Below are 57,214 nucleotides of genomic sequence, written 5' to 3' on the forward strand. Positions count from 1 at the left end.
TGATGACGTCACCGACGTTATCGACGAAGTAGGTGTCGTTGCCGGCACCGCCGTCCATGGTGTCAGCACCTTCCTGACCGTTGAGGATGTTGTTGCCGCTGTTGCCGGTCAGCACGTTGTCCAGGCCATTACCGACCAGATACAGATCGCTGCTGCCCAGCAACTGGCCATCTTCGACGTTGGCAGTCAGGGTATAACCGATGTTGCTCAGTACGCGGTCGTGGCCTTCGCCGACGCCTTCGATGACGACGTCACCGGCGTTGTCGATCACGTAAGTGTCATCGCCGATGCCACCGGCCAGCGTGTCGGCACCGGCCGCGCCGTCGAGACGATCGTTGCCGGCCCCGCCCTGGAGGTTATCGTTGCCAGCGCCGCCGAGCAGATAGTTGTCCTGAGCGTTGCCTTGCACGGTGTAGTTGCCGGTGCCCATCAGCCAGACGTTTTCAACGTTGGTGAGGTTGCTCTGGTTGAGATTGACGGTGTTATTCGAAGCCGTGGCGTTGTAGTAGATGCGCAGGGTGTCATTACCCTCGCTGGTGTTTTCCTGGACCAGTCCCAGTTCAGCGGCCTGATCGAGGTAGTAGGTGTCATCACCACCACCGCCGATCATGGTGTCCACGCCTGCGCCGCCGTTGAGCACGTTGTTGCCGCTGTTGCCGGTCATCACGTTGTTCAGCGTGTTGCCATTGGCATTCAGGTTGGCCGTGCCGGTCAACTCGATGTTCTCGACGTTCGCACCCAGGCTGTAGTTGACGGACGATTTGACGGTGTCGATCCCGCCACCCACTTCGTTGTTTTCAACGACGACGTCGCCCGCATTGTCGACGATGTAAGTGTCGTTACCACCGCCACCGATCAAGGTGTCGGCGCCGGCGCCACCGTCCAGCGTATTCTGCCCCCAGTTACCGGTGATGACGTTGTTCAAGGCATTGCCGGTACCCACGAGATTACCGGTGCCCAACAGCGTGAGGTTTTCGACGTTCGCGGTCAGGGTGTAATCAATATAGCTGAGCACCGTGTCGATTTCGCTCGGCAGGGTGCTTGTCTCGATGACGGTGTCGCCGATGTTGTCGACGAAATAGGTGTCGTTACCGGTACCACCCATCATGGTGTCGGCGCCGCCCCGGCCGTTAAGGATGTTGTCCAGGGCGTTGCCGATCAGGCTGTCATCGTTGTCACTGCCGACGGCATTTTCAATCTTCGCGCCGTAGGCGATGGCCAGGCCTTCGTTGAAGGCGGTCATGGTCTTGATATCGAGGAAGGCCTTGCCGATCTGACTGAAGGCACCCTCGTTGAGGTTGATACGTACGGCGTTCAACTGGTTGGTGGCGTCGATGGTATCAACGCCGCCGGCGTCCCAAATGGTTTCAAAAACCGATTGATTGCTCGCCCACGAATACGTGGTATTACCGGCCTGCCATAAGGTGTTGGCGCCATACAGACTCTGGATGGCGAGGATATCCAGCAACATCGGGGTCGTTGGCTGATAGGAGTATGAGTCGTTGTAACTCATGACCGTGTAACGAACGTCGTCCAGCGTTGCGTCCAGCACGGTGCTATTGGTCGGGCTGGCGGCGAACGGATGCTTGAGGCCGATGGCATGACCGATTTCGTGAACGAAGGTCAGGTAATCGTAGGAGCCTTTAACCGGGTTGGCCTGGTTGGTCTCGGGGCCGATCCAGACGTCACCGGACTTGGGCGTGCTGCCGGGCAGATAGGCCCAGGCCACGGTCCCGCTCTCCATCAGAGAGTATCCGCCGAAGCGCAGGTCGCCGACATTGGTGATGGTGTCGGTGGTCTGGCTGAAGTTGATGTTCGCCACGGCGCTCCACGCAGCCAGGGCGCTGACAACGGCAACCTGCTGGTTGGCGGTCAGAGCGAAAACCGCGTTGTATTCGTTATCCGCGCTGTAATTGGTCGCGAAATACGAAGAAACCGGGTTGATGAAGCTGAAGGTCAATTCAGTGGGGGCACTCTTGTCATACCACTTGGTGCTTTCCCATTGAGTGCCGGAAATCAGACTGTTGACGAGTGTGTTGCCGGTCAACGATGAAGAAGTACTGTCTGTTGATTGAGTCGGGCGTGGCATGCGGATTTTCCTGGATGGGCTGCGGCCTATCCTGGATGTGGCCGCTACAGAGGGCGATTTTGCAACAAAAACGTTACACGTGACATCATATTGACACTATTTTTTTGACTGGCCGACGCGTGGCACCCAGCCATGATGTATCGGCTGGTGGCATGGAATCCTGAGGTCGGCAAACGTATCCTGCGATCAGTCCAATACCTTGCAGGAGTTCCCATGCACGCCGCCACGTCAGCGCTCATCCGCGAAACCTTCCCCGTCGGCCCGTTGCAGTGCAACTGCACCATCATCGGCGACCCGCTGACCAAAAAAGCCATCGTCGTCGACCCGGGCGGCAACCCTGACCTGATCATGGCGCGCCTCGATGCGCATGGCCTGAAAGTGGTCAGCATCATCCACACCCACGCGCATCTCGATCATTTCCTCGCTTCCGGGCAGATGAAGGAAAAAACCGGCGCGACCCTGCACTTGCACAAGGAGGATCAATTCCTCTGGGACAACCTCGAGATGCAGTGCCAAATGTTCGGCGTGCCGTACACGCCCGTGCCATCACCGGATCGCTGGTTGAGCGACGATGAAGAATTGGCTTGTGGCTGTGGTGTTGCGCTGCATACGCCGGGTCATACACCCGGCTCCATGAGCTTTTGGTTTTCCGAGGCTAAGCTGTTGATTGCCGGTGACACGCTGTTTCGTCGTGGCGTTGGGCGCACGGATTTGTGGGGCGGCGATCAGGCGACCATCGTGCGTTCGATCAAGCAGCGCCTGTACACCCTGGACGAAGACGCCACGGTGGTCACCGGGCATGGCCCGGATACACGGTTGGGCGATGAAATGCGTGAGAACCCGTTCGTCAGGGCCTAAATATTTTGTCACGAGTGCCCGGCGGAATTTTTGTGCATTGTCATGATCCAACGCCCGCACAGGTCCATTGCCAAAAAGGGCCGTCATAGAATGCAAAAAGTAGGAGCTCTCCATGTTCACCAAGCGTCGTTTGATCATTGTCGCTACTGCCGTAGCCTTGCTGTCCGGCTGCGCCTCGCCTAATCCGTATGACAATCAGGGCCAGGCTGACGGCGGCTCTCAAGGCATGAGCAAAACCGCCAAGTACGGAGGCCTCGGCGCGCTGGCCGGTGCGCTGGCCGGTGCAGCCATCGACCACAACAATCGCGGCAAAGGTGCCTTGATCGGCGCGGCGGTGGTGGGTGCTTCAGCCGCCGGTTACGGCTACTACGCGGACAAGCAGGAAGCCAAACTGCGTGCCAGCATGGCCAACACCGGAGTTGAAGTGCAGCGTCAGGGCGATCAGATCAAGTTGATCATGCCGGGCAATATCACCTTTGCGACCGACTCGGCGAACATCGCCTCCAGCTTCTACCAACCGCTGAACAATCTGGCCAGCTCGCTCAAAGAGTTCAACCAGAACCAGATCGAGATCGTCGGCTACACCGACAGCACTGGCAGCCGTCAGCACAACATGGACCTGTCCCAGCGTCGCGCGCAGAGCGTGGCCACTTACCTGACCTCGCAAGGTGTCAGCGGTGCCAACCTGACGGCCCGTGGCGCCGGTCCGGATAACCCGATTGCCAGCAATGGCGACGTCAATGGCCGGGCGCAGAACCGTCGGGTGGAAGTCAACCTGAAGGCGATTCCGGGCCAGGAGTATGGTGGTCAGCAGCAACAACCGGGCACGGTTCAGCAGTATCCGTAACTGACTGCCTGATTGAAGAAATGCCCGATCCTTTGATCGGGCATTTGTTTGTCTAGCCTGTTCCGGCCCCTTCGCGAGCAAGCTCGCTCCCACAGGTATTGATGGTGTACACAAAATTTGTGTTTCACACCTAACCCTGTGGGAGCGAGCTTGCTCGCGAAGGGGGCATAACAATCAGCCACAAATCATCGGATACAAAAAAGCCCCCGGACATTTCACTGTCCGGGGGCTTTTTGTTTGCAGCGCAGACTGATTACTTCTTCAAACCGTAGTGCTCATCGAGCATGCCCGGTGAGTTCGGCGTCTTCGGTGCGTAGTCGCGTGGCGGCTCCTGATCGCGCGGTGGCGTCAGGCGTTCGCGTGGCGTCACTGCCGCGTCGGCGTGCAGGGCAGCGATCAGGCGCTGGCGGGTCTGCTCGTCCAGGGCCAGACGATTGGCACCCTCGGCGAGATGATCCTGCACTTCCTGATAGCTCTGGGTCAGTTTCTTGACCAGCATCGCAGTGCTGTTGAAGTGGGTGACCACTTCGTTTTGATAACTGTCGAAACGCTCCTGGATATCATCCAGTTGACGCTGCGTACGGCTCGGCGCGGCGTTCGGCGCAACGCGCGCGATCAGGAATCCAATGGCGACACCCACAACCAGGGCAAGAGTCGGTAACAACCAAACTAAGAGCGAGTGTTCCACGAGTCCTTCCTCTATAAACGGCTTTGCTTTACGTTAACGGCTCGAACCTGCGCTGTATACCGCGATTCACTCGCAATAGATTGGCACAGACAATTTGCTAGACGAGTCGACCCGATTCGAGGTCACGGAGTTCCTTCCTTGCTGATGCGTGAAACCCCTGTAGTGATTGCCGGCCCAGTCGGCCAAATTGAAGCTTTGTACCTCGACGGCGAGCAGCCGCGCGGCATCGCGCTGATCTGTCATCCGAACCCGGTGCAGGGCGGCACCATGCTCAACAAGGTCGTCTCGACCCTGCAGCGCACCGCGCGCGACGCAGGCCTGATCACCTTGCGCTTCAACTATCGCGGCGTTGGTGCCAGCGAAGGTTCCCACGACATGGGCACCGGTGAAGTCGACGACGCTCAGGCAGCCGCCAAATGGCTGCGCGAAAAACACCCGGATCTGCCGCTGACCCTGTTTGGTTTCTCTTTCGGCGGATTTGTTGCAGCAAGTCTCGGCGGGCGTCTCGAAGCGCAAGGCGTGCAACTCAAGCACCTGTTCATGGTTGCGCCCGCGGTGATGCGTCTGGGCGAAGAGGATCAACTGCCACAACACGGCGAACTCACGGTGATCCAGCCGGAAACCGACGAAGTCATCGATCCGCAACTGGTTTACGACTGGTCGGAACAACTCCAGCGCCCCCATGAGCTGCTGAAAGTGGCAGAATGCGGACACTTTTTTCATGGCAAGCTGACCGATCTCAAGGATCTGATCCTGCCGCGTCTCTCGAATTGATTGCAGTCTGACAAGCGATTACCCATGACGAACCGTACCCGTATCCTCACCGGCATCACCACCACCGGCACGCCGCACCTGGGCAACTACGCCGGCGCCATCCGCCCGGCGATCCTCGCCAGCCGCGACAGCAATGCCGATTCGTTCTACTTCCTGGCCGACTACCACGCCCTGATCAAATGCGATGACCCGCTGCGCATCCAGCGTTCGCGTCTGGAAATCGCCGCGACCTGGCTGGCCGGTGGCCTCGATGTCGACCGCGTGACCTTCTACCGTCAGTCCGACATCCCGGAAATCCCCGAGCTGACCTGGCTGCTGACCTGCGTTGCGGCCAAAGGCCTGCTCAACCGTGCGCACGCCTACAAGGCCTCGGTGGACAAGAACGTTGAAACCGGTGAAGACCCGGACGCCGGCATCACCATGGGCCTCTACAGCTATCCAGTGCTGATGGCGGCGGACATTTTGATGTTCAACGCGCACAAGGTGCCGGTCGGTCGCGACCAGATCCAGCACGTGGAAATGGCCCGCGACATCGGCCAGCGTTTCAACCACTTGTTCGGTCAGGGCAAAGAATTCTTCACCATGCCCGAAGCGTTGATCGAAGAAAGCGTGGCGACGTTGCCAGGCCTCGACGGTCGCAAGATGTCGAAGAGCTACGACAACACCATCCCGCTGTTCTCCAGCGCCAAAGAGATGAAGGACGCGATCTCGCGGATCGTCACTGACTCCAAAGCGCCAGGCGAAGCGAAAGATCCGGACAACTCGCACCTGTTCACCCTGTTCCAGGCGTTCGCCACGCCGGCGCAGGCTGACGAATTCCGCAGCGAACTGCTCGGTGGTCTGGGTTGGGGCGAGGCGAAGAATCGTCTGTTCCAATTGCTCGACAACGATCTCGGCGAAGCGCGCGACAAGTATCACCAGTTGATCGAGCGCCCGGCGGATCTGGAAGACATTCTGCAGATCGGTGCCAAGAAGGCCCGCGCCGTGGCAACGCCGTTCCTCAACGAACTGCGCGAAGCCGTTGGCCTGCGTTCCTTCGTCAATCAGGTGCAAGTGGCCGCGACCACCAAGAAGAAAGCTGCAAAAGCCGCACGCTTCGTCAGCTTCCGTGAAGACGACGGCAGCTTCCGCTTCCGTCTGCTGGCGGCCGATGGCGAGCAATTGCTGCTGTCGCGCAACTTCGCCGACGGCAAAGCCGCAGGGCAAGTGACCAAGCAGCTGCAATCCGGTCAGGCGCTGGACGTACGCAACGAAGACCTGAACTTCAGCGTTTGGCTGGAAGGCGAGTGCGTTGGTGACAGCCCGGCGTTCGCCGATGCTGCGGCGCGGGACGCGGCCATCGAGGCTCTGCGCGTCGCGTTGACCCCGGTTCAGGACTAATCGGCGGCACGACCCGACCAAGGGCCGATTGCCATTCCTACGGGCCGTCGCTACAGTGACGGCCCGTTTTTGTTGCCTTGCTAACGAATTATGACGCCCCTAGAACGATACCAAGCTGATCTGAAACGCCCGGACTTCTTCCATGACGCCGCGCAGGAAACTGCTGTGCGTCATTTGCAGCGTTTGTACGAGGATCTGATCGCCGCCGATCAGAACAAGCCGGGTCTGCTGAGCAAGCTGTTCGGCAAAAAGGATCAGACGCCGGTCAAAGGCCTGTATTTCTGGGGCGGCGTAGGTCGCGGCAAGACTTACCTGGTCGACACCTTCTTCGAAGCGCTGCCGTTCAAGGAAAAGACCCGTACCCACTTCCACCGCTTCATGAAGCGTGTGCACGAAGAAATGAAAACCCTCGGTGGCGAGAAAAACCCGCTGACCATCATCGCCAAGCGCTTCGCGACCGAGTCGCGGGTGATCTGCTTCGATGAGTTCTTCGTCTCCGACATCACCGACGCGATGATCCTCGGCACGTTGATGGAAGAGCTGTTCAAGAACGGCGTGACCCTGGTCGCGACCTCGAACATCGTCCCGGACGGTCTGTATAAGGATGGTCTGCAACGCGCGCGTTTCCTGCCGGCGATTGCGCTGATCAAGCAGAACACCGAGATCGTCAACGTCGACAGCGGCGTCGACTACCGACTGCGTCACCTCGAACAAGCTGAGCTGTTCCACTATCCGCTCGACGAAGCCGCTCACGAAAGCCTTCGCAAGAGTTTCAAGGCACTGACGCCGGAATGCACTGCCGCGGTCGAGAACGACGTGCTGATGATCGAAAACCGCGAGATTCGTGCCCTGCGCACCTGCGACGACGTGGCCTGGTTCGACTTCCGCGAACTGTGCGACGGCCCGCGTAGTCAGAACGATTACATCGAACTGGGCAAGATCTTCCACGCCGTGTTGCTCAGCGGTGTCGAGCAGATGAGCGTCACCACCGACGACATCGCTCGCCGCTTCATCAACATGGTCGACGAGTTCTACGACCGTAACGTCAAGCTGATCATTTCTGCTGAAGTCGAGCTGAAGGATCTGTATACCGGCGGTCGTTTGAACTTCGAGTTCCAGCGTACGCTGAGCCGACTGCTGGAGATGCAATCCCACGAATTCCTGTCGCGGGCGCACAAGCCTTAAACGGCATCGTGAAACATAAAAAAGGGCCTGCAATTGCAGGCCCTTTTTTTATCTCGAATTCACCGGCCCGCGCACACTGATGGTTCCCACGCTCCGCGTGGGAATGCATACCGTGACGCTCTGCGTCACATTCCGGGGCGGACGCGGAGCGTCCATTGGCAGCATTCCCACGCAGAGCGTGGGAACGATCATCGGGGGTGGGGAGGGTTACGCAGCTTGCTGAAACTGCTGCCGATACTGATTCGGCGACAGCTCAGTGTGCTGGCGGAACAACCGCGCAAAGAAGCTCGCATCGTCGTACCCAACCTCATAACTGATGGTCTTGATGCTCTTGCGGCTGCCCGACAGCAAGCCTTTCGCGGTCTCGATGCGCAGGCGTTGCAGGTAATGCAGCGGCTTGTCGCCGGTGGCGGTCTGGAAGCGCCGCATGAAATTGCGGATGCTCATGCCATGCTCGCGGGCGACGTCTTCGAAGCGGAACTTGTCGGCGAAATGCTCTTCGAGCCAGTGCTGAATCTGCAGGATGATCACGTCCTGGTGCAACTTCTGTCCGCCGAAACCGATACGCCCCGGCGCATAGCTGCGCTGCACTTCATAGAGAATGTCGCGGGCCACGGCTTGCGCCACATTCGCACCGCAGAAACGCTCGATCAGGTAGATATAAAGATCGCAGGCAGACGTGGTACCGCCGGCGCAGTAGAGGTTGTCCGCGTCGGTCAGGTGCTTGTCCTGATTGAGATAGACCTTCGGAAAACGCTCGGCGAAGGCGTTGAAGAAACGCCAGTAAGTCGTCGCTTCCTTGCCATCGAGCAGACCGGCTTCGGCCAGCCAGAACACACCGGTGGCTTCGGCGCACAGGACTGCGCCACGGGCATGCTGTTCGCGCAGCCAGGGCAGGATCTGTGGATAGCGGCTGCACAAGGCCTCGAAATCATCCCAGAACGCCGGGAGGATGATGATATCGGTGTTTTCCAGACCGCCATCCACCGGCATCATGACATCGCTGAAGCTCTTCACCGGTTTGCCATCGGGACTGACGATTCGTGTTTCAAACGCCGGCGTCAGGCCGTGGCCCAGTTGTTTGCCGTAACGGAGGCTGGCCACGTGGAAAAAATCCTTGGCCTGCATGAGGGTGTAAGCGAAAACCCGGTCGATCGCCAGGATGCTGACGCGCCGCAGGGGCGTGGAGACTTGCTTAGACATAATTCAACTTTTGTTTTGTTTTTATAAGGGAAAGTGGTCACCAGACGGCTGGATCGTCTTATTTTTTGTCGGATGTGTCCAGTGTCCTGTGTCAGAGGGGAGGCTTAGTCTCTGAAGGTCATCTCCCTCCAACAAGAAAGAAAGGTGCCGCATGATCCCCAGAACCTTGTTCAGCTCCGAGCACGAATTGTTCCGCGACAGCGTGCGAACTTTCCTTGAAAAAGAGGCCGTGCCGTATCACGCGCAATGGGAGAAACAAGGCCATATCGACCGCAAACTCTGGAACAAGGCAGGGGAGGCGGGGATGCTTTGCTCGCACCTGCCGGAAGAGTACGGCGGGCTGGGGGCGGACTTTCTCTACAGCGCCGTGGTGATTGAGGAGGTCGGTCGGCTGGGTTTGACCGGTATCGGCTTCTCGCTGCATTCGGACATCGTCGCGCCGTACATCCTGCATTACGGCAGTGAAGCGCTGAAGCACAAATACCTGCCGAAACTGGTCTCGGGCGAGATGGTCACGGCCATTGCCATGACCGAGCCGGGCGCGGGTTCCGATCTGCAAGGCGTGAAAACCACCGCCGTGCTGGACGGTGACGAGTATGTGATCAACGGCTCGAAAACCTTCATCACCAACGGTTTTCTCGCGGACCTGGTGATCGTGGTCGCCAAGACTGATCCCAAGGCCGGAGCCAAGGGCACCAGCCTGTTCCTGGTGGAAGCGAGTACGCCCGGCTTCGAGAAAGGCAAACGCTTGGAGAAGGTCGGAATGAAGGCGCAGGACACGTCGGAATTGTTCTTCCAGGACGTGCGTGTGCCGAAGGAAAACCTCTTGGGTCAGGCCGGTGCCGGGTTCGCTTATCTGATGCAGGAATTGCCGCAGGAGCGTCTGACCGTGGCGATCGGTGGCTTGGCTTCAGCCGAAGCGGCGTTGCAGTGGACGCTGGATTACACCCGTGATCGCAAAGCGTTCGGCAAGGCGATTGCCGACTTTCAGAACACCCGATTCAAATTGGCGGAGATGGCCACGGAGATTCAGATCGGTCGAGTCTTCGTCGACAAATGTCTGGAGCTGCACCTGAAAGGCAAGCTCGACGTGCCGACGGCGGCGATGGCGAAATACTGGGGCACCGACCTGCAATGCAAAGTGCTCGACGAATGCGTGCAATTGCATGGTGGCTACGGCTTCATGTGGGAATACCCGGTGGCCCGGGCGTGGGCGGATGCGCGGGTGCAGCGGATCTATGCCGGTACAAATGAAATCATGAAGGAGATCATTGCGCGGTCGCTTTGAGCTTTTGATGATCGTTCCCACGCTCTGCGTGGGAATGCCGCCGGGGACGCTCTGCGTTCCGCTGTGGTGGTGATCTGATCGTCCTTTTCGCGAGCAAGCTCGCTCCCACAGTTACGGTGATCCTTTGTGGGAGCGAGCTTGCTCGCGAAGGTGGCTTATCTATCAATCACGGCGCAGGGTTCGGATGATCCTTGTGAATCGCCTCAATCCCTGCCAGCACTTCATCGGAAAGCGTCAGATCAAAACTGGCAATGTTGCTGTCCAGTTGCTCAAGCGTCGTCGCGCCAATGATGTTGCTGGTGACGAACGGTTGCTGAGTGACGAACGCCAAGGCCATCTGCGCCGGATCCAGACCGTGTTCGCGGGCCAGCGCGACATAACGGCTGCACGCTGCTTCCGATTGCGCATTGAAATAGCGACTGAAGCGGCTGTAGAGGCTCAGGCGGCCCTTCGGCGGACGAGCGCCACCTTCATACTTGCCTGACAGGAAACCGAACGCCAGCGGCGAATAGGCGAGGAGGCCGCACTGTTCGCGGATGGCGATTTCCGCCAGACCCACTTCGAAACTGCGGTTGAGCAGGTTGTACGGGTTCTGGATCGAGACCGCGCGCGGCCAGCCACGGGCCTCGGCCAGCGCCAGAAAACGCATGGTGCCCCACGGCGTTTCGTTGGACAGGCCGATGTGGCGAATCTTGCCGGCCTTCACCTGCTCGTCGAGTGCTTCAAGGGTGTCTTCGAGCGGGGTCAGGTTGGCTTCGATCTTGTGTTTGTAGCCCAGCTGTCCGAAAAAGTTGGTGCTGCGCTCCGGCCAGTGCAATTGGTACAGATCGATGTAATCGGTCTGCAGGCGCTTGAGGCTGGCATCGACGGCTGCAGTGATGTGCTGGCGGTTGTGACGCAGGTTTTTGTCGCGGATATAGTCGATGGTGTTGCCCGGGCCGGCGATTTTGCTGGCGAGGATCCAGTCGGCACGATCGCCGCGACTCTTGAAGTAATTGCCGATGTAGCGCTCGGTGGTGGCGTAGGTTTCGGCTTTCGGCGGCACCGGGTACATCTCGGCGGTGTCGATGAAATTGATCCCGGCCTCTTTGGCCCGTTCGATCTGGGCGAAGGCTTCAGCTTCAGTGTTTTGCTCGCCCCAGGTCATGGTGCCGAGGCAGATTGCACTCACGTTCAGGTCGGTACGGCCTAGCTGGCGATAGTCCATCGGGTGCTCCTTGGGCAAAACAATCATAAAAGCAGGTTGAAATATTTTTCGCAATCTGCATAATTGCCGACCTCTTTCTGCAGTGGAAGTGATGCGCCGCCGCCGAAGAATCTTGCCGTTGAACGGACGCGCCGACCCGAGCCCCCGAAAGCGTCTGTATCCGGCTGCCTTTGACTTGTCAAAGTACGCACTATTCAGTAAGATCCGCCGTCTAATTTACAGGGCGGCCCCTGAGGCTATAAAGAATGAAAACTTTTACTGCTAAACCGGAAACAGTAAAGCGCGACTGGTTTGTCGTCGACGCTGCTGGTCAGACCCTGGGTCGTCTGGCCACCGAAATCGCGAGCCGTCTGCGTGGCAAGCACAAGCCTGAGTACACTCCTCACGTTGACACCGGCGACTACATCGTCGTAATCAACGCTGAGCAGATTCGTGTTACCGGTGCTAAAACCACTGACAAAATGTACTACTCCCACTCCGGTTTCCCGGGCGGCATCAAGTCGATCAACTTTGAAAAGCTGATCGCTAAAGCCCCTGAGCGCGTGATCGAGACCGCGGTTAAAGGCATGCTGCCTAAAAACCCACTGGGTCGCGACATGTACCGTAAGCTGAAAGTCTATGCGGGCGCTGCACACCCACATACTGCTCAGCAGCCCCAAGAACTGAAGTTTTAACGGAATAGTACATTATGTCGGCGACTCAAAATTACGGCACTGGCCGTCGCAAGACCGCAACCGCACGCGTTTTCCTGCGTCCGGGTACTGGTAACATTTCCATCAACAACCGTTCGCTGGAAAACTTCTTCGGCCGCGAAACTGCCCGCATGGTAGTTCGTCAGCCGCTGGAGCTGACTGAGACTGTCGAGAAGTTCGACATCTACGTCACCGTGATCGGCGGTGGTGTAAGTGGTCAAGCTGGCGCAATCCGCCACGGTATCACTCGCGCTCTGATGGACTACGACGAAACCCTGCGTGGCGCTCTGCGCAAAGCTGGCTTCGTTACTCGCGACGCCCGTGAAGTTGAACGTAAGAAAGTTGGTCTGCGTAAAGCGCGTAAGCGTCCGCAGTACTCGAAGCGTTAATTTCGCTTTCGCGTTCAAAAAGAACGCCCGCCTCCTCACGGAAGCGGGCGTTTTTTTATGTCTGTGATTTATCAAAGAATTGCGCTGCGACAACTTGCCACTTCTGTAGACCCCCTATACTGCAAGGCTTGAGGGTAGGAGCTCCGGGTAATTCCCTTGTCAGAATTGGGGCTTTTCATTACCATCTCGGCAAAATTTTTATAAGTAACATTGATTTATTTAGTAGATGCCTGATTTAACAGGCCACAAAAGCTGATGGGAGAGGACTGAATGAGCAATGACGGCGTGAATGCAGGCCGGCGTCGCTTCTTGGTAGCAGCCACATCCGTGGTGGGTGCTGCAGGAGCGGTGGGGGCTGCGGTCCCGTTCGTGGGGTCATGGTTTCCCAGTGCCAAGGCGAAAGCCGCTGGTGCACCGGTGAAAGTGAATGTCAGCAAAATCGAGCCAGGACAGCAGATGATTGCTGAGTGGCGCGGCCAGCCGGTGTTCATTGTCCGCCGTACCGAGGAAATCCTGGGGAATCTCAAGAAGATCGAGGGCCAACTCTCCGATCCAACCTCCAAAAACTCCACGCAACCCACCTATGTCGACCCTGAAGTGCGCTCGATCAAGCCGGAAATTCTGCTGCTGATCGGGATCTGCACACACCTGGGTTGCTCACCAACCTTCCGTCCCGAAGTGGCACCTGCGGATCTGGGCAAAGACTGGGTCGGTGGCTATTTCTGCCCTTGCCACGGTTCCCACTACGATCTGGCTGGCCGCGTCTACAAGTCGCAACCTGCGCCTTTGAACCTGCCAGTTCCCCCGCATTCCTATGAGACCGATGACCTGATTGTCATTGGCGTCGATACGGAGAAAGCGTGATGAGCAAGTTCATGGATTGGGTTGATGCGCGCTTTCCTGCGACCAAGATGTGGGAAGACCATCTCAGCAAGTATTACGCTCCAAAAAACTTCAACTTCTTCTACTTCTTCGGCTCGCTGGCGCTGCTGGTGCTGGTCAACCAGATCGTCACCGGTGTCTGGCTGACGATGAGCTACACGCCGTCGGCAGAAGAAGCATTCGCTTCCGTCGAATACATCATGCGCGACGTCGAGTACGGCTCGATCCTGCGTTTGCTCCACTCGACCGGCGCCTCGGCGTTCTTCATCGTGGTTTATCTGCACATGTTCCGGGGGCTGCTCTACGGTTCGTACCAGAAGCCGCGTGAATTGGTCTGGGTCTTCGGCATGCTGATTTACCTGGCGCTGATGGCCGAAGCCTTCATGGGTTACCTGCTGCCGTGGGGCCAGATGTCCTACTGGGGTGCCCAGGTGATCATCTCGCTGTTCGGTGCGATACCGGTCATCGGTAACGACCTGACCCAGTGGATTCGTGGTGACTACCTGATCTCCGGAATCACCCTGAACCGCTTCTTTGCCTTGCACGTGGTTGCGCTGCCGATCGTGATCCTCGGCCTGGTAGTTCTGCACATTCTGGCATTGCACGAAGTGGGTTCGAACAACCCTGACGGCGTTGATATCAAGAAACACAAAGATGAAAACGGTATCCCGCTGGACGGCATTGCCTTCCACCCGTACTACACCGTGAAGGACATTGTCGGTGTCGTGGTGTTCCTGTTTATCTTCTGCTTCATTGTGTTCTTCTTCCCGGAAATGGGCGGCTACTTCCTCGAAAAACCAAACTTTGAGCAAGCCAACCCGTTCAAGACACCAGAGCATATTGCCCCGGTTTGGTACTTCACACCGTTCTACGCCATCCTGCGTGCGATCCCTGACAAACTCATGGGCGTTATCGCCATGGGCGCCTCGATTGCCTTGCTCTTCGTCTTGCCGTGGCTCGACCGCAGTCCGGTCAAATCGATGCGCTACAAAGGCTGGATGAGCAAAATCTGGCTGGTGGTGTTCTGCATTTCGTTCGTGATTCTCGGCATTCTTGGCGTTCTGGCGCCGACGCCGGAGCGAACCTTGCTGTCGCAGGTCTGCACCTTCCTGTACTTCGCTTACTTCATTCTGATGCCGTTCTACACCAGGCTCGAGAAGACCAAACCGGTTCCGGAAAGGGTGACTGGCTGATGAAAAAGTTATTTTTTGCTCTGATTTTTGCTGCGTTGCCTGTGCTGTCTTTCGCCGCTGAACACGGTGGTCCGGAGCTGGAAAAAGTCGACATCGACCTCGCCGACAAAGCTGCTCTGCAGGATGGTGCGCGTACTTTTGCCAACTATTGCATGGGTTGCCACAGTGCCAAGTTCCAGCGTTATGAGCGGGTTGCCGATGACTTGGGCATTCCTCACGAAATGATGCTGGAGAAACTGGTGTTCACCGGTGCCAAGATCGGCGACCACATGAACATCGGCATGCAACCGGCCGACGCCAAGACCTGGTTTGGCGCTGCGCCGCCGGACCTGACCCTGGTGGCGCGAGTGCGTGGCACCGACTGGCTCTACGGTTACCTGCATTCGTTCTATGAAGATCCGGCACGTCCTTGGGGTGTGAACAACAAGGTCTTCCCGAACGTCGGCATGCCGAACGTACTGGTCGGCCTCCAAGGTCGTCAGGTTGTCGGCTGCAAGCAAGTGCAGATCGTCGAGGACGGCAAGAAGCAATATGATCCGCTGACCGGTACGCCTTTGACCCATGAGGCGTGCGATCAACTGACCATCGTGCCGAAGACCGGGACTCTGAATGCAGAGCAGTTCGATGAGAAGGTCAAGAATCTGGTAACCTTCCTGGCTTACTCGGCTAACCCGGTTAAGCTGCAACATCAGCGCATCGGTACTTATGTCTTGCTGTACCTGGCGTTCTTCTTTGTGTTCGCCTACCTGCTCAAGCGTGAATACTGGAAAGACGTGCACTGATACGCTTCAAGCATTGCTGTTAATCGCGCGCGCCCAAGGGCGCCTCCGATAGCGCAACATCTGGTCAGCCAGAAGTTGCGGGAGGCGCCCTCTGGGCGCGCGCGTTTTTCCGGTTCCGACAATTTCAACAAGCGAGGAGGATCGCCATGGGCGTGACCAATCGGTTGGCCTGTTACTCCGACCCCGCCGACCACTATTCCCACCGAGTGCGCATCGTGCTTGCAGAGAAGGGTGTCAGCGCCGAGATCATTTATGTGGAAGCTGGTCGTCAGCCGCCTAAACTGATTGAGGTGAACCCTTACGGCAGTCTCCCAACCCTCGTCGATCGTGACCTGGCGTTGTGGGAGTCGACCGTGGTGATGGAATATCTGGATGAGCGTTACCCGCATCCGCCACTGATGCCGGTTTACCCGGTGGCGCGTGCCAACAGTCGTCTGCTGATTCATCGTATTCAGCGCGACTGGTGTGGGCTGGTGGATCTGATTCTGGATCCGAAGAGCAAAGAGGCCGCGCGAGTCGTGGCGCGCAAGGAATTGCGTGAAAGCCTGACGGGCGTGTCGCCGCTGTTTGCCGACAAGCCGTTTTTCCTCAGTGAGGAACAAAGTCTGGTGGATTGCTGCCTATTACCAATACTCTGGCGTCTGCCGATTCTGGGTATTGAACTGCCGCGGCCAGCCAAGCCGCTGCTTGATTACATGGAGCGCCAGTTTGCGCGTGAGGCTTTCCAGGCGAGTCTGTCTGGTGTCGAACGCGATATGCGCTAAGGCTTAAGGAGCCGCTATGAACTCCAGTCGACCTTACTTGGTCCGCGCGCTCTACGAGTGGATTGTCGATAACGATTGCACCCCGCACATGCTGGTCAATTCCGAATACCCGGCGGTGCAAGTGCCGCAGGGTTTCGCCAGTGACGGGCAGATTGTCCTGAACATTTCGCCGAGTGCCGTGCGTCATTTGCACATGGATAACGACGTGGTGACCTTTGAAGGTCGCTTCGGCGGTGTCCCGCACAGCCTGTACGTGCCGATCAGTGCAATTCTGGGTATCTACGCCCGGGAGAACGGTCAGGGCATGGTGTTCGATCTAGAGTCACCAATGGATGACGAAGACGACATCGAGCAGGATGACGATCAGCCGCCACCGGACAGCGAGCCGCCGCGCCCAACAGGCCGGCCAAGTTTGAAAGTGGTGAAATAAAAAAAGGCGATCCGAATGGATCGCCTTTTTTGTGCGTGCTGTTCAGCTATCAGTCGATGTATTCGAAGAGTTTGACGATCTTCTGCACACCGGAAACGCCCTGAACCAGGTTGGTCGCCTGAGTGGCTTCCTGTTTGGTCAGCAGGCCCAGCAGGTAGACGATGCCGTTCTCGGTCACGACCTTGATGCGCGAGCCGGGAATGCTGGCGTCAGTGAGCATCTGCGTCTTGATCTTGGAGGTCAGCCAGGTGTCGTTCTGGCGCGCCAGGAAGCCGGACGGCGGTATGACTTGCAGTTCGTTATGAACGGTTTTCACCCGTTGGACGGCAGCTGCGGCTTGCTCGGCCTTGGCTTTCAGGTCTGCGCGAGGCGTCTGACCAGCCAGCAGCACGACACCGTTGAAGCTGGTGACGACGATGTGCGAATCGTTGTCCAGGGCCGGGTCGGCCTTGGCCACGTTCACGCCGACTTTGGTTTCGATCAACGAGTCGTCGATCTTGCTGCCGAAAGTGCGGGTGCCACGGTCGTCGTCGATCGGCGCTTCACGGCTGGCGTTCACCACCGAGGTGCAGCCGCTGATGCCGAGGCACAGGGTCAAGGCCAGTAGGCCAAGGCGATTAGGGGTCATTCTTCACTCCCGAACAGTTGGCTGTCGATCAGATCGCAGAGGCAATGGATCGCCAGCAAGTGGACTTCTTGAATACGTGCGGTGACGTTGGCCGGTACGCGAATCTCGACGTCCTCGGGCAGCAGCAGCGACGCCATGCCGCCGCCATCGCGTCCGGTCAAAGCTACGACAATCATTTCGCGATCATGTGCGGCCTGGATCGCTTGAATAATGTTCGCCGAGTTACCGCTGGTCGAAATCGCCAGCAGCACATCGCCGGGTTGGCCGAGTGCGCGGATTTGCTTGGAGAAGATTTCGTTGTAGCTGTAGTCGTTGGCGATCGAGGTAATCGTCGACGAGTCGGTGGTCAGGGCGAGAGCCGGCAAGCTCGGGCGCTCGCGCTCGAAGCGGTTGAGCAGCTCCGAAGAGAAGTGCTGGGCGTCGCCGGCCGAACCACCATTGCCGCACGAAAGCATTTTGCCCTCGTTGAGCAGGGCGTTGACCATGATCTGGCTGGCTTGCTCGATGTGCGGTGCAAGTACGTCCATCGCCTGTTGCTTGGTGTCGATACTGGCCTGGAAAAGCTGGCGAATTCGGGATTGCATGTCCATCTGTGTGACCTTAAGTAGCGCGGCTATTCGGCACATGAATGTGCAGCCCGCAAAGCAAAGAGCAAAAGTTGTCGGAAGTTTCCGGTTCCGGATGCAGGCACTCAACTGTCGAAAGCATTCTGCAACCAGTTCAGCTGATCCGGGTGGCTGTCGATCGCCACCACGTCGAAGCGGCAGGGGGAATTGGCCCAACGCGATTCGCGCTGAAGAAAATACTGCGCAGCGAAAATCAGTTTCTGCTGCTTGCGCCCATCGATGCTAGCGAGCGCGCCACCCCATTGAGTGTTTTTTCTGTAACGAACTTCAACGAATACTACTGTATCGCCATCAAGCATGACCAGATCAAGCTCGCCGCGTTTGCATAACCAGTTCTGCGCCAGCAGGCGCAAGCCCTGATTCTGCAGATGCTCGAGCGCTTGGCGCTCGGCATCCTTGCCGCTTTGCGAGCGTGACCTGTCAGGCATTAGCGCGGGGTGTCCGGCAGACGCTGAACCTGACCGCTGACGAATTGTGCCCAAGGCAACTGACGCACAACGCGTTGAGTCTGAGTCATGCCAAGGCTGCCCGATTCGCCGTCGATGCGGCTGTCCGGCAGTGCCTTGAGTTGACCCAGGCGCGGCGCCAGGCGGTAGGCGTCAACGCCCATCGCATACAGACGGCCGAGGCTGCCGGCAGCTTGCGGCCATTGTGCAACCACTTGCTGACGCAGCGGATCGCTGGTTTCCAGCAACCATGGGGTTTCGCAGAAGCGAACGCCGTTCATGTCGTTGTACTGGTTCACGTCGCCGCTGGCGCTGTAAACGTGCGAGGTCGCATAAACAGGCACGTCACCGGCGTACTGGAAGTTCAGCGTCGGTTTGATCTGCTGAGCCTGTTGCGGCGTTGCCGCGAGGAAGATGAACTCGATGTCCTGACGGCGCGAAGGCTGAGCGGCCACGTTGGTGCCGGCGGCGTTCTGCAGGCTCTTGGCGCGGGCTTCGCTCTGACGCAGCTGGAACATGTCGGCGATTTGCTGGGCCAGCTGCACTGGCTGATCAACACGTTCGGTGGCAACGATGCTGCCGCCATTGGCTTGCCAGTCCTGGCTGAACGCACGCAGGACGCGGTCGCCCCATTCGCCTTTCGGCACCATGATCGCGGCGCGGTGCAGGCCGTCAGCGCGGGCGCGGCGCGAGACTTCGCGGGCCTCGTCTTCAGCGGCCAGACCAAACTGGAACAGTTGCGCCGGGCCTTGATCGCCTTCGCTGTAGTTCAACGCGAGGGTGGTGATCGGCAATTGCGGGCGAGTGCTCAGCTGTTTGACCAGTGGTTTTTCCAGTGGGCCGACGACCAGTTGCACGCCATCAGCCTGGGCCTTGCGGTAGAACTCGTCCATCGAGGTCAGCTTCGAGCTGTCGTAGAACTCGATGGCAGGCGGTTTCTGTCCGGCTTGTTGCGCCTGATAGTGCGCCGCCATGAAGCCTTCACGCAGGGCCTTGCCGACCGAAGCCAATGGGCCGTCTTGTGGCAGCAGCAGGGCGATTTTGCTCAGTGGCTGGCTGGCCAGCTCTTTGAGCTTGGTCAGCGGCAGTGGCAGGTTGATCGCAGCCGGGTGCTTTGGATTCTGCGCACGCCAGGTGTCGATTGCCGCCTGCTGCTGTTCCAGGGTGCCGGCAGATTTTACGGCCAGTGCCAGACCCATCCAGCCGCCGAGATCGTCGGTGGTGTTGGGTTGCAGTTGGTCGGTCGGCAGCGAGCCAATCAGGGTCCAGATCGCTTCGTGGTTCTTGCTCGCGGCTTCGCCTTGCAACATGGGTGCGATGAACACGCGCTCGCGGGCGGCGGCAAGCGTCTGGCCATCGGCCTCAAGGGCGCGGGCGTGAACGGTGCCGGTGCGCACTTGCTGCTCTTCAGGCATTTCGCCCAGATGTTGCAGGCTCGGATGGCTCAGGGCGGTCAGCGCAGCTTTCGGCTGGTTGCGGGTCATGGCCAGCTCGGCATTCAAAGTGCTGGCGAAAATCTGCTGGCCTGGCTTGAGTTGCTCCATCGGCACTTGTTGCAGGATCTGCGCAGACTGTCCGGCATTGCCCTGACGATAAGCCAGATCCGCCGCGCTCAGGCGCAGCAGGGCAGCTTTTTCCGGGGTTTTCGCCTGGGTAGCCTGTTCGAGCAGTTGCTCGATGCTGGCATCCGGAGTCCGTGGAAGTTCGCCAAGGCTGGAGGAAGGGGAGCTGGCGCAAGCCGCCAACAGGGCAGCGAGGCAGAGGGCAGTGAACAGCCGCAGGCAAGCGATCATGTAAGTGTTCCTGATACTCGATCAAATTAGCGTCGAATTGTACCCAAGCACTGGCCGGGGCGCGATGTTAGTGGCGTGAAACGGACGATTTAGCTGTAGTAAATGTTGCGGTGGTGCCAAACCACGTGCAAAACCGTGGTCGCTCGAAGCGCGTCGCAAGCCTCGTGTCGCGTTACAATGGCCGCTTTTACCGATCACGAGGTGTGCGCTTTGACTGCTCCAGGTTCCCTGAATTCCGCTGCTGGCTCGCTTTATGTGGTGGCGACGCCCATCGGCAACCTGGACGACATCAGCGCCCGGGCACTGAAGATTCTCCGTGAAGTAGCGTTGATTGCCGCCGAAGACACCCGTCACTCGGCGCGACTGATGCAGCACTTTGGTATCGGCACGCCGTTGGCAGCCTGTCACGAACACAACGAACGAGACGAAGGTAGCCGCTTTATTACCCGTCTGCTGGCGGGCGACAACGTTGCGCTGATCTCCGATGCCGGCACGCCGCTGATTTCCGATCCGGGCTATCACCTGGTGCGTCAGGCGCGCGCCGCCGGGATCAATGTGGTGCCGGTGCCGGGTGCCTGTGCCTTGATCGCAGCACTGTCGGCGGCGGGGCTGCCATCCGATCGTTTTATCTTCGAAGGTTTTCTGCCGGCCAAGTCGGTCGGACGCAAGTCGCGCCTTGAAGCCGTTAAGGAAGAGCCGCGCACGTTGATCTTCTATGAAGCCCCGCACCGCATCCTCGAATGCCTGCAGGATATGGAAGCTGTGTTCGGTGGTGAGCGTCAGGCGTTGCTGGCCCGTGAAATCACTAAGACCTTCGAAACACTCAAGGGCTTGCCGCTGGCCGAGCTGCGCGCATTCGTCGAATCGGACAGCAATCAGCAGCGCGGCGAATGCGTCGTGCTGGTGGCGGGCTGGACGGCGCCGGAATCCGAAGACGCCGTCAGCAGCGAAGCGATGCGCGTCCTTAATCTGCTGCTCGAAGAAATGCCGCTCAAGCGCGCCGCCGCTCTGGCAGCGCAGATCACCGGCGAGCGTAAAAACGTGCTGTATCAGGTCGCGCTGGATCAGCAGAAGGGTGAGTAAGCCGTCGCGCAGACCGGTTTGACGGCTATTAGCGCTTGTTCTTCGGCCGCTCTGCCGTTAACCTTCGCGGCGGAGAGTCGATCGGACAGTCGCTGCCCTCTATGAAAATTAGGGGGGGGAGGAAAGTCCGGGCTCCATAGGGCGAAGTGCCAGGTAATGCCTGGGAGGCGTGAGCCTACGGAAAGTGCCACAGAAAATAACCGCCTAAGCGCTTCGGCGCCGGTAAGGGTGAAAAGGTGCGGTAAGAGCGCACCGCACGTCTGGCAACAGTTCGTGGCTAGGTAAACCCCACTTGGAGCAAGACCAAATAGGGTCCCAAGGCGTGGCCCGCGCTGGGACCGGGTAGGTTGCTAAAGATGTCCAGTGATGGCCATCGTAGACGAATGACTGTTCAAGACAGAACCCGGCTTACAGATCGACTCTCCACCTTTTTCTTTCCCTGCTTGAATCAAAGGCAACAGGGCTGTGTAATATCAGCAGGCCTGGTCTGAAAGTTCGGCAGCGGCAAACGCAGTAATAGCCATTTCCCACCTCGCTTCAATCAACAGCAGAAGCGCTTTTGTAATACCGAAAAAATCTTACTCTTAACAAATTACTTTAACTTTCGAGCGCAGCTTTCAGTGCTGCATCAAGTTATAGGTCAAAAGTCTGCGCCAGATTGTCGTTACGCCTCCTTTTAAGCTCCTAAATCTCCGTTCTGTAAGGGTTTTCCTTTAATCCGCGCCTTGACGGTGTGGTGGGCGCATTCCTATAGTGTGCGCAAGTGGCGGAAAGTGGCATGAAGTGGGTTTTTTGAGCTCAAAACGATAAAAATTGGAGAAACGCAGACGTGTTTCGCGGAGCTAACGCTATCAGTCTCGACGCAAAGGGCCGTCTCGCTATGCCGAGCCGGTACCGTGACGAGCTCGATTCGCGCAGTTCTGGCCAATTAATCGTCACCATTGATGCCGTTGATCCGTGTCTGTGTGTCTATCCGCTCGACGAGTGGGAAATTATTGAAACCAAGTTGCGCGCACTCCCTTCGCTTCGCGAAGAGAACCGTCGCCTGCAGCGTTTATTGATCGGCAACGCCGTCGACCTCGAGCTCGATGGCAGTGGCCGTTTTCTGGTTCCACCGCGTCTGCGCGAGTACGCCAAGCTGGATAAGCGCGCAATGCTGGTAGGCCAACTGAACAAGTTCCAATTGTGGGACGAGGATGCATGGAACGCGGTGTCTGCCGCTGACCTTGCTGCCATTCAACAACCGGGCGCGATGCCTGATGAACTGCGTGATTTGATCCTGTGACTATTGATAGCGGCTTTAACCACATCACCGTACTGCTTGACGAAGCCGTCGAGGCTCTCGCCGTACGTCCTGATGGCTGCTATCTGGACGGTACGTTCGGGCGCGGCGGACACAGCCGGTTGATCCTCAGCCAGCTCGGCACCGACGGTCGGCTCATCGGATTCGACAAAGATCCTCAAGCGATTGCCACCGGGCAAACGCTAGCGGCCGAAGACGGCCGCTTTGTCGTTGTGCAGCGCAGCTTTGCCGAGCTGGGTTCGGTGGTTGCCGAGCAAGGTCTGAGCGGCAAGGTCAGCGGCATTCTGCTTGATCTCGGCGTGTCGTCGCCGCAGCTCGACGACGCTGAGCGCGGTTTCAGTTTTCTCAACGACGGCCCGCTGGACATGCGCATGGACCCGTCCCGCGGCATCAGCGCTGCCGAGTTCGTCAACACCGCGCCGGCTGAGGAAATCGCCCGGGTGTTCAAGGAATACGGCGAAGAACGTTTCTCCGGTCGCATGGCTCGCGCCGTCGCCGAGCGTCGCGACATCAAGCCGTTCGAGCGCACCGCCGATCTGGCTGAAGTATTGAAAGTCGCCAACCCGGCGTGGGAAAAGGGCAAAAACCCAGCCACCCGTGCGTTCCAGGGTTTGCGCATTCACGTCAACAACGAACTGGGTGATCTGGAAGCCGGCCTCGAGGCGGCGCTGGATGCTCTGGAAGTGGGCGGTCGCCTGGTGGTGATCAGCTTCCACTCCCTGGAAGACCGCATCGTCAAACTGTTCATGCGCAAGCTGGTGAAAGGCGAAGCCGACAACCTGCCGCGCAACCTGCCGGTTCGCCACGTCGCGTTCGAACCGAAAATCAAAGTCCATGGCAAAGCGCAGACGGCCTCCGACGCCGAACTCAAAGCCAACCCACGTTCCCGTAGCGCCGTCATGCGCGTCGCGGAGAAGTTGCGGTGAGCAAGCTTTTCGCCAAACCACTGCCCGGCGGCAGCTTTCTGATGCTGCTGCTGTTCATCGGCGTGCTCGTGTCGGCCATTGCCGTGTCGTACAGCGCGCACTGGAACCGGCAGTTGCTCAACACCCTTTATAACGAACTCAGCGTGCGCGACAAGGCGCAGGCCGAGTGGGGCCGTTTGATTCTTGAACAGAGCACCTGGACTGCGCACAGCCGCATCGAAGTGCTGGCCACCGAACAACTGAAAATGCACATCCCGGGCGCGGCTGACGTGAAGATGGTGGCGCCATGATGAAACTCGAAGGCGCACTGTTCCCATGGCGCTTCCGCCTGATGGTGGCGCTGCTCGGTATCATGGTCGCGGCGATCTGCTGGCGCATCATCGACCTGCAAGTGGTTGACCGTGACTTCCTCAAGGGTCAGGGCGATGCGCGCAGTCTGCGTCACATTCCGATTCCGGCTCACCGTGGTCTGATCACTGACCGAAACGGCGAGCCTTTGGCCGTGAGTACCCCGGTGACCACGCTGTGGGCCAACGCCAAGGAAATGCAATCAGCCAAAGAAAAATGGCCAGCACTCGCCGCCGCGCTGGGACAGGATCCGAAAGCCCTGACCGAACGCCTCGAAGCGCAAGCCAACAAAGAATTCATTTATCTGGTGCGCGGGTTGACCCCCGAGCAGGGCCAGGCCGTGCTCGACCTTAAAGTACCGGGCGTTTACGGCATCGAAGAATTCCGCCGCTTCTATCCGGCCGGCGAAGTCACCGCGCACATGGTCGGGTTTACCGACATCGACGACCATGGTCGCGAAGGTGTCGAGCTGGCCTATGACGAATGGCTCGCCGGTGTGCCGGGCAAACGGCAGGTCATCAAGGATCGGCGCGGTCGGCTCATCAAGGATGTCCAGGTCACCAAAAACGCCAAGGCCGGCAAGCCCTTGGCGTTGTCCATTGACCTGCGTCTGCAATATCTGGCCAACCGCGAGCTGCGTAACGCGATCATCGAGAACGGCGCCAAGGCCGGCAGTCTGGTGATCATGGACGTCAAGACCGGTGAGATTCTCGCCATGGTCAACCAGCCGACCTACAACCCGAACAACCGTCGCAACCTGCAACCGGCGATGATGCGTAACCGCGCGATGATCGACGTGTTCGAGCCAGGTTCGACCATGAAAGCCATTTCGATGAGTGCCGCGATCGAAACCGGCCGCTGGAAACCGAGCGACACCGTCGAGGTATATCCGGGCTCCCTGCAGATCGGCAAGTACACGATCAAGGACGTTTCCAGGACTGAAGGCCCGGTGCTCGACCTGACCGGCATCCTGATCAATTCCAGTAACGTCGGCATGAGTAAGGTTGCCTTCGATATCGGCGGCGAAACGATTTTCCGCCTCGCGCAGAAAGTCGGTCTCGGCCAGGACACCGGCCTCGGCTTCCCAGGCGAACGTGTCGGCAACCTGCCGAACTATCGCGAGTGGCGCAAGGCTGAAACCGCGACGCTGTCGTACGGCTACGGTATCTCCGTGACCGCGATCCAGCTCGTTCACGCGTTCTCGGCCCTGGCCAACAACGGTCGTCTTGCGCCGCTGACCCTGATCAAAACCGACAAGATGCCGCAGACCACCCAAGTGCTGCCCGAAGCCGTGGCGAAAACCATGCAAGGCATGCTGACTCAAGTGATCGAAGCACCGCGCGGCGTGTTCCGTGCCCAGGTGCCGGCGTATCACGTGGCCGGCAAGTCGGGTACTGCACGTAAAACGTCGGTCGGCACCAAGGGCTACGCGGAAAACTCGTACCGCTCGCTGTTCGCCGGTTTCGGCCCGATGAGCGATCCGCGTTACGCAATCGTTGTGGTGATCGATGAACCGTCCAAGGCCGGTTACTTCGGTGGTCTGGTATCGGCGCCGGTGTTCAGCCGCGTGATGTCCGGCACCCTGCGCCTGATGAACGTGACCCCGGACAACCTGCCGACGACGCAACAAGCCAACGCCACCCCGGTCATTCCGCTGAAAGCCAATGGAGGGCGCGGCTGATGTCATTAAGTCTGAACAAGATATTCCCCCACGCCGGCCACGATCTGTTGATCCGTGAATTGGCGCTGGACAGCCGCAACGTGCGCGCAGGCGATCTGTTCCTCGCCGTGCCTGGCGGCAAATTCGATGGCCGTGCGCACATCGCCGATGCCCTGCAACGTGGCGCGGCTGCGGTTGCTTATGAAGTCGAAGGCGCCACCGTGCTGCCGATCACCGACGTGCCGCTGATTCCGGTCAAAGGCCTGGCGGCGCAGCTGTCGGACATCGCCGGACGTTTTTACGGTGAGCCAAGCCATCACTTGAACCTGATCGGCGTGACTGGCACCAACGGCAAGACCAGCGTGACCCAATTGGTCGCGCAGGCACTGGATCTGCTCGGCCAGCATTGCGGCATCGTCGGCACCCTCGGCTCCGGCTTCCATGGCGCACTGGAAAGCGGCCTGCACACCACGCCGAATCCGATCGCCGTGCAAGCGACCCTGGGCGACCTGAAAAAGGCCGGCGCCAAAGCCGTGGCCATGGAAGTGTCGTCTCACGGTCTGGATCAGGGCCGCGTTACTGCCTTGGCGTTCGACGTCGCAGTGATGACCAACCTGTCCCGCGATCATCTGGATTATCACGGCACCATGCAGGCGTACGCCGAGGCCAAGGCCAAGCTGTTCGCCTGGAATGACCTGAAGTGCCGCGTGGTCAACCTCGACGACGATTTCGGCCGGCAACTGGCCGCTGAAAAACGTGAGTCGCGCTTGATCACTTATAGCCTGCTCGACAGCAGCGCCTATCTGTATTGCCGCGAAGCGCAGTTCGACGACCACGGCGTGCGCGCCACGCTGGTCACGCCGCAGGGCGAGCATCATCTGCGCAGCACGCTGCTCGGCCGTTTCAACCTGAGCAACGTCCTGGCGGCGGTCGGTGCCTTGCTCGGTCTGGATTACGCGCTCGACGAAATTCTCAAAGTGCTGCCGAAACTCGAAGGCCCGGCCGGACGTATGCAACGTCTGGGTGGCGGCACGCAGCCGTTGGTGGTGGTCGATTACGCTCACACCCCGGATGCATTGGAAAAAGTCCTGACCGCGTTGCGCCCGCACGTCAAAGGTCAACTGCTGTGCCTGTTCGGCTGTGGCGGTGACCGTGATCGCGGCAAGCGTCCGTTGATGGCTGAAGTGGTCGAGCGTCTGGCCGATCAGGTGCTGGTCACCGACGACAACCCGCGCACCGAAGACCCAGCAGTGATTTTCGACGACATCCGCGCCGGTTTCACCGCTGTGGATAAAGTCACTTTCGTCGCTGGCCGTGGCCAGGCGATTGCGCAACTGGTCGCCGGCGCGTCCGCCGAAGACGTGATTGTCCTGGCCGGTAAAGGTCACGAGGACTATCAGGAAATCAATGGCGTGCGTCATGCCTTCTCTGATCTGGTCGAGGCTGATCACGCCCTGACCGCTTGGGAGGTGGCCCATGCTTAAGGCCTTGAAACTCAGCGAGCTGACCAACGCCCTGAATGCACGCCTGATTGCTGCCGATGCCAGTTTCGACGGCGTCAGCATCGACAGCCGTGCGATCCAGCCTGGGCAACTGTTTATTGCGTTGACCGGTCCGCGTTTCGACGGTCATGACTATTTGAATGACGTTGCCGCCAAAGGCGCCGTCGCTGCACTGGTCGAACGTGAAGTGGCCGACAGCACCTTGCCGCAACTGCTGGTCAAGGACACCCGTCAGGCCCTCGGCCAGTTGGGCGCGCTGAACCGTGCTGCATTCACTCAGCCTGTCGCAGCGATCACCGGTTCCAGCGGCAAGACCACCGTCAAGGAAATGCTCGCGAGCATCCTGCGCACGCGCGGTCCGGTGTTGGCGACCCGTGGCAATCTGAATAACGACCTCGGCGCACCGCTGACTCTGCTCGAACTGGCCCCGGAACACACTTCGGCGGTGATCGAACTGGGTGCCTCGCGTCTGGGTGAAATCGCTTACACCGTCGGGCTGACCAAGCCGCACGTCGCGATCCTGAACAATGCCGGCACTGCGCACGTCGGTGAGTTTGGCGGGCCGGAAAAAATCGTCGAAGCCAAAGGCGAAATCATCGACGGACTGGCGGCTGATGGTGTTGCCGTGCTCAACCTCGATGACAAGGCTTTCGGTATCTGGAAGACCCGTGCCGGCGCGCGCAAGGTGCTGACTTTTGCCCTGAGCAACACGCACGCGGACTTCTACGCCAGCGATCTGAGCACCGATGCCCGTGGTTGCCCGGCCTTCAATCTGCACACACCTGAAGGTGTCGAGCGCGTTCAACTGAACCTGCTCGGCACCCACAACGTCGCCAATTCCATGGCCGCCGCGGCTGCCGCTCACGCCTTGGGCGTGTCGCTGTTCAGCATCGCCACCGGGCTTGGCGCCGTGCAACCGGTCAAGGGTCGCACCGTCGCGCAACTGGCGAAGAACGGCATGCGCGTGATCGATGACACTTACAACGCAAACCCCACCTCGATGTGCGCCGCCGTTGATATACTCGCCGGCTTTTCCGGCCGCACCGTCCTGGTGCTCGGAGATATCGGCGAGTTGGGCGATTGGGCGGAGCAGGGGCACCGCGACGTGGGCGAGTACGCCCGGGGCAAGGTTTCCGCGCTTTATGCCGTTGGGCCAAACATGGTTCACGCCGTGAACGCATTCGGTGAACAGGCGCATCACTTCGGAACGCAAGCCGAACTGATCCAGGCCCTCGACGCCGAGCAGGACACAAACACCACAATTTTGATCAAGGGTTCGCGCAGTGCAGCGATGGAAAACATCGTTGCGGCTCTGTGCGGGTCCAGTCTGGAGAAACATTAATGCTGCTGCTGCTAGCGGAGTATCTGCAACAGTTCTACAAAGGCTTCGCGGTCTTTCAGTACCTGACCCTGCGCGGGATCCTCGGTGTGCTGACCGCGCTGGTTTTGTCGCTGTGCTATGGCCCGTGGATGATCCGCACCCTGCAGAACCGTCAGATCGGGCAATCCGTGCGTAACGACGGCCCGCAATCGCACCTGTCCAAGTCGGGTACACCGACCATGGGCGGCGCGCTGATTCTGTCTTCGATCGGCGTCAGCACGTTGCTCTGGGCTGACCTGAGCAACCGCTACGTCTGGACTGTTCTGCTGGTGACCCTGCTGTTCGGCGCCATCGGCTGGGTCGACGATTACCGCAAAGTCATCGAGAAGAACTCGCGTGGTTTGCCGAGCCGCTGGAAGTATTTCTGGCAGTCGGTGTTCGGCCTCGGTGCAGCGATCTTCCTTTATATGACCGCGTCCACTCCGGTGGAAACCACGCTGATCCTGCCGATGCTCAAGGACTACAGCATTCCGCTGGGCCTGGGCTTCATCGTGCTGACTTACTTCGTGATCGTCGGTTCGAGCAACGCGGTCAACCTGACTGACGGCCTCGACGGTCTGGCGATCATGCCCACCGTGATGGTCGGCGGTGGCCTCGGCATCTTCTGCTACCTGTCGGGTAACGTGAAATTCGCTGAATACCTGCTGATCCCTTATGTGCCGGGCGCGGGTGAACTGATTGTGTTCTGCGGTGCGCTGATCGGTGCCGGCCTCGGCTTCCTCTGGTTCAACACCTATCCGGCGCAAGTGTTCATGGGCGACGTCGGTGCACTGGCACTTGGCGCGGCACTGGGCACCATCGCCGTGATCGTCCGTCAGGAAATCGTCCTGTTCATCATGGGCGGCGTGTTTGTGATGGAAACCCTGTCAGTCGTCATTCAGGTTGCGTCCTTTAAGCTGACCGGTCGCCGTGTGTTCCGCATGGCGCCGATCCACCACCACTTTGAACTCAAGGGCTGGCCCGAGCCGCGCGTGATCGTCCGTTTCTGGATCATCACCGTGATTCTCGTGTTGGTTGGCCTTGCCACCCTGAAGCTGAGGTAGAACGAGTGTCTCTGATCGCTTCTGACCACTTCCGCATCGTTGTCGGCCTCGGCAAGAGCGGCATGTCCCTGGTTCGCTTCCTGGCGAACCGGGGCACGTCGTTTGCCGTGGCGGACACGCGGGAAAATCCACCGGAACTGGCCACGCTCAAGCGTGACTATCCGCACGTGGAAGTGCGTTGTGGCGAGCTGGACGTCGAATTCCTCTGCCGTGCCGACGAGCTCTACGTGAGCCCCGGCCTGGCGCTGGCGACCCCGGCCCTGCAAGCCGCTGCGGCCCGTGGCGTGAAACTGTCCGGTGACATTGAGCTGTTCGCGCGTAACGCGCAGGCGCCGATCGTGGCCATCAGTGGTTCCAACGCGAAAAGCACCGTCACCACCCTGGTCGGCGAGATGGCGGCTGCGGCCGGCAAACGCGTCGCCGTCGGCGGCAACCTTGGCACTCCGGCGCTGGATCTGCTCCGCGACGACGTCGAGCTGTACGTGATGGAGTTGTCGAGCTTCCAGCTGGAAACCACCGACCAGCTCAACGCCGAAGTGGCTACCGTACTGAACATCAGCGAAGACCACATGGATCGCTACAGCGGTCTGCCGGCCTACCACTTGGCCAAGCACCGGATCTTCCGTGGCGCCAAGCAGTTCGTGGTCAACCGTCAGGATGCGCTGAGCCGTCCGCTGATGGGCGAGGGCCAGCCATGCTGGACCTTCGGCCTGACCAAACCGGATTTCAAGGCGTTCGGTATCCGTGAAGAAGACGGCGAGAAATATCTGGCCTTCGAATTCGAGAACCTGATGCCGGTGCGAGAACTGAAGATTCGCGGCGCCCACAATCAATCCAATGCCCTCGCGGCATTGGCGCTGGGTCATGCTGTCGGTCTGCCGTTCGATGCGATGCTCGCGGCGTTGCGCACTTTCGCCGGTCTCGAACATCGCTGCCAGTGGGTGCGCGATCTCGACGGCGTGGCGTACTACAACGATTCCAAAGCCACTAACGTTGGCGCCGCTCTTGCCGCCATCGAAGGCTTGGGTGCGGACATCAACGGTAAGGTCATTCTGATCGCTGGTGGCGATGGCAAGGGTGTCGAGTTCAACGATTTGCGTGATCCGGTGGCGGCCAACTGCCGCGCCGTGATCCTGATGGGCCGTGACTCCGACAAGATCGGCGAGGCCATCGGCGATGCCGTGCCTTTGATTCGCGCGACCTCGCTGGTCGACGCCGTCGCACAATGCCGCGCCGCCGCCCAGCCGGGTGACGTGGTGCTGTTGTCGCCGGCCTGTGCCAGTTTCGACATGTTCAAAAATTACGAAGACCGTGGTCACCAGTTCGTCCGCGCTGTGGAGGAACTGGCATGAGCCTGCGCAATATCATCAAACCGTATCCGTCGCCGATCATCACCGGGCGCGGCATCGACCTCGATTTCCCGATGCTCGCCGGTTGCCTGGCGCTGCTCGGTCTCGGTTTGATCATGATCGCCTCGGCGTCCACTGAAGTGGCGGCGGCGCAGTCGGGCAGTCCGCTGTATTACATGATTCGCCACCTTATTTACGTGGTGCTGGGCCTGGGCGCGTGCATCGTCACCATGATGATTCCGATTGCCACCTGGCAACGCCTTGGCTGGCTGATGCTGATCGGTGCGTTCGGTTTGCTGGTGATGGTGATCATCCCCGGCATCGGGCGCGAAGTGAACGGTTCGATGCGCTGGATCGGTTTCAGCTTCTTCAACGTGCAGCCTTCGGAAATCGCCAAGGTGTTCGTGGTGATCTACCTCGCCGGTTATCTGGTGCGTCGCCAGAAAGAAGTGCGCGAGAGCTGGATGGGTTTCTTCAAGCCGTTCATCGTGCTGCTGCCGATGGCCGGTCTGTTGCTGATGGAGCCGGACTTCGGTGCCACCGTGGTGATGATGGGCGCTGCGGCGGCCATGCTATTCCTCGGCGGAGTCGGGTTGTTCCGCTTCTCGCTGATGGTGGTGTTGGCGGTCGGGGCCGTGGTGCTGTTGATTCAGATGCAGCCGTATCGAATGGCGCGTCTGACCAACTTCGCCGACCCGTGGGCTGACCAGTTCGGCGCCGGTTATCAACTGTCGCAAGCGTTGATCGCGTTCGGTCGCGGTGAATGGCTCGGCGTGGGTCTGGGCAACAGCGTGCAGAAGCAGTTCTACCTGCCGGAAGCGCACACCGACTTCGTGTTCTCGGTATTGGCTGAAGAACTGGGCGCGGTCGGTTCGCTGTGCACCGTCGCGCTGTTCGTGTTCGTGTGTATTCGCGGCATGTACATCGGCTTGTGGGCGGAAAAAGCCAAACAGTTCTTCGCTGCTTATGTGGCTTACGGTCTGTCGTTCCTGTGGATTGGTCAGTTCCTGATCAACATCGGGGTGAACGTCGGCCTGCTGCCAACCAAGGGTCTGACCTTGCCGTTCCTCAGTTACGGCGGCAGTTCGCTGGTGATCTGCTGTGCCTGCCTTGGCTTGTTGCTGAGGATCGAGTGGGAGAGTCGAACCCACCTCGGCAGCGAAGAGATGGAATTCCATGAGAGCGACTTCGCTGAGGAGCCGAATCATGGGCGCTAACGTATTGATCATGGCCGGCGGCACCGGCGGTCACGTGTTCCCGGCGCTGGCCTGTGCCCGCGAGTTTCAGGCGCGCGGCTACACCGTGCACTGGCTCGGCACGCCACGCGGAATCGAAAACGAACTGGTCCCGGCCGCAGGTCTTGAACTGCACCGGATCAACGCCACTGGCCTGCGCGGCAAGGGCAAGCTGTCGCTGCTCAAGGCGCCGTTCATGCTGTTGAAATCGGTGTGGCAGGCGCGGGCGATCATTCGTCGCTTGAAGCCGGTTTGCGTGGTCGGCTTCGGTGGTTATGTGACTGGCCCTGGGGGGCTTGCCGCGAAACTGGCCGGCGTGCCGGTGATCGTTCACGAGCAGAACGCCGTGGCCGGCACCGCCAATCGGTTGCTGGTGCCGTTCGCCGCCCGGGTGTGTGAAGCCTTCCCCGACACCTTTACTCTGTCGGACACCCGCCGTACCACCGGAAACCCGGTGCGCAGCGAGCTGTTCCTCGACACATCGCGACCTGCTCTGGCCGGTCGAAAAGCGCGTTTGCTGATCCTTGGCGGAAGCCTCGGCGCTGAACCGTTGAACAAATTGCTGCCTGAAGCCCTGGCCCAAGTCGCTGCCGATTTGCGCCCGGAAGTGTTTCATCAGGCCGGCAAAAACCACGATGAAGTGACTGCAGAGCGCTACCGCGCCGCCGGCGTCGATGCGCAGGTGCAGCCGTTCATCAAAGACATGGCCCAAGCCTATGGCTGGGCTGACCTGGTGGTGTGCCGCGCAGGCGCGTTGACCATCAGTGAGCTGGCTGCCGCCGGTCTGCCCTCGATGCTGGTGCCTTTGCCCCACGCGATTGACGATCACCAGACCCGCAACGCCGATTATTTGGCCCGTGAAGGCGCTGCCTTCCTGATGCCGCAAAGAACGACTGGTGCCGCGGACCTTGCCGCGCGCCTGACAGAGGTCTTGATGCAACCGCAACGACTCGAAGATATGGCCCAAGCGGCCCGCCGTCTGGCGAAACCCGATGCCACCCGTAGCGTGGTCGATACCTGTCTGGAGGTGGCTCATGGTTGAGAATCAGAAAGCCATGCCGCAACCGGAAATGCGCCGTATCCGTCGCATCCACTTCGTCGGCATCGGCGGCGTGGGCATGTGCGGGATTGCCGAAGTGTTGTTGAACCTGGGCTATGAAGTGTCCGGTTCCGACCTGAAAGCTTCGCCGGTCACCGAGCGCCTGGAATCGTTTGGCGCGCACATTTTCATCGGCCACCGTGCCGAGAACGCCGCGACCGCCGATGTACTGGTAGTGTCGAGCGCGGTGAACACCTCCAACCCGGAAGTCGCGACCGCGCTTGAGCGTCGCATTCCAGTGGTGCCGCGTGCCGAAATGCTCGCCGAACTGATGCGCTATCGCCACGGCATCGCCGTCGCCGGTACGCACGGCAAAACCACCACCACCAGCCTGATCGCTTCGGTGTTCGCCGCCGGTGGTCTGGATCCGACGTTCGTCATCGGTGGCCGTCTGAATGCAGCAGGCACCAATGCCCAGCTTGGCACCAGCCGTTACCTGATCGCCGAAGCCGATGAAAGCGATGCGAGCTTCCTGCACCTGCAACCGCTGGTGGCCGTGGTCACCAACATCGACGCCGACCACATGGCGACCTACGACGGCGACTTCAACAAACTGAAGAAAACCTTCGTCGAGTTCCTGCACAACCTGCCGTTCTACGGTTTGGCCGTGATGTGCCTGGACGATCCGGTGGTGCGCGAAATCCTCCCGCTGGTGAAACGTCCGACCGTGACCTACGGCTTCAGCGAAGACGCTGACGTGCGCGCGATCAATGTGCGCCAGCAAGGCATGCAGACCTTCTTCACCGTGCTGCGACCTGACCGCGAGCCTTTGGATGTGTCCGTGAACATGCCGGGCAACCACAACGTGCTCAACTCGCTGGCGACCATTTGCATCGCCACCGACGAGGGCGTCAGCGATGAAGCCATCGTTCAGGGCCTGTCGGGCTTCCAGGGTGTCGGCCGACGCTTCCAGGTCTACGGCGAACTGCCGGTGGACGGCGGCAACGTAATGCTGGTCGATGACTACGGTCATCACCCGACGGAAGTTGCGGCAGTGATCAAAGCCGTACGCGGGGGCTGGCCGGAGCGCCGTCTGGTGATGGTGTATCAACCGCACCGTTACAGCCGCACCCGCGACCTCTACGACGACTTCGTCAATGTATTGGCCGATGCCAACGTGCTGCTGCTGATGGAAGTCTATCCGGCCGGCGAAGAGCCGATCCCGGGCGCCGACAGCCGCAAGCTGTGTAACAGCATCCGCCAGCGCGGTGCGCTGGACCCGATCTACATCGAGCGTGGCGTCGATCTGGCACCGCTGGTCAAGCCGCTGCTGCGTGCCGGCGACATCCTGCTGTGCCAGGGCGCCGGTGATATCGGCGGGCTGGCGCCGAAGCTGTTGAAAAGTGAATTGTTCGCTGGCGCCGTGGCGGCGTCGGTCGAGGGGAAGTTGAAATGACTGCTGCCTACGCCAACCTGTTCTCCACGATCGCGCCGAAAGATTTCGGCCGCGTCGCCGTGCTCTTCGGCGGCTTGAGTGCCGAGCGTGAGGTTTCGCTGAAATCCGGTAACGCCGTGCTCGACGCGCTGCAAAGCGCCGGCGTGGACGCGTTCGGCATCGACGTTGGCGAGGATTTCCTGCAGCGTCTGCTCAGCGAAAAAATCGACCGTGCGTTCATCATTCTCCACGGCCGTGGCGGTGAAGACGGCAGCATGCAGGGCCTGCTCGAGTGCGCCGGCATTCCCTACACCGGCAGCGGCATTCTGGCTTCGGCACTGGCGATGGACAAGCTGCGCACCAAGCAGGTCTGGCACAGCCTCGGGATTCCGACGCCGCGTCACGCCGTGCTGTGCAGCGAAGCCGATTGTATTTCGGCGGCGACGGAACTGGGCTTCCCTTTGATCGTCAAACCGGCGCATGAAGGTTCAAGTATCGGGATGGCCAAAGTGAGTTCTGCGTCCGAGTTGATCGACGCATGGAAAGCGGCCAGTACCTACGATTCGCAAGTCTTGGTTGAGCAATGGATCCACGGTCCGGAGTTCACCATCGCCACCCTGCGTGACCAGGTGTTGCCTCCAATCGCCCTGGGTACACCGCACACGTTCTACGACTACGACGCCAAGTACATCGCCAACGATACCCAGTACCGCATTCCGTGTGGGCTGGATGCCGCCAAGGAACAGGAACTCATGGATCTCACGGCCAAGGCCTGTGAGGCGCTGGGGATTGCCGGTTGGGGCAGGGCGGACGTGATGCAGGACGCCGACGGGCAGTTCTGGTTCCTCGAAGTCAACACCGCACCGGGCATGACCGATCACAGTCTGGTGCCGATGGCGGCCCGTGCTGCCGGTCTGGATTTCCAGCAACTGGTTCTGGCCATTCTGGCCGCCAGTGTTGAAGACGCTAGAGGTTAAGACGATGCAAGGCGCTCAGCTCCGACATCAGCCTCCCGCACCCGGCCGCAAGCCGGTGCCGCGGGGTGCCAGCCGCATGGTGGCGAAAGAGCCGATGTCCGCGCGCCTGCCGAAAGCCAATTTCGGCTTCGTGAAAAGTCTGTTCTGGCCAGTGCTGTTGGTCGTGCTGGGTTTTGGTACCTACGAAGGGGCAACGCGTTTGCTGCCGTACGCCGACCGGCCGATCAGCAAGATCGCCGTTCAGGGCGACCTGAGTTACATCAGTCAGCAAGCGGTGCAGCAGCGAATCGCCCCGTATGTGGCGTCGAGTTTCTTCACCATCGACCTCGCCGGGATGCGTACCGAGCTTGAGCAGATGCCCTGGATCGCCCACGCCGAAGTACGTCGGGTGTGGCCGGACCAGGTAGTGATCCGCCTCGAAGAGCAACTGCCTGTGGCGCGTTGGGGCGACGAGTCGTTGCTGAACAACCAGGGCCAGGCGTTCACGCCAAAGGAGCTGGCGAACTACGAACACCTGCCGCAGCTGTTTGGCCCACAACGGGCCCAGCAGCAAGTGATGCAGCAGTATCAGGTGCTGAGCCAGATGCTGCGGCCGTTGGGCTTCTCGATTGCACGCCTGGAACTGCGTGAACGCGGGAGCTGGTTCCTGACCACCGGTGCCGGCAGTTCCGGCCCCGGCATCGAGTTGCTGCTGGGACGCGGCAACCTGGTGGAAAAGATGCGCCGCTTTATCGCCATCTATGACAAGACGCTTAAAGACCAGATTACGAACATTGCGCGCATCGATCTGCGCTACGCCAACGGCCTCGCTGTTGGCTGGCGGGAACCTGTAGCGCCGACGACAGCCCAACCCGCTGTCGCAAAGAATTAAGAAGAGGCAGGACCCATGGCAAACGTGCAAAGCGGCAAAATGATCGTCGGTCTCGATATCGGCACCTCCAAGGTGGTGGCGCTGGTCGGCGAGGTCTCCGACGACGGCTCGCTGGAAATCGTCGGGATCGGTACCCACCCGTCCCGTGGCCTGAAGAAGGGCGTGGTGGTCAACATCGAATCCACCGTGCAATCGATCCAGCGCGCGATCGAAGAAGCCCAACTGATGGCGGGCTGCCGCATTCACTCGGCGTTCGTCGGTGTGGCGGGCAATCACATCCGCAGCCTGAACTCCCACGGCATCGTCGCGATCCGTGATCGCGAAGTCAGCTCGGCCGACCTTGAGCGCGTCCTCGACGCCGCTCAGGCTGTGGCGATCCCGGCTGACCAGCGCGTGCTGCACACCCTGCCGCAGGATTACGTGATCGATAACCAGGAAGGCGTGCGGGAGCCACTGGGCATGTCCGGCGTACGTCTGGAAGCCAAGGTTCACGTGGTCACCTGCGCCGTCAACGCCGCACAGAACATTGAAAAATGCGTGCGCCGCTGCGGTCTGGAAATCGACGACATCATCCTCGAGCAACTGGCCTCGGCCTACTCGGTACTGACCGACGACGAGAAAGAACTGGGCGTGTGCCTGGTCGACATCGGCGGCGGCACCACCGACATCGCGATCTTCACCGAAGGCGCGATCCGTCACACCGCGGTGATCCCGATTGCCGGTGATCAGGTGACCAACGACATCGCCATGGCGTTGCGCACCCCGACCCAGTACGCCGAAGAGATCAAGATTCGCTACGCCTGCGCCCTGGCCAAACTGGCCGGCGCCGGTGAAACCATCAAGGTGCCGAGCGTTGGCGACCGTCCACCGCGCGAACTGTCGCGTCAGGCCCTGGCCGAAGTGGTCGAACCGCGTTACGACGAACTGTTCACGCTGATTCAGGCCGAGCTGCGTCGCAGCGGCTACGAAGACCTGATCCCGGCCGGCATCGTCCTCACTGGCGGTACATCGAAGATGGAAGGCGCCACTGAACTGGCCGAAGAAATCTTCCACATGCCGGTTCGTCTGGGCGTGCCGCACGGCGTCAAAGGTCTGGATGACGTGGTACGCAACCCGATTTATTCCACTGGCGTTGGCTTGTTGATGTACGGCCTGCAAAAGCAGTCCGACGGGATCTCGTTCTCGGGCATCGGCAGCCGCGACAGCTACAGCAACGAAGAGCCGCAGGCGCCGTTGCTGGACCGATTGAAGAAGTGGGTTCAAGGCAACTTTTAAAAGCAGTTCGAAGCGTCAAGCTTCGAGCGGCAAGCAGTAGCAGTAGATGCACCGCAACAAACATGCAGTAGGCGAAAAAACTAGAGAATGTAAGGAGAGGGAAAATGTTCGAACTCGTAGACAACATCCCCGCAAGCCCGGTAATCAAAGTTATCGGTGTCGGCGGTGGCGGCGGCAACGCTGTCAACCACATGGTCAAGAGCAACATCGAAGGCGTTGAATTCATCTGCGCCAACACTGATGCTCAAGCGCTGAAAAACATCGGCGCGCGCACCATTCTGCAACTGGGTACCGGTGTGACCAAAGGTCTGGGCGCCGGCGCCAACCCTGAAGTAGGTCGTCAGGCCGCTCTCGAAGACCGTGAGCGCATTGCCGAAGTCCTGCAGGGCACCAACATGGTGTTCATCACCACTGGCATGGGCGGCGGTACCGGTACCGGTGCTGCGCCGATCATCGCCGAAGTGGCCAAGGAAATGGGCATTCTGACCGTTGCAGTCGTGACGCGTCCGTTCCCGTTCGAAGGCCGCAAGCGTATGCAGATCGCCGACGAAGGCATCCGCATGCTTTCCGAAAGCGTCGACTCGTTGATCACCATTCCCAACGAGAAGCTGCTGACCATCCTCGGTAAAGACGCAAGCCTCTTGTCGGCTTTCGCCAAGGCTGACGATGTACTGGCTGGTGCCGTTCGCGGTATCTCCGACATCATCAAGCGTCCGGGCATGATCAACGTCGACTTCGCCGACGTGCGTACCGTGATGAGCGAAATGGGCATGGCGATGATGGGCACTGGCTGCGCCAGCGGTCCGAACCGTGCACGTGAAGCGACCGAAGCGGCAATCCGCAACCCGTTGCTGGAAGACGTGAACCTGCAAGGTGCACGCGGCATCCTGGTGAACATCACCGCCGGTCCTGACCTGTCCCTGGGTGAGTACTCCGACGTGGGTTCGATCATCGAAGCCTTCGCTTCCGAGCACGCGATGGTCAAGGTCGGTACCGTTATCGATCCGGACATGCGCGACGAACTGCACGTTACCGTGGTTGCCACGGGTCTGGGCGCGAAAATCGAGAAGCCTGTGAAGGTCATCGACAACACCGTTCACACTTCCATGGCTGCCTCCCAGGTACAACAACCGGCTCCGGCCCGTCAGGAAGCGCCAGCGGTGAACTACCGTGATCTGGACCGTCCGACCGTCATGCGCAACCAGGCTCAGGCCGGTGCTGCGGCTGCCGCGAAGATGAATCCGCAAGATGATCTGGATTACCTGGACATCCCGGCATTCCTGCGTCGTCAGGCCGATTGATGGAATGTATCAGGGCTATGAAGGTGATTGGTGTTCAGCAAAGGCATGGTCTGCTATCATCGCCAGCCTTTGTTGATACCAGTTCGCAATTTGCGCTGAAGCGGCCCAAGCCATGATTAAACAACGCACACTGAAAAATATTATCCGTGCCACAGGTGTAGGCCTGCACTCCGGTGAGAAGGTCTATCTGACCCTCAAGCCTGCGCCTGTCGACACTGGCATTGTGTTTTGTCGCGCTGACCTCGACCCTGTGGTGCAGATTCCTGCCCGCGCGGAAAACGTCGGTGAAACCACTATGTCGACGACGCTGATCAATGGCGACGTGAAAGTGGACACGGTAGAGCACTTGCTCTCGGCCATGGCTGGCCTGGGCATCGATAACGCCTACGTCGAGCTCTCCGCGTCCGAAGTCCCGATCATGGATGGCAGCGCTGGACCCTTCGTATTCCTGATTCAATCGGCAGGCCTGGAAGAACAGGACGCCGCCAAGAAATTCATCCGCATCCTGCGTGAAGTGACAGTGGAAGACGGCGACAAGCGCGCCACTTTCGTCCCTTTCGAAGGGTTCAAGGTGAGCTTCGAGATCGATTTCGATCACCCGGTATTCCGGGACCGCACCCAAAGTGCAAGCGTGGATTTTTCCAGCACTTCGTTCGTAAAAGAAGTCAGCCGCGCCCGTACCTTTGGTTTCATGAGTGACATCGAGTACCTGCGCAAGCACAACCTCGCACTCGGCGGCAGCGTTGAAAACGCAATCGTGGTCGATGCCGATGGCGTGTTGAACGAAGACGGTCTTCGCTATGAAGACGAATTCGTGAAGCACAAGATCCTCGATGCTATTGGCGACCTGTATCTGCTGGGTAACAGCCTGATTGGTGAGTTCAAAGGCTTCAAGTCCGGTCATGCACTGAACAACCAGCTGTTGCGCAAGTTGATTGAGCAAACAGATGCTTGGGAAGTGGTGACGTTCGAAGACGCCAGCACCGCACCAATCTCTTACATGCGCCCGGTTGCGGCGGTGTAAGTAAAAAACCTCTCTAGTTTTTTGAAGGCCATCCTCGGATGGCCTTTTTTTATGCCTGTGGTTTTTGTGTTGCCTGAGCTGGCCCTATCGCTGGCAAGCCAGCTCCCACAGTTTCCAAGGTGAAACACAAATTTCGAATACGCCAAAAATCCCTGTGGGAGCTGGCTTGCCAGCGATGGGGCCGGTGAGGCCAACACATCTGTCAGGTTGCGACTACCACCCGATTCCGCCCACCTTCCTTGGCCTGATACAACGCCTTATCCGCCGCAAACAACAGCTGCTCCAGCGTCATCTCACTCGCCGCCGTCCATGTGGCGATGCCAATGCTCACCGTCATCGGCCGCTCAGCCCCTTCAACCAGCGGCAATTGCTCCACTGCCTGGCGAATATGCTCGGCAATCATCTGCGCGCCATGACCATCAGTCTCGGCCAGAATCACCGAAAACTCCTCGCCGCCATAACGCGCGACCAAATCCGCCGGTCGTCGCACATTGTCAGTGATGACCTTGGCCAGTGCCTTCAACGCTTGATCACCAGCCTGATGCCCATGCCGGTCGTTGAACGCCTTGAAATGGTCGGCATCGATCATCATTACCGACATCGGTCTGCCCGAACGCTGGGCGCGAAACCACTCGTGACGCAGCGATTGATCAAGCATCCGACGATTGGCTACACCGGTCAGCGCATCAGTCGCGGCCAATTGCGCCAGTCCGCGCTCGGCACGCTGGCGTCGGCGCAGTTCACGGGCCAGCAGCCAGGTCAGCCAAAGCAAGCCCACGCAGAGTACGCCGGTGGCACCGCTGATCAGCATCGCAGTTCGGCGCCAAGTCGCGAACACCTCGTCGCTGGACAGCGCGACCATCACCGTCAGCGGCAAGTTGCCGACCCGCGAATAGGTATAGAGGCGCTGTTGATGGTCCATGCTCGACGTACTGGTGAAACTGCCATTGCCATCGGGGTCGCGCAGGATTCGTATCACGTTGGGTCGATTGCCGAAGTTCTTGCCGATCGAATCACTCTGCAGATAAGGCTTCTGCGCCAGCAGCACGCCGTCGTGGTCAATGATGTTCAGCGTGCTGCCCCTGCCGATGTCGAGGCTGTTGAACAACTGATCGAAGTAGTCGAGCTTCATCGAGGCTACAGCCACCCCGGCGAACTCTCCGGTCTCCGTCGAAATCCTGCGGCTGAAACTGATTCGCCACTGATTGGCCTCGTCGCAGTCGCAACGGGTCTTGAACGGACGGCTGATAAACATACCGACATCGCGGTTAAACGCGTGGGCGAGGAAGTAGTCGCGGTCGGCGAAATTGCCCGGTTTCGGCTCGACCCGCGATGAGTCGGCGACCACGTCGCCATGCTTGTCGAGCAGCAGAATATCGCCCTTGAAGCGCGCGGTGGTTGAGCGGTCGAACAGCGCTAGATGGCGTATTTGCGGCGAGACGTCTTGCAGGTCATCGCGCTGGGCGGCGGCGATCAGGCCTTGCAGGGTCAGGTCATACAGCTCGACAGTGCGCAGCACATCGGCGTCGATCAGTTGAGCGATGGTGGTGGCACTGCGGGTTGCCGATTCGCGGGCATTGGCGTGCTCGCGGATCAGCAGGAAGGTAACGATGCACACAATCGCGATCACGGTCAGCAAACTGCCGCAGATCAGCAGCAGCTCGGGGCGTCCGGTCTTGCCCGAAACGGGCGGGGTGCGGCTCGCGATCATGATGGGATGTCGGTTGGGGGGAGGTCTTGTAAGCGTAGTTGCACTCCCGTAGGAGCTGCCGAAGGCTGCGATCTTTTGATCTTGCTTCTAAAAATCAAAAGATCGCAGCCTGCGGCAGCTCCTACAGTTTCAGCGCCGATCTTAGAAGACGTTGATCGGGTAGTCGATGATCACCCGGTATTCATCGGTGTCGGTGTCAATCGCGCCGTAACCATTGCCACCCCGATTGGTTGCCCATTGCAGCCGTACCGCCAGATCTTTGGCCTGGCCACTCTGCACGACGTACTTCAAATCGATATCGCGTTCCCAGTGCTTGGCGTTGCGACCTTCAGCGCTGTACCAGTTGGCGTAACCCTGGCTGTCGGGGTCAGCCTTGGTCAAATCCACCGTGCCGCGCGAGTAGGACAGCGCCGAGGTCAGGCCCGGCACGCCGACACCGGCAAAGTCATAGGCGTATTTGAGCTTCCACGAACGCTCGTTGGGGCCGTTGAAGTCCGAGTACTGCTGCGAGTTGTCCAGATAAACGCTGTCGCCCTGGCTGATGTAGTCGAACGGCGTATTACCGTTAACCCTCTGATAGGCGGCGGTAACGCTGTGATGACCGACGCCAACGGTGAAATGCAGGCTGTAGGTGTTGTTGTCGATGTTGCCGAGCAGCGCATCACCAGTGTCTTGCGTGTGATAGAAGTGCAGGCCCGGATTCAGGCTGACCAGATCGTTCCACTGCCAAGTGTAATCCAGGTCGTAGTAGTACTGGTTCCAGATGTCCTTCAGCTCGGAGGCATACAGACTGCTGGTCAGGCCTTCGACACCGCTCCAGGCCACGCCAGCCCAGTTCAGGTGCTGGCTCTCATCGCCATCGGCCAAGGTGCCGTAGGAAGTGCCGATGCGGGTATGACCGCTCTGGTTATACGGCTTGGTGAAACTGGCCTGGCCACCCTCGATCAGCCAGCCGTCGAAACTGTGGTTGCTCAGACTCACACCACGAAAGGTCTGCGGCAGCATGCGCGTGTCACCGCCGGCAATGACCGGGTTGGTGAGGAACAGGTCACCGGCCTTCAACTCGGTATCGAACGCACGCATTTTCAGCGTGCCGCCGGCGGTGGAGAACGACCCCGGTGCTTTGCCGTTGCCATCGCTGATCGGCAGGATGCTCGAACCGTCCGTGCCGCCACCGCCGTCGAGCTTCAGCCCGAGCATGGCGTGCGCATCGATGCCGAAGCCGACCGTGCCTTCGGTGTAACCCGACTGAAAGACCCCGAGAAAGCCTTGGCCCCACTCGATGTTGTCGTCCGCTTGCTGCAGGCGGTTGCGATTCATGTAGTAGTTGCGGGCGTTGAGGTTGAGGCTCGAACCTTCGACGAAGCCTTCTTTGGCAGGCTCGTCAGCCTGAACGGCGGGAGCAATCGTTGCGGCAATTGCAATGAACAGCGGGGTGAAACGGACTGGGTAACGCACGTGCAATGGAGCTCCTTGGGTCAACTGGCGCCTCTATCTTTTGAGGCGCTCGATGTTTCTTGTTGTTACAGACGAACCAAACCGCTTTCAAACCACAACGAAAAAAGGCCGCTGAAAGGCAGCGGCCTGGAATGACGACGGTTGAACGGGAAGAGCCAAACAACCGCGTCGAGGGAAACAGTTTTGCGGGGAGCGGCTCAGCTGTCTTTTTCCAGCGATTGAGCCTGGGAAGTGGCAGCCTGCGGGGCTTGCGTGGCGTTTTGCGCCTTGGCCATCACTTCAGCCTGATACTGATCGTAAGCCTGAGCGCGAGCGACGTTGTGCGCCACGAACGACTGCGATTCTTCAGCCATCGCCATCGGCGACAGGATCAATGAGGACAAAACGAACGCGCTGGCAATACCCATACTGTTGGACATCTTGAAAACCTTCTCGCTTGGCGAGTGCTGTTTGGTGCGGGCAAAGATAAGGTTGCCGGGCGTTGGGAAACAGCGTGATTTTCATAAATGACTGTTACAGCAAAAGCAAAGATCGCGGCCTTCGGCAGCTCCTACAGGGGAAGATGTTGATCGTTCCCACGCTCTGCGTGGGAATGCCGCCCGGGACGCAGAGCGTCACTGGATACATTCCCACGCGGAGCGTGGGAACGATCGGTGGAGGAGGGTCAGACAGGCAGATAGATACCAAAGGTATTCATGCCTCGATCACTGCGCACAAACACATCTCCACCATGCATCAGCGCAATCGCTTTAACGATCGCCAATCCCAACCCATGGTTATTGCCACTGTTACTGCGCGACGCATCCACCCGGTAAAACCGTTCGAACAACCGTGGCAAATGCTCGCTGGCAATCGGCGATCCCGGGTTGGCCACACCAATACTCACCTGATGCGCTTCAACCTCAATCCGCACCTCGATCACCTGACCCGCCTCGGTGTGCTGCACCGCATTGCTCAGCAAGTTGATCAACGCCCGGCGCAAATGCGCGACTTCAATCTGTACCAGCGCATCACCGCTGACCTGCACCTGAACCTGCGCATCTTCAAGAATGAAATCCAGATATTCCAGGGTCGTCGCCACTTCATCCGCCAGCGATGTCGATGTGAGTTTGGTCGCCTTATTACCCTGGTCCGCGCTGGCGAGAAACAGCATGTCATTGATGATCGAACGCAACCGCTCCAGCTCTTCCAGATTGGATTGCAGCACCTCGAAATAATGTTCGGCGGAACGCCCACGGGTCAGCGCTACTTGCGTCTGGCCGATCAGATTGGTCAGCGGGGAACGCAATTCATGAGCGACGTCGGCGTTGAACGATTCCAGTCGCGAATAGGCCAGTTCGACCCGTTCCAGCGTCGAGTTGAACGAGTCGACAAACTGCTCAAGCTCCGGTGGCAGCGGCGACAAACGCAAGCGACCGGCCCTGAGCGGTGGCGCCAGTCGTTGTGCTTCGTGGGAGAGTTTGATCAGTGGCTTGAGGCCGATCCGCGCCACCCAATAACCCAGCGCGGACGCCATCAGCACCCCGACAATCGCCAGGCCGATCAACGCGATCAACAGGTTGTGTTGCGTCTCATGAAAAGTATCGGTGTCGATGCCGATCATGAAGCGCAGCGGCGGGCGCTGATCCTTGGCCGGGAATTCGCTGACCAGCACCTTCAGCGGATAAGGCTGCCCCGGCAGTTGCAAATCGCGCATGCCCAGCGGCCCATTGGTGATCTCGCGGATCTGCGGCGTGAGGTTGCCGTATTCGTATTGCGGATCGCCGCTGCTGATCCAGAAACTGATGCGCTTGTCTTCTTCGCCGAGCAGTTTGAGTTTGTTGTTGATCTTCACCCAGTGCTCGGGTGTGCCGAAGCGGCCAACGGTGGATTCGAGCACGCTGTAACGCGCGTCCAACTCGGCTTCCGGGAGCAATCCCAAACCTTTGTCGACCTGCTGATACAACGCGCCGCCGATCAACAGAAACACCAGCAGCGCCACCAGCGTGAACATACCGCTAAGGCGTAGCGCAATCGAATTACTGGACACCACGGCTCTCCAGCACATAACCCATGCCGCGAATGGTGTGCAGCAGTTTTTCGTCGAACGGCCCGTCGAGCTTGGCGCGCAGGCGTTTGATCGCCACTTCGACGACGTTGGCATCGCTGTCGAAATTGATGTCCCAGACCATCTCGGCAATCGCGGTTTTCGAGAGGATTTCACCTTGGCGGCGGGCGAGAACACTGAGCAGTGAAAACTCTTTGGCCGTCAGATCCAGACGTGTGCCGGCGCGGGTCGCCTTGCGGCTGATCAGATCGATCCACAGGTCGGCGATGCTCACTTGCACCGGTTCATGGCCGCCACTGCGCCGGGTCAGCGCTTGCAGGCGCGCGACCAGTTCGAGGAAGGAAAACGGTTTGCCGAGGTAATCGTCGGCACCGTCGCGCAAGCCCTTGATGCGGTCTTCGACACGCTCACGAGCGGTGAGCATGATCACCGGGGTTTGCTTGCGCGCACGTAACGCGCGCAGCACGCCGAAGCCATCGAGGCCCGGCAACATGACGTCGAGGACGATCACCGCGTAGTCGCTTTCCAGCGCCAGATGCAGACCCTCGACGCCGTCGCGGGCCAGATCCACGGTGTAACCCTGTTCCGTCAGACCGCGGTGCAGATAGTCCGCAGTTTTTTCCTCGTCTTCGATAATCAGAACGCGCATGACCCGCCTCAGTCTGTGGTCGCCAACGCCGGCAGCGGCGCAGGTTTGGGTCTATGGAAAAGTCGCTCAAGCCACAAGTATATGACCGGCGTGGTGAACAGCGTCAGCATCTGGCTGACCAGCAAACCGCCGACCACCGCGATCCCCAGCGGCTGGCGCAATTCCGCGCCGGTGCCATACCCGAGCATCAGCGGCAGCGCGCCGAGCAGGGCGGCGAGGGTGGTCATGATGATCGGCCGGAACCGCGTGATGCACGCCTCGTAAATCGCCTCCTGCGGCGACAGGCCTCGGTGTCGCTGGGCTTCGAGGGCGAAGTCGATCATCAGGATGCCGTTCTTCTTGACGATACCGATCAGCAGCACCAGCCCGATCAAGGCCATGATCGAAAAGTCCTGGCCGCAGATCCACAGCATGATCACCGCGCCCAAGCCTGCTGCCGGCAATGTCGAAATGATCGTCAGCGGGTGCACGAAGCTTTCATAAAGCACACCGAGAATGATGTACACCGCCACCAGCGCCGCCAGAATCAGCCACGGCTGACTGGCCAGCGAACTCTGGAACGCCTGCGCCGCGCCCTGGAAATTGCCGCTGATCGCTGTCGGCATGCCGATCTCGGCCTTGGCTTGATTGAGCAGAATCACCGCATCACCCAACGCCACGCCCGGCGCGAGGTTGAACGACAGGTTGGCCGCCGGGAACATGCCGTCATGGGCAATCGACAACGGGCCAATGGTCGGCGCATCGAATTTGGCCAGCGCCGACAGCGGCACCATCTCGCCACTCAGCGGCGAGCGCAGGTAGAAATAGTTGAGGCTTTCGGCCTTGCCGCGTTGCTTGGTGTCCAGCTCCAGAATCACGTTGTACTGGTTGACCTGGGTCTGGAATTCGTTGATCTGCCGTTGGCCGAAGGCGTCGTACAGCGCCTCGTCGACATCGCTCGCGGTCAGGCCGAAACGTGCGGCGGCGCTGCGATCGATGCTGATGTGGGTGATGCTGCCGCCCAGTTGCAGGTCGTTGGAAATGTCGCGGAACGCCGGGTTGCTGCGCAGTTTGTCCGTCAGGCGTTGCGTCCAGGTGGCGAGGGTCGCGCCGTCGTTACTCTTGAGCACGTATTGGTACTGCGCACGGCTCGGGCCGGAGCTGAGGTTGATGTCCTGGCCGGCGCGCAGATAGAGGACGATGCCGGGGACTTTCATCAGTTGCGGGCGGATGCGGTCGATGAACTGGCTGGCTGAAACATCACGATCACCGCGTTTTTTCAGGGCGATCCAGAAGCGCCCGTTGGCGATGGTCTGGTTGCTGCCGGAGACACCGACCGAGTGGGAAAACGCCTGCACGGCCGGATCGGCGGCAACGATTTCGGCCATGGCCAAGTGTTTTTTCACCATGTCGCCGTAGGAAATATCCGCCGCGGCTTCGGTGGTGCCGAGGACGAAACCGGTGTCCTGCACCGGGAAGAATCCTTTCGGGATAAAGATGTAACCGCCGATAGCCATTGCCAGCGATAAGCCGAACACGCCGATCATCAATTTCTGATGGGCAAGGGCACGACGCAGACCCTTCTCGTACCAACCCAGCAAACGCTCGCTGAAACCCGGTTTGTCGTGGGCATGATGCACCGGTTTGCGCATGAACAGTGCCGCCAGCGTCGGCGCCAGGGTCAGCGAGACCACCACGGAAATCATGATGGTCGAGGTCGCGGTCAGAGCGAATTCCTTGAACAGCCGCCCGACCACGCCGCCCATGAACAGCAGCGGAATAAACGCCGCCACCAGCGAAAAACTGATCGAGACCACGGTGAAACCGATCTCGCCGGCGCCCTTGATCGCCGCTTCGCGCATGTCGTCGCCGGCCTCCAGATGCCGGTGGATGTTCTCCACCACCACAATCGCATCGTCGACCACAAATCCCACGGCGACGACGATCGCCACCAGCGTCAGGTTATTCAGGCTGAAACCGAGGATATACATCAGGGCGAAACTGGCGATCAGCGACACGCCGAGCACCGCCGAAACAATCAAGGTCGCCGACAACTGACGCAGGAACAGCGCCATCACCGCGACCACCAGCATGATCGCGATCAACAGGGTGATCTCGACTTCGTGCAGGGATGCGCGAATGGTCTGGGTGCGGTCGATCAGGGTTTTCACTTGCACCGAGGCCGGCAACATCGCTTCAAGACCGGGCAGGGCGGCTTGAATACGATCGACGGTCTCGACGATGTTGGCGCCGGGCTGGCGCGAGATCACCAGGTTCACCCCGGGCCGGTCTCCTGCCCAGGCTTGCACGTAGGCATCTTCCGAACCGTTGACGACTTTGGCGACATCGCGCAGGTGAACGGGGGCGCCATCCTTGTAGGAAACGATGAGTTGGCTGTAGTCCTCGGGGTGGAACAACTGGTCGTTGGTCGACAGCGTCGAGATGCTCGATTCGCCGTACAGCGCCCCTTTGGCGAGGTTGAGGCTGGTCTGCTGGATCGCCAGACGAATGTCAGCGAGGGTCAGGCCGATCGCCGCGAGTTTGTCCGCCGACGCTTGCACGCGGATCGCCGGACGTTGCTGACCGGTGATGTTGATTTGGCCTACGCCATCGATCTGACTGATCTGACGCGAGAGCAGGGTTTCCACCAGATCGCTGAGTTCGGTGCCGGGCATTTGCGTCGAGCTGACGCTGAGGATCAGCACCGGGCTGTCGGCCGGGTTGACCTTCTTCCAGGTTGGCAGCGTCGGCATGTCCTTGGGCAGTTTGCCGGCGGCGGTGTTGATCGCCGCCTGGACTTCCTGCGCAGCGGTGTCGATGCTTTTATCGAGGGTGAATTGCAAGGTCAAAAGGCTTGAGCCCAGCGCACTGCTCGACGTCATCTGGGTCATGCCGGGGATGGCACTGAATTGCACCTCCAGCGGCGTGGCCACGGACGAAGCCATGGTGTCGGGGCTGGCACCGGGCAACTGCGCGGACACCTGAATCGTGGGAAATTCCGCTTCCGGCAGTGGGGCGATGGGTAAACGCGGGAAGGCAATCAAACCGACCAGCACCAACGCGATGGTCAGCAGAATCGTTGCGACCGGGTGATCGATGCACCACGTGGAGACGCCTTTGTGCGCCTTCATGGTTTTGGCTCCGCTTGCACCACCTGCGGCGGCTCGGTCATGACTTGTACGGTCGAGCCGGGTTTGAGCCGCGACTGGCCGTCGGTGACCAGTACGTCACCGGCCTTCACGCCTTTGATGATGTCCTGGCCGCTGCCTTGGTAAACCATCTGCACTTGCACGGCTTCGACTTTGTCGCCGTTCACCCGGTAAACGAAGTGCTGGTCGAGGCCACGTTGTACGACGGTGGGCGGGACGACCAGCGCATTTTTGTCGAGGGCTGTCTGAATTTTTACCGTGACCAGCAGACCGGGCCAGAGCTTCTGGCTGGCGTTGTCGAATTCTGCCTTGGCGCGGATGGTGCCGGTATTGGCGTTGATCTGGTTGTCGATCAGGGTCAGGTGACCTTCGCCGAGCAGGTTGCCGGTCTCGCCATCGGTGTCGGCGCCGATGTAGGCCTTGACCGGTGCACGTTGCGGATCGCTGATCAGGCCTTGCAGGGTCGGCAGCATTTGCTGGGGCAGCGAAAACTCCACGGCGATCGGGTCGATCTGAGTGACGGTGAACAGTCCTGCGGTGTCGGTCATGCGCAGGAAGTTGCCTTCATCGACCGTACGAATACCGACGCGGCCAGTGACCGGGGAGCGAATCTGCGTGTAGGAAAGTTGTACTTGCGCCGAATCAATTGACGCCTGGTTGCCTTGGGCGGTGGCTTTCAATTGGTTGACCAGGGCTTGTTGCTGGTCGTAGGTCTGCTTGGAGATGCCGTCGTCGACGGTGAGCAGTTTGTAGCGTTTGAGGTTGACCAGGGCGACTTGCAGTTGTGCCTGGCTTTCGCCTAGTTGTGCGCGGGCCTGGTCGAGGCTGGCGCGAATCGAGCGGTCGTCGATGGTGGCCAGCAGGTCGCCTGCTTTGACCAGTTGGCCTTCTTTGACGAGGATTTTGGTGAGGATGCCGTCTATTTGTGGGCGCACTACGACGCTGTGTAATGAGAGTACGGAGCCGATGCCGCTGGTGTAGCGGGGGACGTCTTTTGCGCTGACTGCGATGACTCGCACGGGGATGGCGGTGGGGGTGGCGAGTTTGGTGGGGGCGGGTTTCATTGCCCACCATGTGCCTGCGGCGGCCAGGACGATCACTAGGGCGAGCAGGGCTTTGTTCTTTTGGATTCGCATGCGGGTGGGCGCCAAGGGTATGGAGTTTGGGCAGGTTGGGTATTTATAAACTTGTTTGGGGGTCAGGAGGGTGACGGCTGGCTGTCGGCGCTGTCAGTTTTCTCTGTGTGTATATCCGTTGCTGCGGGTGTGGCTGATTAGGGTTCCGCCCTTACGGCGGGTCACTTTTGACAAACGCCTCAAAAGTAACCAAAAAGGCTTGCTCCTACGTGCGGCCCGCTCGCTGGGGCTCGGGGGGCCTTCGCTGCGGGATTGATCCGGGCGCAGCGCCTACGGTTTGCTTCGCTGCACCTCCTCTCGCTGTGTTTGGCTGCGCCAAACGGTCGCTGCGCTCCCACGCCCGGATCAATCCCTCCACTCAGCCTTCCGACGTCGCCCTACAGATCAAAAGCTACAGCCGAGCTAACGCTCATCCTGGAGTGGTGCGGCTGCGCCGCGGGCTTTGTGTAGGAGCTGCCGAAGGCTCGGGCCGCGATCGGACGATCTTTTGATCTTGATTTTGTGGGAGCTGGCTTGCCAGCGAAGGCGGCCTGACAGCCGACCAAGGTCTTGCAGATTGCATACGATCCAATTGTAGGAGTGAGCCTGCTCGCGATAGCGGCCTGACAGCCGACTATTCTCCAACTGATTGCACTCCGTTTAATTGTAGGAGCCAGCCATCCACCCGATGAATTGAGGCTGTTTAAATCTGTGTGCAGCAGGCAGAACCTTCCCACAAGGTTTTCAGGTTGTCCGTCGGACGTGCGCTCTCTAGTCTTTGGTTGTCGCCGAAAACTCGGTGATCGGGTGTGAGAACCCGGGCTAAGTATTATTCCAATACCAGTACCGTCATAATCGGCGCCAGCTGATTGCTGCCTGCATTTTTATGGCGGCTATGTACGGGCGGACTTCGGTCCGGCCGGAGGTTGTACTGGTCCTTGCCCGGTTTCTCACCCCGTACGTAGCTGCCACCCAATTCGCCGCGTGAGAAACGGTAATTGTTGGCTCCAATCAGTGAGGACTGAGTAAATGACCAAGCCCGTACCCGATCCCCCCATCGAAACAACCCCACTCGAAGAAGCCCTGCGCGCCGAAGACCAGATCAAAACCCGGGAAGCCATCAAACGCGCCCTCGATTTCTATCTCTGCCCCGAACCGGTCAAACCGCGTGAGCCGAGCACGATGTTTCTCATCCACCCGAACATCGACACCGAAAGCCTGCTCGCCCATGCTTGCGAGTCCCTCTCTTCAGCCCATGTCATGGCCGGGGATCTGGCCGATCAGCTCGGCCGCCCGCAGCGCAGTACGGCGCTGGCGATTCAGCAGATTGTCATGTTGGCCGAACTGGCGGTGAACCGGGCGCTGGATCGGGTTGATCCGCACATGTAACTCGTCCTGGTACCGCGTCATCGTTCTTCGCGAGCAGGCTCGCTCCCACCTTGAAATGCGTCCGACCTGTGGGAGCGAGCTTGCTCGCGAAGAGGTCTGCTCGGGCGACACATCTCTACCGATCAGTTCCGAAAAGGGACTTTCTGCTCTACAAACCGTTCAGCGTCCAACGCAAATCTTCAGGTGCCGAGCCATGGCGCACAGGTATACTGCGCGCCTTCGCGGCTCACTGATCGGGCCCGACTTTTTTGCTTTCCGGAGCTTTTATGACTTCCCCGACCCTGCCGCCGGTTGACGACGCCGTGAGCGATGTCCCGGCTGAACTGGCCGACACCAGCGACACCAGCGACACCAAAGCCGAAATCCCGTCCTTCAAATTTCCGTTCAAACCGGGCGAGCTGGCTTCGGCCAAAGGCTCGAACCAGCCGTGGTACAAGAACGGCGCCAAGAACGGCCACACCAAGACCCCGGGCATGGCGCCGCCGGGCACCCGTCGTTCGATGGGCAAGCGCTGATCTGTTTTGAAGTGATTCACCAAGAAGCAGATTATTCCCACAGAGACAGCTGATTCGTCCTCTGGGAAACCAAGTGACCTTTCGTCAAAGATTCATGCCCCGTGAACGCTTTGATGAAGGTCGCTTCCATGTCTCTGGCAAAAATCCTGTCTGCCTTGTCGTTGCTGGCCCTGACCACCGGTTGTGTGTCGTCAGCGGTTGAGCCGACGCTGCGGTTTGGCGTCGAACCGCTTGTACCGCCCTTTGAAAGTCGCAACGATAAAGGCGAACTGCTCGGTCTCAACATTGAGCTGGGTAATGCGCTGTGCGCTGAGCTGCAAAAAAGTTGCGTGTGGGTCGATCAGGATTACGCGACCAACGTCGAGGCGCTTGAGGCCAAGCGTTTCGACGTGATCATGCCGATGACGGCCACCCCGGCACGCCGCGAACGCATCGATTTCAGCGACAATCTCTATCCGCTAAGCAGTCAGTTGGTGGCGCGCAAAGGGACAAATCTGCAGCCCGATGCTCAGTCCCTCAAAGGCACACGCGTCGGCGTATTGGCCGGCACCAGTCGCGAGGCGTTCGCCAAGGCGCGGTGGGCGGAATCGGGTGTGACGATTCGCAGCTTCCAGTTCAACGATCAACTGATTGCCGCCCTGCAAAGCGGTGAAATCGATGCGACCCTGCAGGATTCCATCGAAATCACTTACGCCTTGTTGAGCCAGCCTCAGGGTGAGGCGTTCGGTTTTGCTGGTCCGGCGCTCAAAGACCCGATGCTGGGCACGGGTGTGGCCATGGCGCTGCGCAAAGCCGACAGCAAGCTGCGCGATGAGCTCAATGCGGCCCTGGAGCGTTTGAAGCGGAGCGGCGAGTATCAAGCGATCACCGAGCGCTATCTGCCGCCCACCATCAATGACGCTCTGCACTATCAAGCCAATGGTGAAGGTTTGCCGTTTTCCGACTCGGTAAGAGTCGGCGAAACGATCTATTTGTCGGGTGTACTAGGGCTCGATGCCAACGGCGAGCTGGTCAAAGGCGGGATCCGTCCGCAAATGGTGCAAGTGATGGAGAATCTGCGCAGCGCGCTGGATCTTGGTGGTTCGTCTCTCTCTCATGTCGCCAAGTGCACCGTGATCCTCACTGACGTCAAGGATTTCGCCGGGATGAACGCGGAGTATCGCCGCTATTTCCCGACCGACCGCTTACCTGCCCGCACGACGTTCGCTGGCAAGCAATTGGTGGTGCCGGGAGCCAAGGTAGAGCTTGAGTGCCTGGCGGTGGCTGCCGCTCGGGATTGATGCTGTCAGTGCCGCTCCCACAGTTGAAATACGATCCCCTGTGGGAGCCTGCTCGCGAAAGGGCCTTCAGTCGCTCCGAGTATTTTGGATCAAGCCGCGCGCAGCGAGATAAACGCATACGTCTGCGCCGGCTCGGTCACTACCAGAGCCCCAGCTGCCGACACTTGTCCGGCAACATCATCCCCGGATACATGAAACAGCCACTCACTCGGTGCAGTTGCTAACGGTTGCGCGGTCACCTGATCAATCACCGAAGCAAACGCACTCATGTTCGGCAGATACGCCGTGAACCCGTCACCCTTGAGCGCTGTGGTTCTAATCCCGAGCATTGCGCAAATAGTGTCCTTGATACCGATTTCATCCCGATCTGCCTGCCGCGAGCGCTCGATCAAATCAACCAGTTCGTGATCAACCAGCTCACCACCGGCAATCAGTAGCGGGCCCTGTTCCCAGGATTCCGGCGGGCAGTCCTTGGCCGCTGGATTGAGCGGGATATGCGGATTGATTTCTGCCGGATAAATCCTGCACACCAGCGGACGGCGCTCATAGATTCGGCACAGCTTGTCTTCGTCAAGATTCCGGCAAGGACCGACGTTGTAAGCCGCGAAGGTAATCGCCACGTGAGCATCGGTGTCACCGCTGCGCACCACTGCTGAACGCCGTTCGGCATGTTCCCGCTGCTGCGCCGGCAAGCCCAGACCATTGCGGAGAAAGGCTTCGACCAGCACGATCACTTGTCCGCCATCCGACGCCCACATACGGGCTTCGGCCAAGGTCAGAGGGACATGATGGTCGGTGCAGCACTTGCCGCAGCCTACGCAGGAAAACGTCGTATTCATTGAGCAATCTGTCTTCAATCGAGGTATGAAACGGCGGCGGAAAACCACCGCACAGACCCGGGTTGAAGCAAATTATGCGCCACTCACTTGGCTTTGGCGGTCGGACGGATCGAGTCCCACTCGGTGACGAAGGCGGTTTTCGATTGTTTGTTGTACAGGCACAGCTCGCTGCCTTGCTGGCCTTTCATGTGTTTTTGCGGGTATTGGCCCTGCAGCAGTACGGCGGTGTAGCCCACGCGATCATCGAATTGCGCGGGGGTGCCGACCGGTTTGGCGTTTTTCAGGCCGCTGGCTTTGGTGCAGCTGGCGAGGACGGTTTTGTCGTAGGCGGCCCAGGCGTCGGGGCTGGAGGCTTGGGCCTGGGAGGCGAGGGCGGTGAGGCACAGGAGGCTGAGGGTGATGGCTTTCATGGTAGGGGCATCCTTGGTTTGGGGGGCCAAGGTTGGAGTCTGTCTCTGGAGCTAAGTTGCCTGTATGGACCCCTTCGCGATTCCAATTGTGGGAGCGGGCTTGCTCACGAATGCGTTGGATCAGCCCGGCACCAATTCCCGGCGGACTACATACATCCCGGCACTTTCATACAGTTGCTGCGCGCGCAGGTTGTCTTCCAGTACTCGCAAATCGACGAATCCTTCGCGTCTTTGCTGAAACACTTTGAACGCATTGAGCAGCAACGCGCGTCCCAGACCCAGTCCCTGAGCCCGAGGATGTACCACCAGACTTTTGATGTATGAACTGGTCCAGCATAGCGCCACGCCGACCACACCTTCGGCATCGCAGGCAATCAAACACAGCGTCGGATCGTATTCAGGATCGCTCTCAAATCGCCGCTGCCACTGCTCCAGTGGTGGCACAGAACCGCCCCCTTTGCGATGTCCGATTTGCATCAATTGATGCACCGCTGGCGCCAGTTCTTCGCGGTATACGCAAAGTTCGAAGTCGCATGGCCATTGCGCATCCGGCGCGACTTCGCTCAAGTCGCGCCGCATCAAAAAACAGTATCTCTCGCCCAAGACTCAGTGCCCGTGCGCGGCGACGTGCTTGGCCGCCTCGATCAAACGTTGGGTCAGCTCCGGCGAAGAAAACTTGGTCAACACCGCATTCGCTCCGGCCAGCCGCGCTTTCTCGCTGTTCATCGCGCTGTCGAGCGAGGTGTGCAGCAGCACGTAGAGGTGGGCGAAGTCCGGGGTCTCGCGCAGGGTGCGGGTAAAGGCGTAGCCGTCCATTTCGGACATTTCGATGTCGGAGACGATCAGGTTGATCTGCTGGGCGGTGCCTTGCAGGTCGAGCAGGCAGTCGATGGCTTCCTTGGCGCTGCGTGCGGTGTGGCATTGCAGGCCAAGATTGCGCAGGGTGTGCACCGATTGTTGCAGCGCCACCTGACTGTCATCGACCACCAGGATGCGGGCGTTGCCGAGTACTTCGGCGTCTTCCATGGTCAGGTCGGTCGGGGCCATTTCGATCTGCGCCGGGGCGATGCTGTGGATAACCTTTTCGATATCCAGCACCTGCACCAGCGTGCCGTCCACCGAGGTCACGCCGGTAATGTAAGCGCGCGAACCGCCCGAGCCGAATGGCGGTGGCTTGATGTCGGTGGTCAGGCAGTGGACGATTTTGCTCACAGCCTGAACATGCAGACCCTGTTTGGAACGGCTGACGTCGGTGACGATCAGGCAACCGCCGTTCGGATCTTCCAGCGGACGCTCGCCGATCGCGCGGCTGAGGTCGATCACTGACAACGAAGCACCGCGCAGCGTGGCGATGCCTTTGACGTGGGGGTGCGATTCCGGCAGTTTGGTCAGCGGCGGGCAGGGAATGATTTCACTGACTTTCAGCAGGTTGATCGCCATCAACTTGCCGCTGCGCAAGGTAAACAGCAGAAGCGAAAGCGAATCTGCGCGGGCTTTGGTGGAAGACATATAAACCTTCTGTGGAAAAAGGTGAGCGGCGATCCCGGAGGTCGCCAGCAGGTATTGATGCCGGGTTATCGACGTCTTGCGGGCAGGCTTTAGGGATTCTGGCGCCAATCCGACGGTGGGCTGATTATTTCATCCCCAACCGCTTGGCCATCCGCCCAAGGTTCGCCCGGTCCAGCCCCAAATCTCTTGCGGCACTGGCCCAGTTATCCTGATTACGCTCCAGCGCCGCACTGATCAAGCGGCGCTGATACGCCTCGGTCGCGCTGCGCAAATCACCCGTAATCAGCGGCGCAGCAGCGACCGCGCCGGCCATGGGTTCAGCCGGGTTATCCACAACCTCGCGCGGCAAATCCAGATCCGCTGCACTCAAGCTGAGAATCTTCGGTCGCACCTTGCAGTTGCCCAGCGCCTTCAATGCGCTGCGTCCGATCAAGTGTTCCAGTTCGCGTACATTGCCCGGCCACGTGTAGGCCAGCAGCGCTTCCTGAGCGTCGCTGTTCAGACGCAGGCTGTTAAGGCCCATACGCGAGCGGTTCTGTTCGAGGAAGAAACCGCTGAGCAGCAACACGTCACGTCCGCGATCACGTAGCGCCGGCACTCGCAGCGGGTAAACGCTAAGGCGATGGTAGAAGTCGGCGCGATAACGACCGCTGCGCACTTCTTCGGCCAGGTCGCGATTGGTCGCGGCGATCAAGCGCACGTCGACCTGATGCTCCTTGTCCGAGCCCAGACGCTGCAACTGCCCGCTCTGCAAAACCCGCAGCAACTTGGCCTGTACCGTCAGCGACAGCTCGCCGACTTCGTCGAGAAACAGCGTGCCGCCATTGGCCAGTTCGAACTTGCCGCGACGATCACTGGTGGCGCCGGTGAACGCGCCGCGCACATGACCGAACAGTTCGCTTTCCACCAAGGTATCCGGCAGGGCGGCGCAGTTGAGGCTAATGATCGGTTGGTCGGCGCGCGGTGACGCGGCGTGGATCGCTTGCGCCACCAGCTCTTTGCCGACCCCGGTTTCACCGGTGATCAACACGGTCAGATCACTGCCACCGACCAGGTTTATTTCTTCCACCAAGCGTTTAAGTGTTTTGCTCTGGCCGATCATTTCGCGGTGCTGCTGACCGCTGGCCTGACGGTAAACCTCAGCGCGTTGATGCTCGTCTTCGGCGCGAGTGGCCAGCCGTTCGATGCGCTCGGCGGCGTTGACCGTGGCCGAGGCGAGGCTGGCGAAGGCTTGCAAGGCATCGAGTTCGATCGGTTCGAATCGCTCG

53 protein-coding genes and 1 other RNA gene (1 of these 54 cut by a window edge) are annotated in these 57,214 nt (G+C 59.6%); 34 read left to right on the forward strand and 20 right to left on the reverse strand.

Annotated elements, in window-relative coordinates; all coding sequences use genetic code 11:
* Nucleotides 1–2,089 (reverse strand): M10 family metallopeptidase (locus tag EJA71_RS15415; RefSeq protein ID WP_178113706.1); only part of this gene is annotated, 2,089 nt, incomplete at its 3' end.
* A 213-nt stretch (nt 2,090–2,302) separates the two neighbouring features.
* Between EJA71_RS15415 and EJA71_RS15420 the strand changes: the two genes are divergently transcribed.
* A complete protein-coding gene (locus EJA71_RS15420; RefSeq protein WP_158958219.1) occupies nt 2,303–2,947 on the forward strand; it encodes an MBL fold metallo-hydrolase in 645 nt (214 codons plus the stop codon).
* A 112-nt stretch (nt 2,948–3,059) separates the two neighbouring features.
* Nucleotides 3,060–3,794 (forward strand): OmpA family protein, encoded by a 735-nt coding sequence (locus EJA71_RS15425; protein WP_158958221.1) that lies wholly within the window; start codon nt 3,060–3,062, stop codon nt 3,792–3,794.
* Between the two features lie 253 nt (nt 3,795–4,047).
* Here EJA71_RS15425 and EJA71_RS15430 read toward each other — a convergent pair whose 3' ends face one another.
* Nucleotides 4,048–4,482, reverse strand: coding sequence for a YhcB family protein (locus tag EJA71_RS15430; RefSeq protein ID WP_095050642.1), 435 nt, complete (start codon nt 4,480–4,482; stop codon nt 4,048–4,050).
* Between the two features lie 144 nt (nt 4,483–4,626).
* Here EJA71_RS15430 and EJA71_RS15435 point away from each other — a divergent pair, with 144 nt between their 5' ends.
* The 3 genes from EJA71_RS15435 to zapE all read left to right on the forward strand — a co-directional run bounded on the left by EJA71_RS15435 (nt 4,627) and on the right by zapE (nt 7,821).
* On the forward strand, nt 4,627–5,256 hold the full coding sequence (locus tag EJA71_RS15435; RefSeq protein ID WP_158958223.1) for an alpha/beta hydrolase: 630 nt from the start codon (nt 4,627–4,629) through the stop codon (nt 5,254–5,256).
* Between the two features lie 24 nt (nt 5,257–5,280).
* The gene (locus EJA71_RS15440; RefSeq protein WP_158958225.1) at nt 5,281–6,636 is read left to right on the forward strand and encodes a tryptophan--tRNA ligase; all 1,356 of its coding nucleotides are present in this window, start codon (nt 5,281–5,283) and stop codon (nt 6,634–6,636) included.
* 90 nt (nt 6,637–6,726) lie between these two features.
* Complete coding sequence (zapE, locus tag EJA71_RS15445; RefSeq protein WP_034156483.1) at nt 6,727–7,821, forward strand: cell division protein ZapE; 1,095 nt, start codon at nt 6,727–6,729, stop codon at nt 7,819–7,821.
* A gap of 207 nt (nt 7,822–8,028) precedes the next feature.
* Here zapE and EJA71_RS15450 read toward each other — a convergent pair whose 3' ends face one another.
* Nucleotides 8,029–8,925, reverse strand: a complete 897-nt coding sequence (locus tag EJA71_RS15450; RefSeq protein WP_178113707.1) for a GlxA family transcriptional regulator — start codon at nt 8,923–8,925, stop codon at nt 8,029–8,031.
* Between the two features lie 250 nt (nt 8,926–9,175).
* Here EJA71_RS15450 and EJA71_RS15455 point away from each other — a divergent pair, with 250 nt between their 5' ends.
* A complete protein-coding gene (locus tag EJA71_RS15455; RefSeq protein ID WP_158958229.1) occupies nt 9,176–10,312 on the forward strand; it encodes an acyl-CoA dehydrogenase family protein in 1,137 nt (378 codons plus the stop codon).
* Nucleotides 10,313–10,478: 166 nt separating this feature from the next.
* Here the strand turns inward: EJA71_RS15455 and EJA71_RS15460 are convergent, their stop codons facing one another.
* Nucleotides 10,479–11,519 (reverse strand): NADP(H)-dependent aldo-keto reductase, encoded by a 1,041-nt coding sequence (locus EJA71_RS15460; protein ID WP_158958231.1) that lies wholly within the window; start codon nt 11,517–11,519, stop codon nt 10,479–10,481.
* Between the two features lie 245 nt (nt 11,520–11,764).
* On the opposite strand from EJA71_RS15460, the gene rplM reads away from it, so the two are divergent.
* The 7 genes from rplM (at nt 11,765) to EJA71_RS15495 (ending at nt 16,651) form a co-directional block, all read left to right on the forward strand.
* Nucleotides 11,765–12,193, forward strand: a complete 429-nt coding sequence (gene rplM / locus EJA71_RS15465; protein ID WP_007917032.1) for a 50S ribosomal protein L13 — start codon at nt 11,765–11,767, stop codon at nt 12,191–12,193.
* Between the two features lie 14 nt (nt 12,194–12,207).
* Nucleotides 12,208–12,600 carry a 30S ribosomal protein S9 gene (gene rpsI / locus EJA71_RS15470; RefSeq protein WP_008080273.1) on the forward strand — a complete coding sequence of 131 codons (393 nt, stop codon included), beginning with the start codon at nt 12,208–12,210 and terminating at the stop codon, nt 12,598–12,600.
* Between the two features lie 270 nt (nt 12,601–12,870).
* Nucleotides 12,871–13,464: a ubiquinol-cytochrome c reductase iron-sulfur subunit gene (petA, locus tag EJA71_RS15475; protein ID WP_007917031.1), complete on the forward strand. Its 594-nt coding sequence runs from the start codon at nt 12,871–12,873 to the stop codon at nt 13,462–13,464.
* On the forward strand, nt 13,464–14,675 hold the full coding sequence (locus EJA71_RS15480; protein WP_158958233.1) for a cytochrome bc complex cytochrome b subunit: 1,212 nt from the start codon (nt 13,464–13,466) through the stop codon (nt 14,673–14,675). The genes petA and EJA71_RS15480 overlap by 1 nt, the downstream gene beginning before the upstream one ends.
* Nucleotides 14,675–15,457 (forward strand): cytochrome c1, encoded by a 783-nt coding sequence (locus EJA71_RS15485; protein ID WP_158958235.1) that lies wholly within the window; start codon nt 14,675–14,677, stop codon nt 15,455–15,457. The genes EJA71_RS15480 and EJA71_RS15485 overlap by 1 nt, the downstream gene beginning before the upstream one ends.
* A gap of 146 nt (nt 15,458–15,603) precedes the next feature.
* Nucleotides 15,604–16,221 (forward strand): glutathione S-transferase N-terminal domain-containing protein, encoded by a 618-nt coding sequence (locus tag EJA71_RS15490; protein ID WP_007961620.1) that lies wholly within the window; start codon nt 15,604–15,606, stop codon nt 16,219–16,221.
* Between the two features lie 16 nt (nt 16,222–16,237).
* Complete coding sequence (locus tag EJA71_RS15495) at nt 16,238–16,651, forward strand: ClpXP protease specificity-enhancing factor (protein ID WP_158958237.1); 414 nt, start codon at nt 16,238–16,240, stop codon at nt 16,649–16,651.
* Between the two features lie 49 nt (nt 16,652–16,700).
* Here EJA71_RS15495 and EJA71_RS15500 read toward each other — a convergent pair whose 3' ends face one another.
* From EJA71_RS15500 to EJA71_RS15515, 4 genes are all read right to left on the reverse strand, one after another.
* A complete protein-coding gene (locus tag EJA71_RS15500; protein ID WP_007917023.1) occupies nt 16,701–17,279 on the reverse strand; it encodes a BON domain-containing protein in 579 nt (192 codons plus the stop codon).
* Nucleotides 17,276–17,869: a phosphoheptose isomerase gene (locus EJA71_RS15505; protein ID WP_122590043.1), complete on the reverse strand. Its 594-nt coding sequence runs from the start codon at nt 17,867–17,869 to the stop codon at nt 17,276–17,278. Before EJA71_RS15505 ends, EJA71_RS15500 begins: the two co-directional genes overlap by 4 nt.
* Nucleotides 17,870–17,970: 101 nt before the next feature.
* On the reverse strand, nt 17,971–18,333 hold the full coding sequence (locus tag EJA71_RS15510; RefSeq protein WP_126366239.1) for a YraN family protein: 363 nt from the start codon (nt 18,331–18,333) through the stop codon (nt 17,971–17,973).
* Complete coding sequence (locus tag EJA71_RS15515; RefSeq protein WP_158958239.1) at nt 18,333–20,144, reverse strand: penicillin-binding protein activator; 1,812 nt, start codon at nt 20,142–20,144, stop codon at nt 18,333–18,335. The genes EJA71_RS15510 and EJA71_RS15515 overlap by 1 nt, the downstream gene beginning before the upstream one ends.
* Nucleotides 20,145–20,321: 177 nt before the next feature.
* Here EJA71_RS15515 and rsmI point away from each other — a divergent pair, with 177 nt between their 5' ends.
* From rsmI to lpxC, 18 genes are all read left to right on the forward strand, one after another.
* Nucleotides 20,322–21,227 (forward strand): 16S rRNA (cytidine(1402)-2'-O)-methyltransferase, encoded by a 906-nt coding sequence (gene rsmI / locus EJA71_RS15520; protein WP_158958241.1) that lies wholly within the window; start codon nt 20,322–20,324, stop codon nt 21,225–21,227.
* A 73-nt stretch (nt 21,228–21,300) separates the two neighbouring features.
* Nucleotides 21,301–21,654: RNase P RNA component class A (gene rnpB / locus EJA71_RS15525), an RNA gene on the forward strand.
* A gap of 402 nt (nt 21,655–22,056) precedes the next feature.
* Nucleotides 22,057–22,512: a division/cell wall cluster transcriptional repressor MraZ gene (gene mraZ / locus EJA71_RS15530; protein ID WP_007917012.1), complete on the forward strand. Its 456-nt coding sequence runs from the start codon at nt 22,057–22,059 to the stop codon at nt 22,510–22,512.
* Nucleotides 22,509–23,456: a 16S rRNA (cytosine(1402)-N(4))-methyltransferase RsmH gene (gene rsmH, locus EJA71_RS15535; RefSeq protein ID WP_007917010.1), complete on the forward strand. Its 948-nt coding sequence runs from the start codon at nt 22,509–22,511 to the stop codon at nt 23,454–23,456. Before mraZ ends, rsmH begins: the two co-directional genes overlap by 4 nt.
* The gene (ftsL, locus tag EJA71_RS15540) at nt 23,453–23,746 is read left to right on the forward strand and encodes a cell division protein FtsL (protein ID WP_007917008.1); all 294 of its coding nucleotides are present in this window, start codon (nt 23,453–23,455) and stop codon (nt 23,744–23,746) included. The genes rsmH and ftsL overlap by 4 nt, the downstream gene beginning before the upstream one ends.
* Nucleotides 23,746–25,485: a penicillin-binding protein 2 gene (locus tag EJA71_RS15545; protein WP_178113708.1), complete on the forward strand. Its 1,740-nt coding sequence runs from the start codon at nt 23,746–23,748 to the stop codon at nt 25,483–25,485. Before ftsL ends, EJA71_RS15545 begins: the two co-directional genes overlap by 1 nt.
* A complete protein-coding gene (locus EJA71_RS15550; protein ID WP_158958245.1) occupies nt 25,485–26,948 on the forward strand; it encodes a UDP-N-acetylmuramoyl-L-alanyl-D-glutamate--2,6-diaminopimelate ligase in 1,464 nt (487 codons plus the stop codon). Before EJA71_RS15545 ends, EJA71_RS15550 begins: the two co-directional genes overlap by 1 nt.
* Nucleotides 26,941–28,308 carry a UDP-N-acetylmuramoyl-tripeptide--D-alanyl-D-alanine ligase gene (gene murF / locus EJA71_RS15555; protein WP_158958248.1) on the forward strand — a complete coding sequence of 456 codons (1,368 nt, stop codon included), beginning with the start codon at nt 26,941–26,943 and terminating at the stop codon, nt 28,306–28,308. The genes EJA71_RS15550 and murF overlap by 8 nt, the downstream gene beginning before the upstream one ends.
* Nucleotides 28,308–29,390, forward strand: a complete 1,083-nt coding sequence (gene mraY, locus EJA71_RS15560) for a phospho-N-acetylmuramoyl-pentapeptide-transferase (RefSeq protein WP_008082775.1) — start codon at nt 28,308–28,310, stop codon at nt 29,388–29,390. Before murF ends, mraY begins: the two co-directional genes overlap by 1 nt.
* 5 nt (nt 29,391–29,395) lie before the next feature.
* Nucleotides 29,396–30,742, forward strand: a complete 1,347-nt coding sequence (murD, locus tag EJA71_RS15565; RefSeq protein WP_158958250.1) for a UDP-N-acetylmuramoyl-L-alanine--D-glutamate ligase — start codon at nt 29,396–29,398, stop codon at nt 30,740–30,742.
* On the forward strand, nt 30,739–31,956 hold the full coding sequence (ftsW, locus tag EJA71_RS15570) for a putative lipid II flippase FtsW (protein ID WP_007916996.1): 1,218 nt from the start codon (nt 30,739–30,741) through the stop codon (nt 31,954–31,956). The genes murD and ftsW overlap by 4 nt, the downstream gene beginning before the upstream one ends.
* On the forward strand, nt 31,946–33,016 hold the full coding sequence (gene murG, locus EJA71_RS15575) for an undecaprenyldiphospho-muramoylpentapeptide beta-N-acetylglucosaminyltransferase (RefSeq protein ID WP_064392864.1): 1,071 nt from the start codon (nt 31,946–31,948) through the stop codon (nt 33,014–33,016). Before ftsW ends, murG begins: the two co-directional genes overlap by 11 nt.
* A complete protein-coding gene (murC, locus tag EJA71_RS15580; protein ID WP_158958252.1) occupies nt 33,009–34,469 on the forward strand; it encodes a UDP-N-acetylmuramate--L-alanine ligase in 1,461 nt (486 codons plus the stop codon). Before murG ends, murC begins: the two co-directional genes overlap by 8 nt.
* Nucleotides 34,466–35,425: a D-alanine--D-alanine ligase gene (locus EJA71_RS15585; protein ID WP_158958254.1), complete on the forward strand. Its 960-nt coding sequence runs from the start codon at nt 34,466–34,468 to the stop codon at nt 35,423–35,425. Before murC ends, EJA71_RS15585 begins: the two co-directional genes overlap by 4 nt.
* Before the next feature lie 4 nt (nt 35,426–35,429).
* Entirely contained in the window at nt 35,430–36,296 is an 867-nt protein-coding gene (locus tag EJA71_RS15590; protein WP_158958256.1) for a cell division protein FtsQ/DivIB, read from the forward strand.
* Between the two features lie 15 nt (nt 36,297–36,311).
* Entirely contained in the window at nt 36,312–37,571 is a 1,260-nt protein-coding gene (gene ftsA, locus EJA71_RS15595) for a cell division protein FtsA (protein ID WP_008082764.1), read from the forward strand.
* Between the two features lie 104 nt (nt 37,572–37,675).
* A complete protein-coding gene (gene ftsZ / locus EJA71_RS15600; RefSeq protein ID WP_122590020.1) occupies nt 37,676–38,872 on the forward strand; it encodes a cell division protein FtsZ in 1,197 nt (398 codons plus the stop codon).
* Nucleotides 38,873–38,984: 112 nt separating this feature from the next.
* Nucleotides 38,985–39,896, forward strand: coding sequence for a UDP-3-O-acyl-N-acetylglucosamine deacetylase (lpxC, locus tag EJA71_RS15605; RefSeq protein WP_007916984.1), 912 nt, complete (start codon nt 38,985–38,987; stop codon nt 39,894–39,896).
* Between the two features lie 202 nt (nt 39,897–40,098).
* Here lpxC and EJA71_RS15610 read toward each other — a convergent pair whose 3' ends face one another.
* The 7 genes from EJA71_RS15610 to EJA71_RS15640 form a co-directional block, all read right to left on the reverse strand.
* On the reverse strand, nt 40,099–41,607 hold the full coding sequence (locus tag EJA71_RS15610) for a sensor domain-containing diguanylate cyclase (protein WP_158958258.1): 1,509 nt from the start codon (nt 41,605–41,607) through the stop codon (nt 40,099–40,101).
* Between the two features lie 141 nt (nt 41,608–41,748).
* Entirely contained in the window at nt 41,749–43,065 is a 1,317-nt protein-coding gene (locus EJA71_RS15615; protein WP_158958260.1) for an OprD family porin, read from the reverse strand.
* Between the two features lie 197 nt (nt 43,066–43,262).
* Nucleotides 43,263–43,484: a hypothetical protein gene (locus EJA71_RS15620; RefSeq protein ID WP_158958262.1), complete on the reverse strand. Its 222-nt coding sequence runs from the start codon at nt 43,482–43,484 to the stop codon at nt 43,263–43,265.
* A gap of 245 nt (nt 43,485–43,729) precedes the next feature.
* The gene (locus EJA71_RS15625; protein ID WP_158958264.1) at nt 43,730–45,094 is read right to left on the reverse strand and encodes a heavy metal sensor histidine kinase; all 1,365 of its coding nucleotides are present in this window, start codon (nt 45,092–45,094) and stop codon (nt 43,730–43,732) included.
* Nucleotides 45,084–45,761, reverse strand: coding sequence for a heavy metal response regulator transcription factor (locus EJA71_RS15630; protein ID WP_007916978.1), 678 nt, complete (start codon nt 45,759–45,761; stop codon nt 45,084–45,086). Before EJA71_RS15630 ends, EJA71_RS15625 begins: the two co-directional genes overlap by 11 nt.
* Before the next feature lie 8 nt (nt 45,762–45,769).
* Nucleotides 45,770–48,871 (reverse strand): multidrug efflux RND transporter permease subunit, encoded by a 3,102-nt coding sequence (locus EJA71_RS15635; protein WP_158958266.1) that lies wholly within the window; start codon nt 48,869–48,871, stop codon nt 45,770–45,772.
* A complete protein-coding gene (locus tag EJA71_RS15640) occupies nt 48,868–50,025 on the reverse strand; it encodes an efflux RND transporter periplasmic adaptor subunit (RefSeq protein ID WP_158958268.1) in 1,158 nt (385 codons plus the stop codon). The genes EJA71_RS15635 and EJA71_RS15640 overlap by 4 nt, the downstream gene beginning before the upstream one ends.
* 1,008 nt (nt 50,026–51,033) lie before the next feature.
* Here EJA71_RS15640 and EJA71_RS15645 point away from each other — a divergent pair.
* From EJA71_RS15645 to EJA71_RS15655, 3 genes are all read left to right on the forward strand, one after another.
* Complete coding sequence (locus tag EJA71_RS15645) at nt 51,034–51,393, forward strand: DUF6124 family protein (protein WP_158958270.1); 360 nt, start codon at nt 51,034–51,036, stop codon at nt 51,391–51,393.
* Nucleotides 51,394–51,659: 266 nt separating this feature from the next.
* The gene (locus EJA71_RS15650) at nt 51,660–51,908 is read left to right on the forward strand and encodes a hypothetical protein (RefSeq protein WP_158958272.1); all 249 of its coding nucleotides are present in this window, start codon (nt 51,660–51,662) and stop codon (nt 51,906–51,908) included.
* Nucleotides 51,909–52,036: 128 nt separating this feature from the next.
* Nucleotides 52,037–53,188 carry a transporter substrate-binding domain-containing protein gene (locus EJA71_RS15655; RefSeq protein WP_158958274.1) on the forward strand — a complete coding sequence of 384 codons (1,152 nt, stop codon included), beginning with the start codon at nt 52,037–52,039 and terminating at the stop codon, nt 53,186–53,188.
* A gap of 89 nt (nt 53,189–53,277) precedes the next feature.
* Here EJA71_RS15655 and EJA71_RS15660 read toward each other — a convergent pair whose 3' ends face one another.
* The 5 genes from EJA71_RS15660 to norR form a co-directional block, all read right to left on the reverse strand.
* Nucleotides 53,278–54,027, reverse strand: a complete 750-nt coding sequence (locus tag EJA71_RS15660) for a YkgJ family cysteine cluster protein (protein WP_158958276.1) — start codon at nt 54,025–54,027, stop codon at nt 53,278–53,280.
* 83 nt (nt 54,028–54,110) lie between these two features.
* A complete protein-coding gene (locus EJA71_RS15665; RefSeq protein WP_122590001.1) occupies nt 54,111–54,437 on the reverse strand; it encodes a hypothetical protein in 327 nt (108 codons plus the stop codon).
* A 120-nt stretch (nt 54,438–54,557) separates the two neighbouring features.
* The gene (locus EJA71_RS15670; RefSeq protein ID WP_158958278.1) at nt 54,558–55,016 is read right to left on the reverse strand and encodes a GNAT family N-acetyltransferase; all 459 of its coding nucleotides are present in this window, start codon (nt 55,014–55,016) and stop codon (nt 54,558–54,560) included.
* 27 nt (nt 55,017–55,043) lie between these two features.
* Nucleotides 55,044–55,946: a chemotaxis protein CheV gene (locus tag EJA71_RS15675; RefSeq protein ID WP_158958280.1), complete on the reverse strand. Its 903-nt coding sequence runs from the start codon at nt 55,944–55,946 to the stop codon at nt 55,044–55,046.
* Between the two features lie 124 nt (nt 55,947–56,070).
* A protein-coding gene (norR, locus tag EJA71_RS15680; protein WP_158958282.1) for a nitric oxide reductase transcriptional regulator NorR crosses the window boundary here: on the reverse strand, nt 56,071–57,214 show its 3' portion. 413 nt of this gene lie beyond the right edge of the window; only the last 1,144 of its 1,557 coding nucleotides appear in the window; the start codon falls outside the window, past its right edge — the gene reads right to left on this strand; the stop codon is at nt 56,071–56,073.

This window comes from Pseudomonas sp. PB106 (genome assembly GCF_009764645.1).
In the GTDB taxonomy this organism is placed as follows: Bacteria; Pseudomonadota; Gammaproteobacteria; order Pseudomonadales; family Pseudomonadaceae; genus Aquipseudomonas.

Bases quoted from the DNA above. Each gene is read 5' to 3' on its own strand.
- EJA71_RS15420 (WP_158958219.1), top strand. From the start codon at position 2,303: ATGCACGCCGCCACGTCAGCGCTCATCCGCGAAACCTTCCCCGTCGGC.
- EJA71_RS15425 (WP_158958221.1), top strand. From the start codon at position 3,060: ATGTTCACCAAGCGTCGTTTGATCATTGTCGCTACTGCCGTAGCCTTG.
- EJA71_RS15435 (WP_158958223.1), top strand. From the start codon at position 4,627: ATGCGTGAAACCCCTGTAGTGATTGCCGGCCCAGTCGGCCAAATTGAA.
- EJA71_RS15440 (WP_158958225.1), top strand. From the start codon at position 5,281: ATGACGAACCGTACCCGTATCCTCACCGGCATCACCACCACCGGCACG.
- zapE (WP_034156483.1), top strand. From the start codon at position 6,727: ATGACGCCCCTAGAACGATACCAAGCTGATCTGAAACGCCCGGACTTC.
- EJA71_RS15455 (WP_158958229.1), top strand. From the start codon at position 9,176: ATGATCCCCAGAACCTTGTTCAGCTCCGAGCACGAATTGTTCCGCGAC.
- EJA71_RS15460 (WP_158958231.1), bottom strand. From the start codon at position 11,519: ATGGACTATCGCCAGCTAGGCCGTACCGACCTGAACGTGAGTGCAATC.
- rplM (WP_007917032.1), top strand. From the start codon at position 11,765: ATGAAAACTTTTACTGCTAAACCGGAAACAGTAAAGCGCGACTGGTTT.
- rpsI (WP_008080273.1), top strand. From the start codon at position 12,208: ATGTCGGCGACTCAAAATTACGGCACTGGCCGTCGCAAGACCGCAACC.
- petA (WP_007917031.1), top strand. From the start codon at position 12,871: ATGAGCAATGACGGCGTGAATGCAGGCCGGCGTCGCTTCTTGGTAGCA.
- EJA71_RS15480 (WP_158958233.1), top strand. From the start codon at position 13,464: ATGAGCAAGTTCATGGATTGGGTTGATGCGCGCTTTCCTGCGACCAAG.
- EJA71_RS15485 (WP_158958235.1), top strand. From the start codon at position 14,675: ATGAAAAAGTTATTTTTTGCTCTGATTTTTGCTGCGTTGCCTGTGCTG.
- EJA71_RS15490 (WP_007961620.1), top strand. From the start codon at position 15,604: ATGGGCGTGACCAATCGGTTGGCCTGTTACTCCGACCCCGCCGACCAC.
- EJA71_RS15495 (WP_158958237.1), top strand. From the start codon at position 16,238: ATGAACTCCAGTCGACCTTACTTGGTCCGCGCGCTCTACGAGTGGATT.
- EJA71_RS15500 (WP_007917023.1), bottom strand. From the start codon at position 17,279: ATGACCCCTAATCGCCTTGGCCTACTGGCCTTGACCCTGTGCCTCGGC.
- EJA71_RS15505 (WP_122590043.1), bottom strand. From the start codon at position 17,869: ATGGACATGCAATCCCGAATTCGCCAGCTTTTCCAGGCCAGTATCGAC.
- EJA71_RS15510 (WP_126366239.1), bottom strand. From the start codon at position 18,333: ATGCCTGACAGGTCACGCTCGCAAAGCGGCAAGGATGCCGAGCGCCAA.
- EJA71_RS15515 (WP_158958239.1), bottom strand. From the start codon at position 20,144: ATGATCGCTTGCCTGCGGCTGTTCACTGCCCTCTGCCTCGCTGCCCTG.
- rsmI (WP_158958241.1), top strand. From the start codon at position 20,322: ATGGCCGCTTTTACCGATCACGAGGTGTGCGCTTTGACTGCTCCAGGT.
- EJA71_RS15545 (WP_178113708.1), top strand. From the start codon at position 23,746: ATGAAACTCGAAGGCGCACTGTTCCCATGGCGCTTCCGCCTGATGGTG.
- EJA71_RS15550 (WP_158958245.1), top strand. From the start codon at position 25,485: ATGTCATTAAGTCTGAACAAGATATTCCCCCACGCCGGCCACGATCTG.
- murF (WP_158958248.1), top strand. From the start codon at position 26,941: ATGCTTAAGGCCTTGAAACTCAGCGAGCTGACCAACGCCCTGAATGCA.
- mraY (WP_008082775.1), top strand. From the start codon at position 28,308: ATGCTGCTGCTGCTAGCGGAGTATCTGCAACAGTTCTACAAAGGCTTC.
- ftsW (WP_007916996.1), top strand. From the start codon at position 30,739: ATGAGCCTGCGCAATATCATCAAACCGTATCCGTCGCCGATCATCACC.
- murG (WP_064392864.1), top strand. From the start codon at position 31,946: ATGGGCGCTAACGTATTGATCATGGCCGGCGGCACCGGCGGTCACGTG.
- murC (WP_158958252.1), top strand. From the start codon at position 33,009: ATGGTTGAGAATCAGAAAGCCATGCCGCAACCGGAAATGCGCCGTATC.
- EJA71_RS15585 (WP_158958254.1), top strand. From the start codon at position 34,466: ATGACTGCTGCCTACGCCAACCTGTTCTCCACGATCGCGCCGAAAGAT.
- EJA71_RS15590 (WP_158958256.1), top strand. From the start codon at position 35,430: ATGCAAGGCGCTCAGCTCCGACATCAGCCTCCCGCACCCGGCCGCAAG.
- ftsA (WP_008082764.1), top strand. From the start codon at position 36,312: ATGGCAAACGTGCAAAGCGGCAAAATGATCGTCGGTCTCGATATCGGC.
- ftsZ (WP_122590020.1), top strand. From the start codon at position 37,676: ATGTTCGAACTCGTAGACAACATCCCCGCAAGCCCGGTAATCAAAGTT.
- lpxC (WP_007916984.1), top strand. From the start codon at position 38,985: ATGATTAAACAACGCACACTGAAAAATATTATCCGTGCCACAGGTGTA.
- EJA71_RS15610 (WP_158958258.1), bottom strand. From the start codon at position 41,607: ATGATCGCGAGCCGCACCCCGCCCGTTTCGGGCAAGACCGGACGCCCC.
- EJA71_RS15620 (WP_158958262.1), bottom strand. From the start codon at position 43,484: ATGTCCAACAGTATGGGTATTGCCAGCGCGTTCGTTTTGTCCTCATTG.
- EJA71_RS15630 (WP_007916978.1), bottom strand. From the start codon at position 45,761: ATGCGCGTTCTGATTATCGAAGACGAGGAAAAAACTGCGGACTATCTG.
- EJA71_RS15635 (WP_158958266.1), bottom strand. From the start codon at position 48,871: ATGAAGGCGCACAAAGGCGTCTCCACGTGGTGCATCGATCACCCGGTC.
- EJA71_RS15640 (WP_158958268.1), bottom strand. From the start codon at position 50,025: ATGCGAATCCAAAAGAACAAAGCCCTGCTCGCCCTAGTGATCGTCCTG.
- EJA71_RS15645 (WP_158958270.1), top strand. From the start codon at position 51,034: ATGACCAAGCCCGTACCCGATCCCCCCATCGAAACAACCCCACTCGAA.
- EJA71_RS15650 (WP_158958272.1), top strand. From the start codon at position 51,660: ATGACTTCCCCGACCCTGCCGCCGGTTGACGACGCCGTGAGCGATGTC.
- EJA71_RS15655 (WP_158958274.1), top strand. From the start codon at position 52,037: ATGTCTCTGGCAAAAATCCTGTCTGCCTTGTCGTTGCTGGCCCTGACC.
- EJA71_RS15660 (WP_158958276.1), bottom strand. From the start codon at position 54,027: ATGAATACGACGTTTTCCTGCGTAGGCTGCGGCAAGTGCTGCACCGAC.
- EJA71_RS15665 (WP_122590001.1), bottom strand. From the start codon at position 54,437: ATGAAAGCCATCACCCTCAGCCTCCTGTGCCTCACCGCCCTCGCCTCC.
- EJA71_RS15670 (WP_158958278.1), bottom strand. From the start codon at position 55,016: ATGCGGCGCGACTTGAGCGAAGTCGCGCCGGATGCGCAATGGCCATGC.
- EJA71_RS15675 (WP_158958280.1), bottom strand. From the start codon at position 55,946: ATGTCTTCCACCAAAGCCCGCGCAGATTCGCTTTCGCTTCTGCTGTTT.